Origin of the sequence: Galbibacter sp. PAP.153 (assembly GCF_037029175.1) — a bacterium.
Lineage (GTDB): Bacteria > Bacteroidota > Bacteroidia > Flavobacteriales > Flavobacteriaceae > Galbibacter > Galbibacter pacificus.
Map to the genome: position 1 here is coordinate 1 of NZ_JAZEUN010000001.1, position 57,671 is coordinate 57,671.

34 protein-coding genes, 1 tRNA gene and 1 pseudogene (1 of these 36 running past the window's edge) are annotated in these 57,671 nt (G+C 39.0%); 17 read left to right on the plus strand and 19 right to left on the minus strand.

All coding sequences use genetic code 11. From position 1 onward, the window contains the following. Nucleotides 1-20: 20 nt before the first annotated feature. The gene (locus tag UXI14_RS00005; protein ID WP_277899108.1) at nt 21-1,643 is read right to left on the minus strand and encodes an ATP-binding cassette domain-containing protein; all 1,623 of its coding nucleotides are present in this window, start codon (nt 1,641-1,643) and stop codon (nt 21-23) included. Nucleotides 1,644-2,194: 551 nt separating this feature from the next. Between UXI14_RS00005 and UXI14_RS00010 the strand changes: the two genes are divergently transcribed. Continuing rightward, nucleotides 2,195-3,610 carry a thioredoxin-like domain-containing protein gene (locus UXI14_RS00010; protein ID WP_277899107.1) on the plus strand — a complete coding sequence of 472 codons (1,416 nt, stop codon included), beginning with the start codon at nt 2,195-2,197 and terminating at the stop codon, nt 3,608-3,610. A gap of 222 nt (nt 3,611-3,832) precedes the next feature. Here UXI14_RS00010 and UXI14_RS00015 read toward each other — a convergent pair whose 3' ends face one another. The 6 genes from UXI14_RS00015 to UXI14_RS00040 form a co-directional block, all read right to left on the minus strand. Further along, a complete protein-coding gene (locus tag UXI14_RS00015; RefSeq protein ID WP_277899106.1) occupies nt 3,833-4,438 on the minus strand; it encodes a nitroreductase family protein in 606 nt (201 codons plus the stop codon). Between the two features lie 12 nt (nt 4,439-4,450). Then, nucleotides 4,451-6,421 carry an aconitate hydratase gene (locus UXI14_RS00020; protein ID WP_277899105.1) on the minus strand — a complete coding sequence of 657 codons (1,971 nt, stop codon included), beginning with the start codon at nt 6,419-6,421 and terminating at the stop codon, nt 4,451-4,453. A 186-nt stretch (nt 6,422-6,607) separates the two neighbouring features. Further along, nucleotides 6,608-7,459, minus strand: coding sequence for a dienelactone hydrolase family protein (locus UXI14_RS00025; RefSeq protein WP_335964236.1), 852 nt, complete (start codon nt 7,457-7,459; stop codon nt 6,608-6,610). 94 nt (nt 7,460-7,553) lie between these two features. Further along, on the minus strand, nt 7,554-8,240 hold the full coding sequence (locus tag UXI14_RS00030) for an OmpA family protein (protein WP_277899103.1): 687 nt from the start codon (nt 8,238-8,240) through the stop codon (nt 7,554-7,556). A 20-nt stretch (nt 8,241-8,260) separates the two neighbouring features. Beyond that, the gene (locus tag UXI14_RS00035) at nt 8,261-8,755 is read right to left on the minus strand and encodes a lipocalin family protein (RefSeq protein ID WP_277899102.1); all 495 of its coding nucleotides are present in this window, start codon (nt 8,753-8,755) and stop codon (nt 8,261-8,263) included. A gap of 106 nt (nt 8,756-8,861) precedes the next feature. Next, complete coding sequence (locus tag UXI14_RS00040) at nt 8,862-10,868, minus strand: dehydrogenase E1 component subunit alpha/beta (protein ID WP_335964237.1); 2,007 nt, start codon at nt 10,866-10,868, stop codon at nt 8,862-8,864. Between the two features lie 150 nt (nt 10,869-11,018). Here UXI14_RS00040 and UXI14_RS00045 point away from each other — a divergent pair, with 150 nt between their 5' ends. From UXI14_RS00045 to UXI14_RS00070, 6 genes are all read left to right on the plus strand, one after another. Then, entirely contained in the window at nt 11,019-11,969 is a 951-nt protein-coding gene (locus UXI14_RS00045; protein ID WP_277899100.1) for a 2-oxoglutarate and iron-dependent oxygenase domain-containing protein, read from the plus strand. 231 nt (nt 11,970-12,200) lie between these two features. Further along, a complete protein-coding gene (locus tag UXI14_RS00050) occupies nt 12,201-12,530 on the plus strand; it encodes a translation initiation factor (RefSeq protein ID WP_277899099.1) in 330 nt (109 codons plus the stop codon). A 97-nt stretch (nt 12,531-12,627) separates the two neighbouring features. Beyond that, nucleotides 12,628-13,560 carry a DUF1835 domain-containing protein gene (locus UXI14_RS00055; protein ID WP_335964238.1) on the plus strand — a complete coding sequence of 311 codons (933 nt, stop codon included), beginning with the start codon at nt 12,628-12,630 and terminating at the stop codon, nt 13,558-13,560. A 1-nt stretch (nt 13,561) separates the two neighbouring features. After that, entirely contained in the window at nt 13,562-14,443 is an 882-nt protein-coding gene (locus UXI14_RS00060) for a nucleoside phosphorylase (protein ID WP_335964239.1), read from the plus strand. A 13-nt stretch (nt 14,444-14,456) separates the two neighbouring features. Then, the gene (locus UXI14_RS00065) at nt 14,457-15,365 is read left to right on the plus strand and encodes a hypothetical protein (RefSeq protein WP_277899096.1); all 909 of its coding nucleotides are present in this window, start codon (nt 14,457-14,459) and stop codon (nt 15,363-15,365) included. Then, complete coding sequence (locus tag UXI14_RS00070) at nt 15,365-16,216, plus strand: substrate-binding domain-containing protein (RefSeq protein WP_277899095.1); 852 nt, start codon at nt 15,365-15,367, stop codon at nt 16,214-16,216. The genes UXI14_RS00065 and UXI14_RS00070 overlap by 1 nt, the downstream gene beginning before the upstream one ends. Here UXI14_RS00070 and ung read toward each other — a convergent pair. Further along, the gene (gene ung, locus UXI14_RS00075) at nt 16,203-16,868 is read right to left on the minus strand and encodes a uracil-DNA glycosylase (RefSeq protein WP_335964240.1); all 666 of its coding nucleotides are present in this window, start codon (nt 16,866-16,868) and stop codon (nt 16,203-16,205) included. The two genes, UXI14_RS00070 and ung, sit on opposite strands and share 14 nt — an antisense overlap. Nucleotides 16,869-17,107: 239 nt before the next feature. Between ung and UXI14_RS00080 the strand changes: the two genes are divergently transcribed. Both UXI14_RS00080 and UXI14_RS00085 read left to right on the plus strand, forming a co-directional pair. Beyond that, on the plus strand, nt 17,108-19,279 hold the full coding sequence (locus tag UXI14_RS00080) for a DNA mismatch repair protein MutS (RefSeq protein ID WP_335964241.1): 2,172 nt from the start codon (nt 17,108-17,110) through the stop codon (nt 19,277-19,279). Between the two features lie 210 nt (nt 19,280-19,489). Beyond that, nucleotides 19,490-20,371, plus strand: coding sequence for a sugar phosphate isomerase/epimerase (locus UXI14_RS00085; protein WP_335964242.1), 882 nt, complete (start codon nt 19,490-19,492; stop codon nt 20,369-20,371). An 83-nt stretch (nt 20,372-20,454) separates the two neighbouring features. Here UXI14_RS00085 and UXI14_RS00090 read toward each other — a convergent pair whose 3' ends face one another. From UXI14_RS00090 to UXI14_RS00120, 7 genes and pseudogenes are all read right to left on the minus strand, one after another. Beyond that, complete coding sequence (locus tag UXI14_RS00090; protein WP_277899091.1) at nt 20,455-20,598, minus strand: hypothetical protein; 144 nt, start codon at nt 20,596-20,598, stop codon at nt 20,455-20,457. Between the two features lies 1 nt (nt 20,599). Continuing rightward, nucleotides 20,600-20,686 (minus strand): annotated as a pseudogene (locus tag UXI14_RS00095) (type II toxin-antitoxin system RelE/ParE family toxin); the annotation flags it as partial. A 6-nt stretch (nt 20,687-20,692) separates the two neighbouring features. After that, complete coding sequence (locus tag UXI14_RS00100) at nt 20,693-23,068, minus strand: BamA/TamA family outer membrane protein (RefSeq protein WP_335964243.1); 2,376 nt, start codon at nt 23,066-23,068, stop codon at nt 20,693-20,695. Then, complete coding sequence (locus tag UXI14_RS00105) at nt 23,069-28,018, minus strand: translocation/assembly module TamB domain-containing protein (protein WP_335964244.1); 4,950 nt, start codon at nt 28,016-28,018, stop codon at nt 23,069-23,071. It lies immediately after the preceding gene. Nucleotides 28,019-28,194: 176 nt separating this feature from the next. Beyond that, entirely contained in the window at nt 28,195-30,150 is a 1,956-nt protein-coding gene (locus tag UXI14_RS00110; RefSeq protein WP_335964245.1) for an OmpA family protein, read from the minus strand. 28 nt (nt 30,151-30,178) lie between these two features. Beyond that, nucleotides 30,179-31,096, minus strand: coding sequence for a type IX secretion system membrane protein PorP/SprF (locus UXI14_RS00115; protein WP_335964246.1), 918 nt, complete (start codon nt 31,094-31,096; stop codon nt 30,179-30,181). Nucleotides 31,097-31,130: 34 nt separating this feature from the next. After that, nucleotides 31,131-42,023, minus strand: a complete 10,893-nt coding sequence (locus tag UXI14_RS00120) for a gliding motility-associated C-terminal domain-containing protein (protein ID WP_335964247.1) — start codon at nt 42,021-42,023, stop codon at nt 31,131-31,133. A gap of 312 nt (nt 42,024-42,335) precedes the next feature. Between UXI14_RS00120 and UXI14_RS00125 the strand changes: the two genes are divergently transcribed. Further along, nucleotides 42,336-43,904, plus strand: coding sequence for a M28 family peptidase (locus tag UXI14_RS00125; protein ID WP_335964248.1), 1,569 nt, complete (start codon nt 42,336-42,338; stop codon nt 43,902-43,904). A 211-nt stretch (nt 43,905-44,115) separates the two neighbouring features. Here UXI14_RS00125 and UXI14_RS00130 read toward each other — a convergent pair. From UXI14_RS00130 to ccsA, 4 genes are all read right to left on the minus strand, one after another. Next, a tRNA-His gene (locus UXI14_RS00130) sits at nt 44,116-44,191 on the minus strand. 63 nt (nt 44,192-44,254) lie between these two features. Beyond that, on the minus strand, nt 44,255-44,971 hold the full coding sequence (gene bshB1 / locus UXI14_RS00135) for a bacillithiol biosynthesis deacetylase BshB1 (protein ID WP_335964249.1): 717 nt from the start codon (nt 44,969-44,971) through the stop codon (nt 44,255-44,257). 44 nt (nt 44,972-45,015) lie between these two features. Then, complete coding sequence (locus UXI14_RS00140; RefSeq protein ID WP_335964250.1) at nt 45,016-46,179, minus strand: PLP-dependent aspartate aminotransferase family protein; 1,164 nt, start codon at nt 46,177-46,179, stop codon at nt 45,016-45,018. Between the two features lie 117 nt (nt 46,180-46,296). After that, entirely contained in the window at nt 46,297-49,500 is a 3,204-nt protein-coding gene (ccsA, locus tag UXI14_RS00145; protein ID WP_335964373.1) for a cytochrome c biogenesis protein CcsA, read from the minus strand. Between the two features lie 297 nt (nt 49,501-49,797). Here ccsA and UXI14_RS00150 point away from each other — a divergent pair, with 297 nt between their 5' ends. The 7 genes from UXI14_RS00150 to UXI14_RS00180 all read left to right on the plus strand — a co-directional run. Continuing rightward, a complete protein-coding gene (locus UXI14_RS00150; protein WP_335964251.1) occupies nt 49,798-50,565 on the plus strand; it encodes a DUF2520 domain-containing protein in 768 nt (255 codons plus the stop codon). Then, complete coding sequence (locus UXI14_RS00155) at nt 50,546-51,076, plus strand: HAD-IIIA family hydrolase (protein WP_335964252.1); 531 nt, start codon at nt 50,546-50,548, stop codon at nt 51,074-51,076. The genes UXI14_RS00150 and UXI14_RS00155 overlap by 20 nt, the downstream gene beginning before the upstream one ends. Before the next feature lie 192 nt (nt 51,077-51,268). Next, nucleotides 51,269-51,859 carry a Maf family nucleotide pyrophosphatase gene (locus UXI14_RS00160; protein WP_335964253.1) on the plus strand — a complete coding sequence of 197 codons (591 nt, stop codon included), beginning with the start codon at nt 51,269-51,271 and terminating at the stop codon, nt 51,857-51,859. Between the two features lie 83 nt (nt 51,860-51,942). Further along, on the plus strand, nt 51,943-52,851 hold the full coding sequence (locus tag UXI14_RS00165) for a septum formation inhibitor Maf (protein WP_335964254.1): 909 nt from the start codon (nt 51,943-51,945) through the stop codon (nt 52,849-52,851). A gap of 102 nt (nt 52,852-52,953) precedes the next feature. After that, nucleotides 52,954-53,397 (plus strand): mechanosensitive ion channel domain-containing protein, encoded by a 444-nt coding sequence (locus UXI14_RS00170; RefSeq protein WP_335964255.1) that lies wholly within the window; start codon nt 52,954-52,956, stop codon nt 53,395-53,397. Nucleotides 53,398-53,578: 181 nt separating this feature from the next. Then, nucleotides 53,579-55,948 (plus strand): prolyl oligopeptidase family serine peptidase, encoded by a 2,370-nt coding sequence (locus UXI14_RS00175; RefSeq protein ID WP_335964256.1) that lies wholly within the window; start codon nt 53,579-53,581, stop codon nt 55,946-55,948. Between the two features lie 65 nt (nt 55,949-56,013). Further along, nucleotides 56,014-57,671: the 5' portion of a PIG-L family deacetylase gene (locus UXI14_RS00180; RefSeq protein WP_335964257.1), read on the plus strand. It continues 871 nt past the right edge of the window; only the first 1,658 of its 2,529 coding nucleotides appear in the window; it begins with the start codon at nt 56,014-56,016; its stop codon lies beyond the right edge, outside the window.

The following is a 57,671-nucleotide window of genomic DNA, read 5'->3' on the forward strand; positions in this document are numbered from 1 at the left end:
ATATTAGATTTATATGGAAATTATATTTTTTCGTACATTTTTTTACGCTGTTCCTTTATTGAAGCATCATTCATATAATCATCAAATGATAAATATCGATCGATAGCACCATTTGGGGTTAATTCTATTACCCTATTGGCAACGGTTTGTGCAAACTCATGGTCGTGAGTTGTAAGCATAATGGTTCCAGGGAATTTTTTCAACGAATTATTAAAAGCCGTAATACTTTCCAGGTCCAAATGGTTTGTGGGTTCATCGAGCATTAGTACATTTCCGCGTAGCATCATCATCCTACTTAGCATGCAACGTACTTTTTCACCTCCAGATAGTACACGCCCTGTTTTTAAGGCTTCTTCTCCACTAAAAAGCATTTTGCCCAAAAAGCCACGAACATATACTTCTTCTCTTTCTTCTTCGGTTTTTGCCCATTGGCGCAACCAATCGACCAAAGTTAGGTCGTTATCAAAAAAACCTGAATTATCAACCGGAAGATATGCTTGCGTTGTGGTAATTCCCCATTGAAACTTACCCGAGTCTGGTTTTAAATTTTCGTTTATAATTTCATAAAAAGCTGTTGTTGCCCTAGAGTCCTTAGAAATTACGGCAACCTTATCCCCTTTTGCAAGGTTAATATCTACCTTTTTAAATAAAATATCCCCATCAATACTAGCCGACAGGCCTTCTACGTTTAATATTTGGTCTCCAGCTTCGCGTTCACGCTCAAAAATAATGGCGGGATAACGCCTGCTGGAAGGTTTTATATCGTCTATTTTTAATTTTTCCAGCATTTTTTTCCTGGAAGTGGCCTGCTTACTTTTAGCAACGTTTGCACTAAACCGCTGTATAAACTCTTGCAATTCTTTTGCTTTATCTTCTGCCTTTTTATTTTGTTGCGCCCGTTGTCTAGCTGCCAATTGGCTACTTTCGTACCAAAAAGTATAGTTACCGCTATATAAATTTATTTTTCCAAAATCAATATCTGCAATACTGGTACAAACCGAATCTAAAAAGTGTCTGTCATGAGAAACCACGATTACTGTATTATCGTAATTTGCCAAAAAATTCTCCAACCAAGAAATAGTTTCAAAATCTAAGTCGTTGGTAGGCTCATCCATAATCAATACATCTGGGTTACCAAATAATGCCTGTGCCAACAACACCCTTACTTTTTGCTTACCATCGAGGTCGCCCATTAAAGTATAATGTAAATCTTCCGTTATGCCAAGGTTTGATAGTAAAGCCGCAGCATCGCTATCGGCATTCCACCCGTTCATTTCTTCAAATTCAACTTGTAACTCTCCTATCCTGTCCGCATTTTCATCAGAATAATCCGCATATAATTCATCCATTTCCTTTTTAACAGTAAAAAGAGGCTTATTTCCACGGAGTACGGTCTCCAGAACTGGATATTCATCATAGGCATAGTGATCCTGCTCTAAAACAGACATACGTTTTCCCGGTTCCAAATGCACATGCCCACTGGTTGGCTCTTGAACACCCGATAATATTTTTAAAAATGTTGATTTTCCTGCTCCATTGGCTCCAATAATTCCATAACAATTCCCTTGAGTAAAGGTAACGTTCACTTCATCAAATAAGATTCTTTTGCCAAATTGAACAGATAAATTAGAAACTGATAACATTCATTTTTTCTTTTACAAATTACGGGTGCAAAAGTAACAAATTATAACATGTTATCCAGTATCTATTTAAAGAACTCATTTAAAAAAGAAAGAGGAACTATTTCTAGTTCCTCCTCCCAACGTTAAAAAAATATATTAATCATTACTTACTTCTTCTATAATAAATTCACTTCGTCTGTTTTCTTGATGTTCGGATTCGCTCCATTGTACACCGTAAAGGTTGCTATTAAGGATTTTGGATTCATACATACAAACCCATTTTTATTTTTTTAAGAGGTAACGTATAGGATTATGACCAATTATTTCATTTCTATTTACTGCCTTAAAATGGCAATAAAAGTTTCTTGAAATTTTGTATTTACCTCACCTGTCCCGATGGTTATCGGGACTGCCAAAAGAGACAGTTACGACCGCTCCAAAGGAGAAAGAAATATGACCTACATACAATCAATAAACGTTAAATGCTCTTATTTAACTTCCCCTTAACATTAAACTAGAAGTGGCTTTTATAGATTTGTTGGAACTGATGCTTGAAAACATCATATCGTTATATGAAGTACTTTTACTTAACGTTAATTATCGCCCTTTCCTATAGTTGTACAAAATCTCCCTCGAAGGCTTATTTTGCAGGGGAAATTGTAAACCCTAACAATGATTTTGTCTATCTATACTACAATAATGCTGTTATAGATTCTTCTAAAATAGACCAGAACAACCGGTTCTTTTTTGAAGTTGACGATATACATGACGGGCTTTATCATTTTGACCATAATGAATATCAATACATAATACTTGAAAAGGGCGATAGCCTTTTAATGCGGCTTAACACCTTGGATTTTGATGAATCTTTGGTCTATTCTGGCATTGGTGCCAGTAAAAACAATTTTTTGATTGATATGTTCCTTATTTATGAGGACGAAGAAAAAGCCGTAAACAAGTTTAGTGAATTGGATCCTGATGAATTTGTAAAAAAAATAGATTCGCTTAGGAGCATGAAGCAGGAACTGCTAAACGATATTAACCAGGAAAACATATTATCGCCCGTAGCATTACACATTACTCAAGGGGCTATTAATTATAGGTATTTTACCGATATGGAAGAATACCCGTTTATAAACAAAAGAAGGAACGGACTCCATGAAGTATCTGAACTTCCCAAAAATTTTTACCAGTTTAGAAGGCAAGTAGACTACAATGATACCTTATTAACCTATTACCGGCCTTATTTTAATTACCTGGTAACCCATTTTAATAATTTGTCTTATAACTATTGTAAAAATCAATGTAACGGGGATTTGGTTAAAATTCAAAGGTCTTTGCATTACAGCACACATAAATTACGACTTATAGACAGTGCTATTACAAAAAATAAAACCATACGGGACAATCTAACAAGAAATGTGGCGTATTCTTATCTTCTCGGAGACCATACCGCCAACTATAACCAAAGGTTTCTTGATTCTTTCAGTAAATATGCGCCAGACAACCAACATCAAAAGGAAATCACTACTTTTTACAATAACGTACAACAGCTTCAAAAAGGGCTTACACTGCCCCCCATCCATCTCATTAACTTGAAAGGGGAAAAAGTTACAATCGACTCTACCTCGTATTCAAAGAATACTGTTTTTTATTTTTGGAACCTGCATCAAAGAAACCATCAGACAAATGTGTTAATGCGTATAGCAAGGTTGAAAAGAGATTATCCAAACTATAATTACATTGGTATTAATGTGAACGAAAACCGCAAGGAATGGCAACAGAGCCTAGCTTCCATTTCTAAATTGGACGATACTTTAAGTCAGTATCAAACAGATAATATTGAAGAATTATTGGCCACCTTGGTGATAAAGAGCCTGAACAAGATAATTATCGTTGACAAAAATGGAAAAATTATTGAAGGTTTTGGAGATATCTACCACAGTAAACGACTGGAAATAAGCCTTTCTGAAAGCATGAAAAAATAAAAAAACTTGCTTTTAATGACATTTTCACAAGAAATCTAAAAGTGATTCTTTTCTGTCAAATACAGCCCTATCCGAAAAATCTATTCAATCGGGTTGTTAAAATTTTCAAACCTCCGGTTTTCAATATAATACTTCAACAACTTACCTGAACAATATAATCGGATAGGGCTCAAGATGACATTATTTTAAGTTTTTGGTGCTTTTTTAATGTTCCGTAGTATTTTATTCTTTCCAAGCATCCTTATAAGCAAAGTCCTTTTGGGGAATACGCTCCCTTTCACTTTTTTCCATATCGAGCAAATCTTCGTTTAATTTTTCGAAATCCCCTCCGTAATATCCTGCGGCTATAGCCGTGGCTACATGGTACCCTTTTGGTATTTTAAATGTTTTTTGGGCTTTTTCCCAATCAATGCCTGCCATTTGGTGTATGCCTATATTCATATATTGTGCCTGCACGCTCATATTCCCAACAGCGAGGCCAAGATCGTGGAGCGCATGAAAATTAACCTCCCCATCTTCCCTTTTTTCCTTATAAGCTGTTATTATAAGTATAGGTGCATTAATCACCCAGCTTTTATTAAAGTTGCTTAAGCAAGCTACTATTTTATCGTAAGCATCGGTTCCCTTTTCAGCATAAATAAAACGCCACGGTTGAAGATTGGACGAACTGGCAGCCCATCTTGCTGCTTCAAAAAGTTGTTTTATTTCTTTTTCGGGAATTTTATCGTCCTTAAACATACGCGGACTCCAACGTTGCTTTAAAAGTGCGTATATTTCATGATCGGTTTTTGCTATTTTATCCAATTGTAATTGTTCTAATCCTGTCATAACTATTATTTATTAAGATGCTAGTTTTTCTTTAAAATCATTTATAATTCCACCTTTAAGAATTAAATTAACCTGTCTAACGCTTAGACTATGCATGGCTTCTATGGCAATTTCTTTGTTTTTATATGATATATGTACCTTGATAGGGTTTCCGTTCTTTACATCGTCTCTTAGGCCTTCAAGCCTTAAAATTGCCCCTTGATGGATTTTCTCATAATCAGAAGGGTTAGTAAATTCTAAAGGAAGTATACCAAAATTTACCAAATTCTGCCAAGCAATACGCGCATAGCTTTTGGCAATTACCGCTACTTGTCCTAAATATTTTGGAGCAATGGCCGCATGTTCCCGGCTACTTCCCTGTGCATAATTTTCACCGGCAACAACTACATGTCCACCATATTGATTTTTGGCTTCCATTGCCCTATCGTAAAAAGTTTCATCAATAACCGTGTACGAAAATTTGCTTATCTCCGGGATATTGCTCCTGAACGGAAGTACCTCTGCACCGGCCTTCAAAATTTCGTCGGTAGAAATATTATCCTTCATTTTTAACAAAACTGGAACTTCATACGAGTCTTTTAACACATCTATATGTGGCAGTGTTTTAATATTCGGACCTTTTTTTAAGCTTAACTCTTCCGTATTTTTGGAAGGCGCTACCAACATATCGGTATTTATAATATCAATTTCCGGGGCTTCATACTTGGGATATTTTAAATTGAAAAGCTTTTCCAGATCCCGCGGATCTGTAATCTTTCCCGTTAATGCAGATGCGGCGGCTGTTTCCGGACTGCATAAATGTACTTGGTCGTCTTTTGTTCCAGAACGGTCCGGGAAGTTTCTTGGCATGGTACGCAAACTTATGGTCCCGCTTGCCGGTGCCTGGCCCATTCCTATACAGCCCATACATCCTGATTGATGAAATCTGGCTCCTGCTTTTATTAAATTGGCAAAAGCCCGGTTTTCAATCATGTTTTGGATAATCTGACGTGAAGTTGGATTGATGTCGAAAGATACATCGGGATTAACAGATTTATCTTTTACAATGGCTCCGGCAATCCAAAAATCCCGTAAACCGGGATTGGCCGATGAACCAATTACTACCTGGCTAATGCTTTTCCCTTCTACTTCCCTTACCGGGACAACATTGCCCGGACTCGTTGGAAGTGCTATAAGCGGAATGAGTTCATCCAAAATAATTTCATCTTCCAAATCGTAATTGCAACCATTGTCTGCTTTTAGTTCTGTCCAATCTTCTTCCCTGTGCTGCGATTTTAAAAACCGTCGGGTCTCCTCATCACTAGGAAAAACAGTGGTTGTTGCGCCCAATTCTGCTCCCATATTGGCAATAACATGCCTGTCCATGGCGCTTAGGTGCTTTAGACCATCGCCGTAATATTCAATTATTTTTCCTACCCCGCCTTTTACGTCATAACGACGTAACATTTCCAAAATAATGTCTTTTGCACTTACCCAATCAGGAAGTTTTCCTGTAAGTTTTACGCCCATAACCTGTGGCATTTTCACAAAATATGGCTGACCGGCAATTGCTGCGGCCACATCGAGCCCCCCGGTACCAATGGCCAACATTCCCAACGACCCGGCTGCTGGGGTATGGCTATCTGAACCGACGAGCGTTTTTCCTGGCTTCCCGAAGCGTTCCATATGAACGGGGTGGCTTACACCGTTTCCCGGTCGGCTATACCACAAGCCAAATTTTTGTGCTGCTGAATGCAAAAAAACATGGTCGTCGGCATTTTTAAAATCTGTTTGTAATAAATTATGGTCCACATATTGAACGGCAACTTCCGTCTTGGCACTGTCAAGCCCCATTGCTTCTAGCTCTAATTGTACCAATGTTCCGGTAGCATCCTGCAAAAGGGCTTGGTCTATTTTCAGGCCAATTTCCTTTCCGGGGGTCATTTCCCCCTCTAAAAGATGCGTTTTAATTAGTTTTTGCGCTACGTTTAGTGGCTTGTTCATTTTGTTGTTCTTTTTTTGAGTTTGTTATGCTTTAAGGTACAATAGATTTTACATCTAAAGGCTTATTTTAAAGTACTTTAACACGGTTTAAAGATTGTTTAACATTCTCTTAAAAAAACAAAAACCGATTGAACCTAAGTCAATCGGTTTTCTTATTATTATTTTATAAAAAATTGAAGTATGCCCCTAAAAAACTTCGGCAAGGAGTTTTTTAAGTTCCGCCCAAGATTTTTCGTCAGCTTCTTGATTGTATGCCAAAGGAAGATTGAATTTTTCGCCCAAAGAATCGGCTTCTTCACTTGTAAAGGCATGAACGGCATCTTCATAAACAATATATTCGTAATCCACGTTCAAACTATCTAAAGCATTTGTGTAATCAATTACAGATTCTTCCGGTATAAACGGGTCGTCGGCACCATTGCATACCAAAATTTTGGCTTTTATGTCTTTTGTTGGCATCACCGGTAATTTCACCCCGCTATGAAAAGCGGCAACGGCATCCAAGTCTTCGCCCATATTTGCCATGGTGAGCACCACGCTACCACCAAAACAATATCCTATGGCCGCAATTTTACTGGCATCTACATGAGGGTTTTCCTTTAGGGCCTTCATGGCAGCATCAAACCTGGCCTTGCCCACTTCTATGTTGTTCATTACCATTCCCGAAAACTTGCCGGCATCATCCGGGTGTTTTGCCTGTTTTCCATCTCCGTACATATCTACCGCCAAGGCTACATAGCCCAGTTTTGCAAGCATATCGGCTCGCATTCGGCTATAATCGTTATGCCCCCACCACTCGTGCACCACTAAAACCCCTGGGCGTTTGCCCTTAAGGTTTTCATTATAGGCAATATATCCTTTTAGAGTCGTGGTATCTGCTCTATAGGTAATTTCACTGCCTTTTATTTTAATATCCTCAACGGGTTTTTCTACCGTTTTTTCATCTATGGGGTCCTTTTCTTTTTTATCTGATTTACATCCTGTTAAAATCAAGGCAATCAGTAAAATTGATAAAAATCTATATTTCTTGCTGAACATATTTTTTGGTTTTTAGTTGATTAAGAACGTATTGATTTACAAACAAAAAGAGTCCGATTTTTCAATCGGACTCTAAATTTAATAAAATATTATTTTATTCAGATTTTGCTTCCTGTATCATTTCGTCGCTCGCAACAATACCCAATTCCACACGTCTGTTTTTTACACGTCCTTCTTCGGTATTGTTATCGTATTTTGGTTGTGTTTCTCCGTACCATTTGGTTGTCATCCGCGAAGAAGCAACTCCATGCGATGCCAAAAAGTCCCTTACGGATTTTGCACGTTTTTCTGAAAGCGTCATGTTGTAAGCATCAGATCCTGAACTATCTGTATGTCCTTCAATTAAAATATTAGTTTCATCGTACTCTACAAATACTTCGGCCATTTTACCGAGCGTTTCTTGACCTTCAGCAGAAATATCGGCCGAGTTCAGAGCAAATTTCACACCGCTGTTTTCGTCAAAGGTAACATTAATCCCTTCCCCGATCCTGGTTACTTCTGCTCCTGGAATTGCCTCTTCAATGGCTTCGGCGTTTCTGTCCATTTTGTTTCCAATCCTGTTCCCTACGGCGCCACCAACGGCTGCACCAATAATTGCGCCTAAAACCGAATTGTTCCCGTCGCCAACGTTATTCCCGATAACACCTCCAATAACTGCTCCAGAACCAGCACCAATGGCCGTTCCACGCTGGGTGTTGTTAGAATTTTTAATAGCTTCACAACTTGCAAGCATCAACAACGAAGTTAATACAAGGCTGCTTTTATACAATATTTTTTTCATAATGTTAATTTAGTTTTATTTTAAAGTGATGATATTTTGTTGTAGGTATATACTACGGTTACCATTTCCCCCTCTACATTGGCATTGGTACTAATTACCATTTGCTGTGCAGATAAAGAGTTGATATTAAACACATAGCCGTACCCCCCACCTATATCGTTTTTCTTTTCGTCGATAAACTTAAATTGAAATTTACTCGGGTTACCACTGGCATCGTCTTGGATAGACCAACGTATGTTCCGCTGTCCGGGAGCACACTCGCCCGGTTTTTGGATATTGTAATACCCCGTGCTGTTGTTGGAACGAAAAAACCATTCGCTCCCTTCAAAACATTTTGAAGATACATCGTTGAACAAAACCGATTTAAAATAACCCTGATTGTTTTGATAATCTATATGGGTAAGTTGCCAAGTACCGTCTAAGGATTTTCTGGAATCTCTATTCTCCTTACTTAAGCCGCAAGAGGCCATAATTATTGAAGAAAAAAGCATAACAATATATACTTTACTTTTCATGATTGTTTAGTTTATAGTTAAAATATCTTCCATCTAAGGTAATAAAAACGCGCTTTAATTAAAGTATTCGCTTGTTAAATTAACATTTTTTTAAACATAAATTCTATCAATATGCCAACAAATTTATTAACATTTTCTCAAACCTTGATTTCGCTAAAAAATTAGATTCTAAAGACTTGGCAAAAGGTATGGGCGTATCTAAACTTGCCACCCGTTGCACAGGCGCATCCAAATACTCGAAACAATTTTCCATAAGTAATGCGGAAATATCGCTGGCAACACCGCCAAACAATGTATCTTCCTGTAATATCAATGCTTTCCCTGTTTTTTTTATTGAAGTGAATATCGCTTCTGTATCCAATGGAGAAAGTGTTCTCAAATCGATTAAGTCGGCTGAAATGTTTTCGTTTAGGTTTAAAAATTCCAGTGCCCAATGCACGCCTGCCCCATAAGTGATAATACTTACATCTTGCCCCTGCTTTAACAAAGAGGCTTTGCCCAAAGGCAAATTGTAATAATTTTTGGGTATTTCCTGGGTAATGCTTCTGTATAATGCTTTGTGCTCAAAAAATAATACGGGATTGGGATCTTCTATAGCAGATGCCAAAAGCCCCTTGGCATCGTATGGAAATGCCGGATACACTACTTTTAAGCCCGGTGTTTTTGTAAACCAGGCTTCATTGGTTTGCGAGTGGAACGGTCCGGCCCCCACTCCAGCCCCACAGGGCATCCTCACGACAACATCGGCAGATTGCCCCCAACGGTAATGCGACTTTGCCAAATAATTTACAATGGGATTGAAACCACTTGAAACAAAATCGGCAAACTGCATCTCTATTACTGCTTTCATCCCGTTTATGGAAAGTCCCATGCCTGTGGAAATAATGGCCGATTCGCATATGGGCGTATTCCGTACGCGGTCTTTTCCAAATTGGTCCACAAACCCTTCAGAAACTTTAAAGACCCCTCCATATTCGGCAATGTCCTGCCCCATAAAAACAAGATTCCCGTGCTTTTCCATGGCCTGCCTCAAACCTAATGAAACAGCATCTACAAAACGGGCCTCGATTATATCGTCTTCACTTTTAACTTCCTTGTATGCGTAATCTTTATAAACATCGTTTAGTTCTTCATTTTCATTGCATGCAATATCGTTTTCAGCGTAGGCAATTTGCAAATTTTCATCTATTTCTGCCTGGATTTCGTTTCTGTACCTTTCTTCAACTTCATCCAACAAAATGGCTTCATCGTGTAAAAAACGGGTATAATTGCTAATGGGATCTTTTTCTTTCCAGGTTTCCATCAATGCATCGGGAACATATTTTGTGCCACTTGCCTCCTCATGCCCGCGTATCCTAAATGTTTTAAATTCCAGTAAAACCGGACGTGGGTTTTCGCGCATACCGGCAGTAATTTCCGATACGCGGTTGTAGACCTCCAATATATTATTTCCTTCAATAATATGTGCTTCCATGCCATAACCTTTACCTTTATGGGCTATATGCTTGCAATTAAATTGCTCGGCAATTGGGGTAGAAAGCCCATAACCGTTATTTTCTACGCAAAATAAAACCGGCAACGACCATACAGACGCAACGTTCATGGCCTCATGGAAATCGCCTTCACTGGTGCCGCCCTCCCCGGTAAAAACGGCTGTAACCTTTTTTTCATTCCTTATTTTATGGGCAAGGGCAATACCATCGGCAACGCCCAGTTGCGGGCCCAAATGAGAGATCATCCCGATTATTTTATAATCCTGTGTGCCAAAATGAAAGCTTCGGTCCCTTCCTTTGGTAAACCCCCCGGCTTTTCCCTGCCATTGCGCGAACAAACGGTGCAAAGGTATTTGCCTTGTGGTAAATACCCCCAAATTACGGTGCATGGGCAATATATATTCATCGTTGGCCAACGCCATTGTTACACCTACAGAAATGGCTTCCTGCCCAATCCCGCTAAACCATTTGGAGACTTTTCCCTGCCGTAAAAGAATCAGCATTTTTTCTTCTATCATCCTGGACTTGAGCATGTTTTTGTACAGCTCCAAAAGTATTTGGTTACTTATAAAACGGTTGTCGTAATCAAATGGATATGAAATAGATGGTTTTGAGATCATAACTTGGCGTTTGACTCAAATGTAGAAAAAATAATTTTAGCTTTTGTTTATTCTTTTTTGAAATACTTCTTATTTGAAATTGTGGAATAGTACTATAAATCGCTACATTTGTTATATGTGTTAGGCTCTGGCCACTAAAATTTTACAAAGATGAATAAAGTACCCAGCGTAGATTTGAAAGATTTCCTTTCGGACGACCCAGCCCGCAAGCAAAAATTTATTGATGAAATAGGAAAAGCCTATGAAGATATTGGTTTTGTTGCTTTAAAGGGACACTTCTTATCAGATGAATTGATAGACGATTTATATAGCGAAATAAAAAAATTCTTCAATCTTCCGCAGGAAATAAAAGACCAGTACGAAATTGAAGGCATTGGAGGACAACGCGGCTATACTTCTTTTGGGAAAGAACACGCAAAAGGCAGAAAAGAAGGCGATCTAAAAGAATTTTGGCATTTTGGGCAATATGTGGAAGACAACCCAAAGCTGGAAAAAGAATACCCTCCCAACGTTGCAGTTAAGGAACTCCCCAAATTTAACGAAGTGGGAAAAGAAACCTATAAGCAACTGGAAAAAACCGCCAAATATGTTTTAAGGGCATTGGCGTTGCATTTGGACCTTGAAGAAACTTATTTTGACAAGTACATAAAAAACGGGAACTCCATTTTGCGGCCTATTCATTACCCGCCCATTATTACAGAGCCAAAAAATGCCGTAAGGGCCGCAGCGCATGGCGATATTAATTTGATTACGCTGCTAATGGGCGCCCAAGGACGCGGACTACAGGTGCAAAACCACGAAGGGGAATGGATCGATGCTATTGCAGAACCCGATGAATTAATGATCAATGTTGGGGATATGCTATCAAGGCATACCAATAATAAATTAAAATCTACCATACACCAAGTTATAAACCCGCCAAAAGAGCTTTGGGGCACTTCAAGGTATTCGGTACCTTTCTTTATGCACCCCATTAGCGATATGCCATTGGACGTACTCGATAACTGTGTAGATAACGAACACCCGAAATTGTATGAAGATATAACCGCTGGCGAATTTTTACATGAACGGCTTATAGAATTAGGGTTGATAAAAGTATAACGTGAAAATTCATAGTAAACTACCTCGGTGCAAGCACACTAGGCATTGGTAGGAAACAAATTTTTAATTTCGAGGCAAGCCTCGGGGTATTATACCCTTTGGCGGTGCCAATAAAAAGAGTTATGGACGTGGCACAAACCTTTTTTAACTCTTAATTATAATTTTTCGGCAATAAAATAAACAACGATTACGCTTTTATAGCGTAACAATAAAAAGGAATACAAAATAAACATGGACTTACAAGATCAATTGAAGAATCTATTTCCAGAGCATGATTTTCAAGAAGAAAACCACGATGAAGGGACTGAAAATAGCATTTGGATGCAGGAAGCTCCCCTACTTTGTAAGTATGAAAAAAGAAAAGGCAAACCAATAACCATAATAGACGGTTATACCGGGGCCACAGAAGATTTTAAAACATTGGCAAAGGAGCTCAAAACAAAATTGAGCGTTGGAGGCTCTTTTAAAGATGATAAAATTATTATTCAGGGTGATTTTCGTGATAAAATCATGGAAATGCTAAAAGAAAAAGGATTTAAGGTAAAAAGGGTCGGTGGTTAATAAATTGTACCGAAATGCATTTGCATCGATTTAACATGCTTTGGTATTGCATTTTGTATGATAATTAATACATTTACCTTCCAAATCTATTAATTAAATGGCTAAAACACTTCATATTACAAACGGAGACAGCTTTACTTCCATATTAAAGAAGCTGGATATTTCAGGTGATATTATAACTTGGCGCGAGATGCTGTGCGAAGGAAAAACTATTAACGAAGTTGGTAGTGAGTCTTTTTGGCGCCAACGATACGAGTTTTTAAACAGGGCATACAAAATAAGTAAGGATACCTTTATAAACCGTACCCTAAAAGAATATAGAAATTTATGCAATCAAAAAAGCCAAGAAGAAATTGTACTCTGGTTTGAATACGATTTATTTTGCCAGGTAAACATGATTGCCGTTTTAAGCTGGCTAAAGAAAAACCGGCCCGATGCCGATATTTTTCTTGCTTGCTCGGGAAATCAGGATAATTCAGAAAAATTATACGGCCTTGCCGAACTTTCAAAAGAACAATTAAAAAAACTCTACGAAAACAAAGTCCTGCTCTCCAAAGACGATATTGAGTACGGGGACTATATATGGCAATTGTATTGCGAGAACAACCCGATAAGACTTCAAAATGCAATAAAACAAAACCAAAGTCAGCTTTCCTATTTATCAAAAGCCATTGAAGCACATTTACACAGGTTCCCAAGCTTAAAGAACGGCTTAAACGAATTGGAAAACAAAATGCTTCAAAAAACAATACAGCAAAAACCCGAATCGAAAGATCAGTTGGTCGTAGAAATGCTAAAAGATCAGGGTTTATATGGTTTTGGAGATATGCAATTTACCAAAATGGCCAATAGCTTAAGACCATTGTTTAGATCTTTTAACCCTGCAAAACTTACAAAAACTGGAGTCAAAGTAGCCGAAAAAATAGAAAATTATTATCCAAACATACGCAACGAAAAAGAATATTTAGGAGGTACACCAAAATATTCTTTTTTATTTTTAGATGATTCTTCACAATTGCTAAAATTATAAAATGGGTAATAGTATTGCTGATTCTGAATTGATACTGAACGCAGACGGCAGTATTTATCATTTAAACATTTTACCAGAAGACATTTCGCCTACCATTATTACCGTAGGCGATCCGGACCGGGTTGCGCACGTGTCTAAACATTTTGACCGTATTGAAATAAAAAAGCAAAAACGCGAATTTGTTACCCACACTGGATACATTGGCAAAAAGCGCATTACGGTTATTTCCACGGGAATAGGCACCGATAACATTGATATTGTTTTGAACGAACTGGATGCCTTGGTCAACATAGACTTTAAAACCAAAACTGTTAAACAGAAACTCCGGTCGCTCGATATTGTCCGTATTGGAACAACCGGAAGCATTCAACCGGAAATTCAAGTAGACACTTTTCTCATGAGCGAATATGCCGTTGGTTTTGATAGCCTTTTGCATTTTTACAAAAGCAGGCATGTTCAGCAACAAGAAATTCAGCAAGAAATTATTAAACAAACAAACTGGAACAAGGACAAATCGGTTCCCTATGTTGTAAAGTACGACGAGGGACTGGGAAAAAAATTGCTTTCAAAGAAAGTTCAACTTGGCTTTACGGCTACCAATGTTGGTTTTTATGGGCCGCAATCGCGTAAGCTGCGCCTAGATACCCAAGACCCGAGCCTAAACAATAAGCTTGCTGCATTTAAATTTAAAGGGTTAAAAATTACCAATCTGGAAATGGAAACTGCCGGAATTTATGGGCTTTCCAAATTGTTGGGGCATAAAGCCGTTTCCATGAACTGTATCTTGGCCAACCGTGCCAAAGGAACTTTTTCTAAAAACCCGGAAGCCGCTACCGAAAAGCTTATACAATACACCCTGGACAAAATAGCATCAATACAATAATTATAGCAAATGCATGAAATTTAATAGATTTATCAATAGTGCTGTTAAAATTATAAAATATACAGCTATTTACTATTTATCGGTAAAGATGATTGTATTTGCAATAGCAAAAATTTTACGGTTACAATTTACTATACCTTATGTAGACTCTTATACGCCTTTAGCTGAACTTTCTGGACATCAACATATGTGGTCATTTTTTGGAAGATCGTATAGTTATAATCTATTCATCGCGATTTCCGAATTGTTAATAGGAATACTTATTGTATCAAAAAAAACAAGGTTAGTAGCTTTATTACTATGTTTTACGGTTTGTTTAAACGTAGCCATATTAAGTTTTGGATTTAATATCTACTTTGCCCAATGGCATGCAGTTATGGACCTTCTTATAACAATGGCATTCTTAAGCCATTATGTTCCGGATTTATACAAGTTTTTTATACAAAACGAAGGGAAAATTTATCAAACAAACAAGAACAAAACAGCTACAATTAAATTGTGGCTCCCATACATTATCATAATAACGCTTACTTCTGTCTATTTCATCTTTTGGTACAATTACACAAGTCCCCAAACAAGTAATAAAATTGCAGGAGCTTACGAAGTAAAAAGTATAAAAATAAATGATTCCACAATCTATTTTAAAAAAGGAAAGGTGGGGATAAAACCCATGCTTTTTTTAGAGCAATATAATGCAGCTGTTTTTTCAATCGAAGATTCTATTTATTATGGGTCATATTATCAAAATAATGACACTTTGAGAATTGCAATTAAAAACCCAGCAATTAAGAGTATGGAGTTTATGAATGGAATTATAAAAAATGATAGTATTATTGCAGGAAAAACAAGAAATAATGAAAGTGACTTTCAGTTATTTTATAAAAGAATTAGCAGTAAACATAATTATTTAAATGGTTTATAATGAAAAATATACAAATTGTCGGGGTACCAGAACATTTTAACCTACCGTGGCATTTGGCCATTGAAGAAGGCGCTTTTGAAGAACGGGGAATAGATTTACAGTGGACAGATGTCCCGGAAGGAACGGGGAAAATGTGTACAATGCTCCGTGAAGGCAAAACAGATATTGCCGTGATTTTAACCGAGGGAATCGTAAAGGATATCGTGGCCGGAAACCCGTCCAAAATAGTGCAGGTTTTTGTTCAGTCGCCATTATATTGGGGCATTCATGTTGGCAAGACATCTGTACACAATACTCTTGAAGACTTAAAAGGCAAAAAAGCGGCCATTTCCAGATATGGTAGCGGCAGCCACTTAATGGCTTACATAAACGCCGACAATAACGGTTGGAGTTACAATGATTTGCAATTTGAGGTCATAAACAACCTACAAGGTGCAATCGATGCACTGACCAACGGGACCGCCGATTATTTTATGTGGGAACATTTTACCACAAAACCAATTGTAGACAAAGGCATTTTTAGACGAATAAGCGATTGCCCCACCCCATGGCCATGTTTTGTTATTGCCGTAAGAGACGAAGTACTTAAAAAAAGCCCGGCAATTGTTAAGCATGTTCTGGAAGTTATAAATGTTTATACTTCCGATTTTAAGGATATCCCGAGCATTGATAGAATGCTTGCAAATAGATACAAGCAAAAGGTTCAGGACATTCAGGAATGGCTTTCCATTACACGGTGGAGCCAAGAAAACATAGCGCCCATAACGGTTAAAAATATCCAAGAACAGCTGGTAAAGCTCAATATTATTGAAAAATCGGTTCCCTATTCAGAAATCGTTACCAAATTATAGGCTCCTTTTTGCTGTCCAGTAAAATAGTATTGCATTTGCTAAAATGATTGTTGCCAAACCAATAACCCCTATTGGCACTTAACGGCGATGGATGCCCCGATGTTAGCACATAATGTTTGTTGGTATCTATTAACCTTGTTTTTTGTTTGGCATAGCCGCCCCAAAGCAAAAAAACAACCCCTTGCTTATTGTTCGAAATGGTTTTAATAACGGCATCTGTAAATGTTTCCCAACCTTTTTTCTGGTGGCTCCCGGCCTGATGCGCCCTTACCGTTAATGTTGCATTTAGCAACAAGACCCCTTGTTTTGCCCAAGGCTCAAGGTTCCCACTTTTTGGATACGCCTTGCCAACATCGTTTTCTTGTTCCTTAAAAATATTTATAAGCGATGGCGGGTGTGCAATGCCATCGTTTACGGAAAAACACAGCCCGTTTGCCTGATTCGGCCCATGGTAAGGGTCCTGCCCTATTATAACCACTTTTACTTCATCAAAGGGGCAATAATCAAAAGCAGCAAACACCTGTTTCCCGGGAGGATAGCACGTGTGTGCGGTATACTCTTGCTTTACAAAAGCTGCAAGCTGTTCAAAATAAGGCTTTTCAAATTCATTTTGCAGTTGTGCTTTCCAGCTTTCGGCAATTTCGACATTCATGTGCATCCGTTTTTAAATGTAAATATAGTAGTTTACATTTTTTCAACTTACTTCTTCTATCAGAAATGTTTAGCAGCACTATTATAGATAAAATTTAATTGACTTTTTAAACTTTTTCACCATTCCTTCCTATAACTTAACAACTTCATAACCCGATAGCTTTATAACCTGAGTTCGATTATTATAACTCCAAATTAGTATGTAAATTTGCCTGCTTTAAGTATCGGTTAGGATTAATTATGAATAAAATACACGAAAAAACTTTACAGGACCTGGAATTTTCTAAAGTACTCCAACAAGTATCGGCTTTATGCAGTACGGAAATAGGAAAAGAAAGCGCCTTGAAAATAACTCCGTACAGAAAAAAAGGCGACTTATTGGCTTCATTGGCCTTGACGAACGAATATCTGGCCTCTTTTGATAATGAAAACACCATTCCTAATCATTATTTCGAACCCATTTCAAAAGAAATCCAACTATTGGGAATCGAAAATACCCTTGTGGAAATAGAAGGATTTAGAAAAATTGCTTCCATGTCGGCCACTACAAACAGCCACATTCTTTTTTACAAAAAATTTCATGAATATTATCCAACCTTGCACGAAAAGGCACAAGAGATTGAATATACAAAGGAGATTATTCAAAAAATAGATGAAGTAATAGACCGCTTTGGAGAAATTAAAGACGATGCATCTGATGCCCTGTACAAAATACGAAAGGAAATGGGATCGGTCCGTGCAAAAATCAATCAAAGTTTTGCAGGTGCCTTAAGCACATATTCCTCGGCCGGATTGCTAGACGACATACGGGAAACGGTTATAGACAACCGCCGGGTGCTGGCCGTAAAAGCCATGTACCGAAAACGTGTAAAAGGTGGCATTATGGGAAATTCCAAGACCGGGAGTATTGTATACATTGAGCCTGAAGCCACAAAAGAATACAACCGCGAACTGAACAACCTGGAATACGAAGAGAAAGAAGAAGTTCAAAAAATATTAAAAGAACTTACCAATTTTTTAAGGCCCTACAAACCCCTACTAATTGATTATCAGCTATTTTTAACATTAATAGACACGGTTTCGGCCAAGGCAAAATATGCCAATAAAATGGGCGGCCTATTGCCAAAAATAAATAACGATAAGCGTTTTAACATTATAGATGCCTACCATCCGCTTTTATATTTAACCAACAAAGCCAAAGGGGAAAAAACATATCCACAGACCATAGAATTGCATCAGGAAAACAGGATTATCGTTATAAGCGGTCCCAATGCAGGTGGTAAAAGTATTACGCTCAAAACAGTTGGCTTATTGCAGGTAATGCTACAAAGTGGTATGCTCGTCCCGGTACACGAACGGAGCGAAATGTGCCTTTTCGACAGAGTCCTTACCGATATTGGCGATAACCAGTCCATAGAAAACCATTTGAGCACATATAGTTACCGTTTAAAAAACATGAATTTTTTCCTTCGGAAATGCAATAGCGAGACCTTATTCTTAATTGATGAATTTGGTACCGGAAGCGATCCCGAACTTGGTGGAGCCCTAGCTGAAACTTTTTTGGAGGTTTTTTATGAGCGGGAAGCCTTTGGCATCATTACAACGCATTATGCAAATCTTAAAATGTTGGCAAACGAGTTACCTCATGCCATTAACGCAAATATGCGATTTGATAGCCGCACGCTGGAACCCGTATTTAAGCTGGTATTGGGCGAGGCCGGAAGCTCCTTTACTTTTGAGGTTGCACAAAAAAACGGTATTCCCTACAGCCTTATTAACCGTGCAAAAAAGAAAATTGAACGCGGAAAAGTACGCTTTGATGCCACCATTGCCAAACTGCAAAAACAACGTAGCAAGATGGAAAAAACTTCTTCGCAGTTAAAAGAGGAGGAAGTAAAAGCACGGGACGGAGCAAAACGTATGGAAGAACTTAATACAAGGCTAAAAACAAAATTGGAAAGTTACCAGCAGTTGTACGACCATAATCAACGGATGATTTATTTGGGAAATAAGGTCAACGATATTGCAGAAACTTATTTTATCGACAAAAAAAGGCGCCCGTTAATCTCAGAATTCCTCCGGATTGTTGAAACTGAAAATTCCAAGCGCAAAAAGGAATCGGCCGCAAAGAAAAAAGCAGCACGTGCCAAGAAAAAAGAAATCGAAGCCGAAGTGCAAAAAGAAGTGAAAATTATCCGCCAGAAAAAGAAAAAGGAGAAAACCGAAAAAAGCAAACAGCCCGAAAAACCAAAACCTGTATTAAAAATTGGCGACCGTGTACGGTTAACCGACAGTAAATCGGTTGGCAGCATCGATTCCATTGAAAAAAACAAGGCCATTGTAAATTATGGCATATTTACCACCAGTGTAAGTTTGGACCAACTAGAATTGGTAGAAGCCAAAAAGAAGTAACCACATTCTATTAATTCCAAGAAGTTATACTCTGACTTAAATAAAACTTGGTGTGGAAACCTTTGCTGGGCAATTTCATTTTTTTGATTGAAGTATTGATTTTTGTGCAAAAACTTAAATGAATACCAATTATTATAAAAAAATGCTAAAAATCCTATCCAATTTTTCTACATTTGATAGTTATAAATTACTAACTATTTACGCATCACTATGAAATTTACACACTTAAAACGTGCCATAAAAACGTTTATGGCCTTCTCGTTCATTCTATTATCTGCTTGTGGAAACAATGCGTTTCAAGACAAATTTGGCGGCCTTGCACTGTATACCGTAAGAGACGATATGGGAAAAAACACAGAAGTAACTTTAGACTCTGTCGCAAATGCAGGTTACAAATATGTGGAAGCTGCCGGGTACAACAACGGTAAATTCTATAATATGACGCCTGAGGCCTTTAAAAATTTATTAGCTGAAAAAGGTTTAACCCCCATAAGCACACATCAGGGAAGCGCTACTTTGGATAATATCGACCAAGAAATTGCCGATGTTAAAGCTGCTGGGTTTACCTATTTTGTAATCCCTGTTCCGCCAATGGGGCATTTTAAATACAATGCCGAGACAAAAACAATGGGCATGGATCCAGATTTGGATTTTATGGTTAACTTCTTAACTACCGTAGGCAAAAAATGTAAGGAAGCCGGTTTGCAACTATTGTACCATAATCACGATTTTGAATATAAAAATAATGAAAACGGAATTGTTCCCATTGAGTACTTTTTGGAAAATACCGATCCGGAATACGTGAATTTTCAAATGGATATTTTTTGGGTAACAAAAGCCGGGGCCGATCCCGTAAAATATTTTGAAAAATATCCGGGAAGGTTTAAACTATGGCATGTTAAGGACATGAGCAAAGACGGTAAATTTGCCCCCGTTGGGGAAGGCACCATCGATTTTGGTAAAATCCTGGCCAAAAAAGAACTTTCCGGAATGGAATATTACCTGGTAGAGCAGGATCAAACTTTTTACCATACTCCGTTGGAAGCCATTAAAATAAGCCATAACGGACTTAAAGAGTTTGGATTTGAATAAAAATCGTTTCAAACTCATTTAAATATTAAGAAGGTGTCTAAAATATCTTTATCTCACTAATATTTAGTGTTGAAAAAGATATTTTAGACACCTTCTTTTCGTACTCCTTTGAGCATGATCCCAAGCCGGAAAGCAAGAGAATCGGCATCATATTTGTCACGCATTTCAGTTCCTTTCTTTCCGTATTTTTCAATAAGGATATCTTCAAAATTTGTTAAACTATTCATATCAACTATTTTTTTCTTTTAAATATTCTTTTTTTAATTTCTCAGCAAGTTTGATTTCTCTTTTTGGTGTCTTTTGAGTTTTCTTTACAAAACATCAAAAAGGATACCCGAATGCAAAGTTGAGAATAGGATGGCTTAAATCGAAATTATAGCGTTTTTCGTAGGGCTTGTGTATGGGAGCAGCCAGATCGAAACGAATTACAAAACTTTGGATATCCACACGCAATCCAGCGCCCACGCCCACGCCCAGCTCTTTTAAAAACCCGGATGAAATTTCGCCACCGGGTATTGCAGGATTTTCTTTAAGCAACCAAACATTCCCGGCATCGGCAAACAAGGCACCTTTTACATAAGAAAATATTGGAAACCTATATTCCAAATTGGCCTCTAAGCGTATGTCTCCAGTTTGGTCGAGGTACGATCCGCTCGAATCTGTATCGTCGTCATCATTATTATCATCATCAATTCTGTATGTTCCGGGCCCCAATGATCGAATTCTAAAAGCCCTAACGCTAAAAGGGCCTCCAGCATAATATTGCTCCGAATAAGGCATACTGATGGAGTTTCCATAGGCATACCCAATCCCCCCAAAAATACGGGCTACAAGAGCCTGCTCGCTGTCAATTCTATATTGATATCTAAAATCGACATCAGTTTTAACAAATTGAGCATATTCGAGCCCGAATATCTTTTTTTTACCTTCTTCATCTGGTTTCCCGGCCATTAAATTCAGCAGGTTTCCGGCTATTTTAAAATTGGTAGAAAAATAAATGGGGTTCCGTTTTTTGGTATTCGATATTTCGTTGTACACAAAATTATAACTGAGACCCGCTATAAATTTTTGTTCAAAACTGTTCTCTAAAAAAGGATTATCTATTAAAAGCTGGTCAAATTCTTCCGAAGTATTGTACAAACTGCTATAATTAAGCCCAATGGGAATTAATTCATGATATACATACCGATTGGCATTCCATGTATACCCAAAATTGGTAATAAAAGATGTTGATGTATAAAATTCTTCCCTGTTTAGATATTCCACGCCAACGGTAATTTTGGTTTTTGGTACCTCGTAATCAAAGCCAAGGTCAAACTTGAGCGGAAATAAAATACGGGGAAAAATAAGATCGGTCCTAAACCCCAATTGCGTACTGGTAAGGCCAGCATCGTCTGTTCCTCCGGCAATTTGCTTTTCGTACCCAAAGCTTATGGTGGTATTAAATATTTCGCCACCCTTAAATAGGTTCCTGTTGGAATAACTTAGCGCCAAGGCGGGACCAACGTAATTATTCGACTTTGAATTGGCCTGTACCTCTGCCCGCAACGAATGTTTGTTCATTGGCGATAAATATATTTTGGCATCCAATAAACCTAAAGAATCACCTTCCTGAAACGGTTTTGCATCTTCAAAACGTATGGTGGTGTATTTATATGTGCCTATTTTAGACAAGCGGTTACTTGTGTATTTAGAACGTGTTGGGTTATAATATTGCCCTTTCTCAAACAAAACAAAAGGTGCCAGACGCTTGGGCTTGAAAAAATTGGTGCGCTGTATGTAATCAATTCCATTATAATGAATGGTATCCTTTGGAAGCGAATCGTTGTTCACCGAATAATCGGTGTAGACCTCAACGGAGTTTAACTTATATGGAATTTTTGACTTTCCCGGAACCTCATCCTTCATCTTTAAAAACAAATCGAATTTTTTTTGCTCGTATTGATTGGTGTCGGCTTCAAAAATCAAGAAATCATCATTAAAATTGTAATATCCCTTGTCCTTTAAATAATCGTCTATGCGTTCGCGTTCATCTTTAAGCAAGTCCAGGTCAAACCGTGTTTTTTTATCCAATAAAGTCTCGCTCATGGAAGTTTGAATACTGTCGTAAATTGCCAAACTATCGCTTTCAATAGTGTAGGTTTCCAATCGGTATGGCTCGCTAACACTTACATTATATTTTGCCGTAGCCCTTTTCTTTTTTTTATTTACTTCGGAAGTAATACTGTTTTTGTAAAAACCACGATTCTCAAGACGGTTATTCATAAGGTCTTCGGTTTTTTGAACGTCCACATCTGATAAATACACGGGCTCCTCCCCTATTTTTTTATTGAAAAACCTATTGATAAACCCCGGATTTTCTTTTTGAGATTTATAATGTGAAAGCAAACCCCACCGAACCCCCAAAAACCTAGAGTTGGGCTCGGGACGTAACAAGCCGTTTAATTCTTCTTCAATTTTCTTTTTGTCTTTTATTTTTGTTTCGGTCTCCAAATCTATTTCCCCTCCTGTATAAAGTGCCTCATCTTCGGGAATATATTTGTTTACACTGCAAGAAACCCCTAAAAAAATGGCCAAAAAACAGAAAAATAGCTGTATATGCCTTTTGTTTATCCATTTTATAATGAAACAATAAAGCAATCCTGTTGCAATAAACAATTGCATAAAATATTTATATGCATGAAAAATCTTTTCCAACTATTCTTTTTTATTTTTTTCTGATTTGGTGCCGCCTTTGTCTTTTATGTCTTCTTCCTTATTCTCCTGCTTGGCCATTTCTTCTTTTATGCTGCGCTCCCAAAGTTCTTTAAACTTATTAAATTCCTTATTGAAGATAAAGGATATTCCGGTAACTATAAGCTCCCCGTCAATAATACTTTCAAATTCGTTCTTGCGGTAGCCCCGCAACCTAAAACGTCCGTCTTGAGTAATTAAATACTCCAGGCCTACATTCCCGATAACGGGTGCATTTCCATCGGCGCGCTGGCTGCTTCCCTGAATGTCTACTTCACTTCCTACCTGGACCACCAGCCTGTCGTTAAACAGGCTTTTGCTGGCATTTACGTCTAATTCGGTGACGTCTTGTGGGGATGAGGATTGATAATTGGTATAACTATCTAGTCCAAAGTCAAGCTGAATGCCCGAATTTCCCATTATTTTATCAGAAAAGGTATTGAGCTGGTCCGACAAGACTTCGTTTACATTATCTCTGGCAATCGAAGCCGGCCCGCCTGCACTTCCATCGCTTCCCGAAGTGGGAAAAAACCTGTTTAACACCAATAACGAGAATACCTGCTTGTTAAGTTCTTCTTCCCTGCCATTTAATTCCTGAATATAGCTATAAACACTACCGCTAAGTGCTCCTTGCTCGTTTTCCGGCATATCCAGCTGAAACGAAAGTTCGGGGGTCAACAATTCGCCGTCTACGTTTAAGTATACAAGAAATGGCAATTTTTGACGGTATGCGTTTATTACTTCCTGACTCTGTCCCGTGGTCTGGGTCGTCATCAAGGCAGATGCCGAGGTTTCTACCTTGTAAATAGCCTTGATATCGAGCTGTGCATTGTATGGATCGCCGTTCCATGTAATGGTGCTCCCGGGAGAAATATCAAACTTACGCTTAACAATGTTGTAAAGACTAGCTTCATAATGGCCGTCGGCTACTTCATAAATACCCGAAAGTGTTATTCTTCCGTTGGTTTCCATGATGAAGTTGAAATCCCCTTTCCCGGATATTTGCAGGTTATCGCCGGTTCTTTCATCCACAACAATACGGAAAACCGAGCTTTTATCAACAGCAATTGAAGCATCTATATTTAAACCCTTTAAAATGGCAATGGCATTTTCCTTTTCGGTTTTACGGGTCAGTATATCGTTTTCATTTTTCTTGTTCACAAAAATTACCACGCCTTCGCGCTCGGTAATGTCCAGTTGAGATTCGGGAACAATAAAGGTAAAAGTAGAACCGTCGTTAATTTTTAAATCTCCTGTAATTTCTGGAGTTTCCAAGTTTCCTTTTATGGCAATATTGGTGTTCAGGCTAACTTTTCCATAAAAAAGGTCGTTATCTTCACGGGTAGAATTAAGTACTCTAAATTTATCGGCTTTTAACGATAAATCAAAGCCCGGATTGGTAATTTCTTCTGTTTCTATGGAGCCGTCGAGGGTAAAAGGATTGTTGGCTTCATCCTTAATTTCTATATTATCCATGTAAAAGCCTGCATTATCAAATGTAACAGACTCATTGTCAATGCTAAAAGACGAATTTAATTGGGTAACCAACATTTCTATTCCTTCAAAATTTAAAGATCCTTTATATATTGGTTCTGCCGTGGTTCCCGTAAGTTTAATATCGCCGGTAATACTGCCTTTGGCATTGGTGATGTCTCCGCTGGAAAAACCTTCAATTGCCTTCATTTTTAAATCATTCAAGGCCAAGTCCATATTTAATTGAGCCCCGGTTTTTGCAGCTTTGTACGCCCCTTGTAGATCTAGGTCTATGTTCCCTTCCTTTAGGGCTAAATTAAAATTGTATTCGTTGTAATTAATAGACGAAGCATCCAACGATAACCTTCCCAAGGGTACCGACAATACTTCGAGATCCTGTATTTCCATATCTGCCTGAATTCCGGCATCGGCAAAAGGGTCTTCAATGTTAAAATTGCCTTTCATGATTCCCTTTGCAACGGGTTCTTCGGGATTTAAAATGCTTAAAATTGTATTCAACCTAAAGTTTTCAAATAAAGCCCCAAAGGTTTCTTTGTTGTTTTTTGATGTTTTTTTTGATAGACTTACCCGCTGCCCTTGATTGTTTAACACAAAATCTTGTATATCGATGTAATTATTGGCATAAACAATTAAATTGTCCTCTGGAATATTCCAAGATTGCCTGTTTAAAATTAACGCTTTCGGGTCTATATGCAATTGAAGCGTGTCGTTTTTAAAAGAGGCTTCAGAATTTATGTAAGCCAATGTTTCTTCGTTGCTCGTGCTGTTGAAATTAAGTAGCAGTTTTTTATTGTTGAAAGTTCCTTTGAGCAAGGTTTCATCAACCGAAATAGAGCCCGAAGCTATTTTTTGCCATCCAAAATCAAATTTTAAACTATCCTGAGCCCCGTCCAGGGTAAAATTTAAACTATCAATTTCGCTTTCATTGTATTTTATGTAAGGTGCATTTAAGTTAGCTTTCAATAATTTACGGCGTTGATTAAAAGCAATATCCATACTAATAGAATCCAAGGCTTCCAGGCCGGGCAAATATACTTCGCTTAAAATAGGGGTTTGCTTTATGTTTACCTCCATGTTTAATGCAACATTCCCCTTTTTTTGAAGGCTGTCGGTGTATATACTGTCTTTCCAATAACCGTTTATTTGCCGTTTCAAAGCCTCGGCAATTACATCTGGTGCGGCATTTGCTTTCAGTTTTGCCAATAGCATTTTACTATTTACCTCCAAAAAGGTGCTGTCTTGCTTGGCAAGGGCGTTTAAATTTATGTCGCCCATATTGTAAGATTGGTTTTTATAAACCGTAATTCCATTGGTTATGGCGGCATCCAGAGTAAAGTCTGAAGGATTCCCAACTATATCGGCATTAAGCTTGAACCCGGTGCGCACATCGCTTTTGGTAATGCCCAATTTATAAAGATCGGCTCCCTTTAAATCCAGCAATACATTTATTTTAGAATGTACGCTGTCTAAGTCCATTTTGGTATTCATGTCCAAATCCAAGTTTTCATCACTAAAAATCAAATGTATGTTTCCAATACCATTTTTCATTTCGCCGTTAAGTTTTAAGTTGGAAAGGTCGTAACCTGCATAAGTAAGAGAATCGAAATTAGACTCCAGAACGGCATCCAAAGAATTTAAACTCTTGCCGCTCCCATTGGCCGTTATGTTAATGGACAGCGGACCTATTTTTTCATTTTGAAGTATTTTGGCCAAGTTTAAGTTTTCTGTTTCCAGCTTCATATCAAAACCAATGGAGCCTTCATCAAAATATTTAGCGTTTACATCAATATTTCCGTCAGAGGTTTGCAACAAAGCATTTGCGGTAACCGCATTAAAACCGCCGGACAGCATTCCCGTTAAATTTAACGTATCGGGGAGCACCACGCCCAATTCTTCATCGGTAAAAAAAGTATTGATATCTTTCTTTATCGTATTTGCCTTAATAGCCGGAATATCGAGCAAAAGGCTATCTGTTTCGGTTACGTTTTTTATGTTTCCAGAAAAAGAAATTGCCGTGTTTGGGCCCCATTTTAAATTGGTCTTGGCAATATCCATATTGTCAAGTGTTCCCGTCATGCCCAAAGCCCCGTCTATTTTTTTGGTGGCCAACGAATCTATTATCCTGTTTTTTGAAAGTTCCGGCTGAAAGTAATACGCATCCTTTAGGTCCAAATGAAGCATTGGCAGTTGTAGATTGAGCCTTGTAGCTTCAAAATTGTTCATTAACTGATGCATTGAAGCATATTTCATGGCAAATTGCCCTTCAAAATCACTTCTTCCCGTTGCTACTTCTATTTCTTTTAAAGACAAATTCTCATCGGTCAAATCCAATTGGAAAGCCGTTTTTATCAATTCAAAACCATTGTGCTCCGTAAAAGAAAGCGTATGAAGGTCCATGCCGGCCTTTGACGGTCGGTAAGAAATAGCTTCGGCCAGAAAATTAAATTTTTTGAGTTGAATATCAGACGGGTTAAACCCTTTAACGGTATCTGTTGCCGAACGGGTTACGTAATTTAAACTGTTATTCTCTAAGTCGATTTTATCAATTTTAATATCCCATTCCGGCCATTTAAATGCATTGTTTTTTTTCTTCTGAAGAGTATCTGTAGTAATTTCTGCCTCAGATTGATAGGCTATTTGGCTGTTGCTCAACATAAATTCTTCCAGCAAAAGGGAATTGGTACTTAAATCCAGTTTTGGCATTGTAATGGCCAAATCTCCAATTACAACAGTTGTAGAAATTTTATCGGGTAGAGATTGGTACCTTGCCTGTATATTTTTAAACTGAAAATCGTTTAGTTTTATAAAAGGAAGTACTGTTGAAGCAGTATCTTCGGTTTTTTCAGCAAAAGGTTTTGTTTGTACATAACTTACATTGGCATTTTCAAATTGAAGCGCATCCACATCGAACTTCATTGCTTCCAAGTCGAAAATGTTTATTTCGGTTTCCAGAAATCCAATATTTATTTTGGAGTCAATGCCCGTAAATTGGTCGTCGTAAAGTGCATTGATATTTTTCAATTGAATATTCTCCAATTTTATTTCTGGCGATTGGGAAGTAGTATCAACCGATGCCGTGTCGGCCGGGGAAAATGCATCAGTTATAAAATCGAAATTAAAAGTACCTGCGGAATCCCTTTTAATATTGGCTTTTAAGCCATTCCAATTTACCGATTTTATATTGATTTCGGTTCCCCTTATCAATGGAAGGAATGCAAGCGAGGCTTCCAAGTCCTTAGAAAAAACCAATGTATCGCCTTTTTGGTCTTCTACATAAAATCCTTCTAAAGAAATATTCCCACCAAAGGTTATAAACAGCCTGTCTATGGTTACTTTTGTGCCTATTTTATCGGATAAATAAGTAACGGCCTTGCCAACAATTATATTTTGTCCCCAAGGGCTTCTAATAAAAAGAACCAATGCACAAAAAAGTAATAATAATACCGCTAGAATTCTTAGAAGGATCCTTAAAATTCTAGACTTTATAAATTTTTGTTTTTTTGGCATATAAATTCATCCTTACTAAATATAAGGTTCTAAACAAATATACATCGCTTAAAAACATTATGAAAGAGAATTAAAATAACTATAACAGTCTATTTCATTTTAACAATAATAAATTCGGAGCGTCTGTTTACATCGTGTTGTGCTTTGGTACATGGCACATTATTAGCACATTCGTTCAAGAGTCTTGATTCTCCATAACCAATGGCGCTTTCTATGCGTTCGGGCTCTATTCCACGGGAAAGAATATAATCGCGCGTAGATTTGGCACGCTTGTCAGATAATTGCATGTTGTAGGCATCGTTACCACGGGAGTCGGTATGCGACTCTATTTTAATAACCATGCCGGGGTATTCTTTCATAACGTTTACTATGGTATCCAGCGATTCTATTGCGCGTGGCGTAATGTTCCATTTATCGAAATCGAAATAAATAAGTCCGATTTTTATTTTTAAATCATCCCCTTCCCTCACAATAAGCTTATGATTTATCTCTAGCGGAACTTCGTTTACAAAATTGGGTTCCAATAAAGTTTCCACACTTTTTTCGGCAGTATCAAAACTTTCCTTTGCAGCTATTACATTGTATGTATGTCCACAATTAACAGGCATATCAAACCGATATTCGCCAACATTGCTCGTTAAGGTACTGTCCAAGACCTTTTCGCCGTCATAAAGTTTAACCGTTACATTTGGTTCTGGGTATTTAGTATCTGAATTTACCACGGTACCCTCTATGGTCTGCATGCACTTTTCATCGCTTCGCTGAAAGGAATAAATATCGTCATCGCCAACGCCACCGGGCCTGTTAGACGAAACATACCCCCTTTGTGTATTTTCATCGACCATGTAAGCAAAATCGTCCAGTTGACTGTTAAGTGGGAGTCCCAAATTTTTAGGTTTGGAAAAACCTTCTTCTGTAACGGTTGCCTCAAAAACGTCCAGTCCGCCATACCCCAAATGTCCTTCAGAAGCAAAATACAGCTTCTTGTCGGTAATAAACGGGAACATTTCCCTGCCGCTTGTGTTTATATTTTCTCCAAGGTTTCTTGGTTCAGAAAAATTCCCTTCTGAAAGGATGTCTACCACATAAATATCCGATTCCCCTATTGTTCCAGGCATATCAGACGTAAAATATAGTTTCTTTCCATCCGGACTTAATGAAGGATGCCCAACCGAATACTCATCACTACTGAAGGGAAGCTCTGTAATATCTTTCCAATTATTGTTTCTAAGTACCGCCCTGTATATTTTTAAATTGTTGGCCCCTTGCGCATCCCTTTTCAACTTACTGTTGGTGTAATTGTTTCTGGTAAAATAAATAGTATCGAATCCTTTTGTAAAGGCCACACTAGCCTCATGGTATTTACTGTTGATGGATTTTGAAAACGAATGAACATTTTTTAGGTCGCCCCCGTTTGAAGTAGTATCGGCAATAAACAGGTTAAGAAAAGGTTGCTCGTTCCAATGGTATTTTCGCGATGTAAACACACTGGAATCCCTTGCAGATGCAAAAACCACATGGTTGCCATAACGAATGGCACCGAAATCGGAAACGGGCGTATTAATGGAAAGCGGGGTTATGTAAAATTGCGGTTGCGTATTTCGTAAAGCGTCTATAAGCTTATCGTTGTTTTTTAGTTGATCGACATTAAATGTAGAATCGTTTAGTTTTTCTGAATAAATCTTCATCAACCCTTTTGCCAAATGATAATCTCCGGTGCCTTCCAGCGACTGTATATACCTAAATGCGTATATGGGTTCAAGTTCGTTTTCATATTTAGAAAACAGTTCTCCATACCATTTTGCCGCACTTTCCATATCCGAATTAAAATAATAGGCATCGCCCAGTCTTTGCAACGTTTCTTTGGAAGTATCGCCTTTTTTTACGGCACTTTCATATTGTTGAGCCGCCCTTTTATACCAAAACCTGTCAAAATTCTTATCGGTATTCCTTTCGTCATCAGTTTGGGCCATAACACTTATACTGAATAAAGAAAAGCATACTAAAATTATGTTGTTGATATATTTCATCTTTCTGTATTTCATTTTATTGTTGGTGAGATATTATGCTGATTTAAAAAAATCTGGGCGACCTTAACTTTTTCTTATTTGATATAAATTCAAACCTTAAAAATATCTCGTGCGTTCCCGAACTGTAATTTTTCAAATTGGTGGTGGTGGCATCGTAGGCATACCCCAAACTTAAGCCGTCGGTAATCTGGATACCAAACAGTGCGCTAAAAGAATCGCCCCAACGGTATGCAGCACCCAATGTCAACCTGTCGTAAAACATAAAATTGGCAGAAAAATCGGCTATTACTGGAGCGGCAGGCACAAATTTCACCATAAACGCGGGCTTGAACTTTACATTGTAGCTCAAATCAAACACCCTTCCACCAATAAAATAGAAATGCATCCGTTCGGTCCCGATTTTTTCTTCAACATTATCATAATGGTCTTCAGCAAAAAAATTGGGCACCGAAAGTCCTATATATGCTTTTTGTGTATGGTAATAAACCCCGGCGCCAATAGTTGGATAAAATCTGTTGATATCTCCCTGAAAGCTAACGTCCGGGTCCTGATAGTTCCCTTTGCTAAAATCGGCATCAAAAAAACGGCCGCCTCCTTTTAATCCAAACGACAAAAGCTTGTCATTTTCGTCCAAACGAATGGTATAAGAGAAATTTGCATCAATATACAGTTCGTTGGTGGGACCAAGGGCATCGTTTACAATATTCAGGCCCAAACCTACGTTTTTCCCCACCGGGGAATCTATCCCGAAAGTTTGTGTTTCTGGTGCCCCATCTAAGCCAACCCATTGTGTGCGGTATAGGCCAACCATGGACAAATGCCCTCTTGAGCCCGTATAACCCGGGTTTAAACTCATGGTATTGTACATATATTGTGTATACTGCGGATATTGCTGAGCAAACGAAACCGTACTACAGATAAAAGCTACCACAATTATTATATTTCTATATGTATTTCTCATGCGAATGCTGCTTCTTTTTTGCATTTAATTTTTCTTATTTATTGATGTATAACCATCCGGTTTTTGGTTCAGATCCATCACCAAGATCCAAAATGTAATAATAGGTACCTGTCGGTAATACTTTATCGGTAGTTTTTCCATCGGTTGTACCGTCCCAATCGTTATTATAGCCATCTTCGGCATGGACTAAACTTCCCCAGCGATTGTACACTTCCAACCGGTTATTGGGATATTGCGAGATACAGTCAATATGGAAAAATTCGTTTATATTGTCTCCGTTAGGCGAAAACTCATTGAAAATTGTTAAACAATCGGGATCTATGGTCGCTTCTGCCCTGTCGTTATCGGGGTTTATGTCCATTTGATCGACATAAGCAAGTGAAGCAACGTTTACATAATCGTTTACATCGAGCACCTTAACGGTTATTTGTAAGGCTGCCGAGCTATTTCCTGCAATAGATGGAATGGTCCAAATATCGTTCGCCTCATCATAAATTCCAGAAGAAGGTATATTGCTTACATATTCGTATCCCGCCGGCAAGGCATCTTCTATACCTATATTGGTTGCTTCTGTTGTGCTGTTGTTAGTTGCGGTAACCGTAAAGACCACCTGTTCGCCAATGCTTGGTGTTTCGTTGTCAACTGTTTTTTCCATTCCGATATCAATCGAAAGCGGCCCAACAACCACACTTGCTTCATCATCATCGGGGATTCCATCATTAAAATCATCAACATCAAAACCAGTATTCGGGTCACTATCCGGGTCGTCAACATCGCTGGCTGTTATTTCTACCCTGTTGGTAAAATCTTCTACGTTTCCGGTGGGGGCTCCAACCGTTGCGGTAATGTTGAGCGTTTCTGTTTCTCCTTTAGAAATGATATTGTTTAAACGCCAAACACCAGTAGAAGGGTTATAAACTCCAGCAGTGGTAAAATACGATTGGTACGTAAATCCGGCAGGCAACAAATCTGTTACCTCAACTCCGGTTGCATCGCTGTCGCCACTATTTAAAAGATGAATCACAAATTGAATATCATCGCCTATATTCGGACTCTCATTGTCAACTTCCTTGGTTATAGATAAATCGGCCAATCCAGAAGGGAACGGGCTCACGGTAGATTGGTCGTCTTCGTCTTCTACATTGTTGTTCGGTGTAGAATCAGAATCGGTTTGATCCAGGGCAACCAATTCGGCCGTATTTGCATATTGACCACTTTCTAAAACAGTAGCGGTAATCTCCAGAGTAACCAAATCATTTTCTGCTAAACTACCAATATTCCAACCTCCCGTAACTTCATCATACGTTCCGGCTGTAGTTACTGCGCTTACAAACTCGTACCCCGACGGAAGCAAGTCGTTTACAACTACCCCTGTAGCATCACTCGGGCCATTATTTAAAGTTACAATGGTAAATACGATTTCATCGCCTGTTTGTGGTTCCTGGATATTGACCGTTTTTTCAACTTCAATATCAACGGTAACACGTGGCAAGGTTTGTGCCTGGTCTTGATCGTCTTCATCGGCATCGCCATTGGCAGGGGTAGAATCGGCATCCGTTTCGTTGGCAGCGGTTACCTCGGCAATGTTTACATAAGTTCCCGTAGAATTAACACTTACCGTAATATTCATAATCATAGATGTCCCGCTGGTTAATGTGCCCACATCCCAAATTCCTGTTGTAGAATCGTACAGGCCTGCGCTATCGTCAGACACATATGTGTATCCATCCGGTATCAAATCGGTTACCTGAACTCCCGTTGCAGTACTTGGACCGGCATTTTCTATGGTTACTGTGAATATAATTTCATCACCCGTATCGGGGCGTAAAACATTCACTTCCTTTTCTACGGAAAGGTCTATTACCGAAGCCGGGGTTACCAATACTTCGGCATAATCATCTTCTGAAGTATCTCCATTATTCGGTGTAGAATCGGGGTCGGTATTATCAGAAGCCGTTATTTCTGAAGTATTTAAATATTCATTTGCAGTTCCAGCTGAAGCATTTACACTTGCCACAATGGTAAGTGTTTGGCTACCACCCGAAAGTATTGGGGTGCTTATATCCCAAACGCCCGTTGCGGAATTGTAAGTCCCGTTGGTGGCAGTACTTCCAATATATGTAAACCCAACAGGCAAAACATCGGTAACGCTAACGCCTGTTGCAATTCCAGGGCCTTGATTTTCAACTGTTAAAATAAACTGGATATTATCTCCAACATTCGGAGTTGGATTTCCCACTGTTTTGGTTAGCATTAAATCGGCATTATCTACCGGAGTTATTATTACGGTAGATTGATCGTCTTCGGCTTCAACCCCATTGCCGGGCGTAGAATCGGGATCGGGCGCATCGGCGGCTATTAATTCGGCCGTATTTGTATAATTTCCAAGAGCCCTTATACGTGCCGTAATTGTCAATGTAACAATAGCACCATTGGCAAGGTCGCCTATGTTCCATGTTCCCACCGTATCATCGTAATCCCCAACGGAAGCACTTGCGCTTACAAAACTCAGCCCAGAAGGAAGGATATCCCTTACGCTTACCCCAGTAGCATCGCTAATATTAGCCCCACCATTTGGATTGTTATAAACTGTTATTGTATAATTTATCTCATCGCCTATTCCCGGGGTATCGTCGTCTACGGTTTTTACAACTTCAATATCGGTTGGCATACGCGGAACAACAGCCATTTGGGCAAAATCGTCTCCTGTTCCATCGGCAGGTTGAGAATCAACATCTTGTTGGTCGGCAGCAGTTACCTCAGCAGTATTTAAATAAGTCCCCGCTGTATTTACCGTTACATTAAGTTGAAGGAAAACCGTTTCCCCGGCCCCAAGGCTTGGCAAGCTCCATATTCCGGTGCCATCGGTATATGTACCATCGCCCGAAGAAGAAACAAAGGTATATCCATCTGGAAGAAGATCTGTAACTTCAACATTGGTTGCTTCATTGGGTCCATCGTTAGTCAAGGCTATGCTGAATGTAATTTCTTCGCCAACATCTGGCAATAACTTACTTACCAATTTATTTAAGGAAAGGTCGATTAATGTATTTGGAGTTACTTCAGCATCATCAGAATTATTTGTTGTATCGGGATCGGTTTGATCCGCAGCGGTAATCTCGGCTGTATTCAGATAGTCACCAGTGGCATTTACCCTAGCTACAATTATTCCATTGACCGTGGCGCCTACAGGGATATCTTGACCTATAGACCAAACACCCGTTGATCCATTAAAAGTTCCCGGACCGTTGGCTCCTACAAATGTGTAACCGCTGGGCAGTAAGTCGGTTACCTCTACCCCGCTGGCTATAGCCGGCCCATTGTTGGTAATAGTAACCGTAAAACTTACCAGTGCGCCCACATCTTGTGTGGTAACATTCACCGATTTTGTCAATGCCAGATCTGCCGGGAATTGAGGAGTTACTACAATGGTAGCATAATCATCTTCTGTATCATCATTATTTGATGGTTCAGAATCTAAATCAGGTTGATCTTGATCTGTTACTTGTGCCGTATTTGCATAATTTCCGGTAGCGTTAACTGTGGCAACTATATTTAAAGTCTCTGTTCCTCCGGCTGCCAAATCTCCAATTACCCAAGAACCAGAATTTTCTGTATATGTTCCTGTTGAGGCATTGGCACTAACAAATGTATAACCTGTGCTTAATTTATCGGAAACTACCACACTTGTTGCACCAACTATTGTTTCGGGCGGATTATTATTGTTATTGGTTATTGTTACCGTAAAAGTTACATTCTCTCCTACAATTGGAGTTGGATTGTCTACAGTTTTAGCTACTTCTAAATCGACCAATGTTGGGTTGGGTGTTATTTGTACTTCTGCTTGATCGTCTTCACTATCATCGGCATTGTTTGGTGTAGAATCGGTATCTTCTTCATCAGCGCTAAAAACTTCGGCAATGTTTAAATAATCTGCCGTTGGAAGTGGGTCTTCATACAATAAAACTTCGGCTGTGATTTCAATAGTTGAAGTTGCGCCTAACGGAATGCTTCCCACGGTCCAAATACCTGTTGTTTCATCGTAAGCACCACCGCTATTATCTGAAACATATTCCAAACCAGCCGGTAATAAATCTTTTACTTCAACATTGGTAGCATCGCTTGGGCCATCGTTGGTAACATTTAAGGTAAAAATAACATCATCGCCTATGTTCGGAGTAAGATTATCAACACTTTTTGTTAAAGAAAGGTCTATTAACGGAATCGGCGTTACGGATGCTTCGGCATAATCGTCTTCATCTATATCTCCATTTGCGGGCGAGGAATCTGCATCTGGAAAGTCTGATGCTGTTACTTCAGCTGTATTCAAATAATCGCCCGTTACATTAACCGTTGCTTCAATTTGTAAAGTTTCCGTTTTATTAACGCCCAAATTATTAGAAAGCGTCCAAACTCCGGTTCCATCATCATATGTTCCATCTGTCGTTGTAGCATTCACAAAAGTATATCCCGAAGGAAGTATATCGGTAATTTCTACACCGGGAGCTGTTGTAACACCTTCATTTAAAATTGTTAAGGTAAAAATTACATCAGTATTTACTTCCGGATCGGGAATATTAACTGTTTTTGATAGGTTTAAATCAACCAATGGCTCTACGGAAGGATTCACTTGATCTTGATCGTCTTCAGTTGGATCGTTATTGGAAGGCGTGGAATCGATATCATTTTCATTTAAACCCGTTACTTGTGCAATATTGATATATTGTTCTGGATCGGGATTTGCTATTACATTAACGGTTATTGTCAAAGTTTCACTTTGTCCTGCGATTAAATTTCCTATATCCCAAGCACCATTACCTGTATTATATGTTCCTACACTTGGATTGGTTCCTGTAATTGTATACCCAGCTCTAACCAAATCTGTTACAACCACCCCCGTAGCATCGTTTGTACTTGTATTTGCTGCTGTTATGGTAAATGTTATTGTAGATCCCGGGTTTGCAATACCGGTAGGACTGTATTCTTTGGTAACTTCAATGTCTACAAAAGTACCTGCCAATGTTACATTTACAAGTGCTTGGTCGTCTTCTGTTGGTTTGTTATTGTTCGGCGTAGAGTCGGGATCAAATTGGTCACTGGCCGTTATCTGTACGGTATTGGTATGATCCAGCAAACCTCCCGTTCCAGAGTTTACCGTAGCCGTATAATTTAAGGTTAATGTTCCTCCACTTGCAATAGATTGATTTAGCCAAGTTGCCGTATTCCCGCTAGCTGTTCCTCCAGTTACTGTTTCCAGAGTGTAACCTACCGGTAATACGTCTACTATTTCAACTCCGGTGGCATTGCTCGGCCCATCATTGGTTACCACAACGGTAAAAGTTACTATATCACCTACTTCAGGGTTATTGTCATTTACATCTTTTGTAATGCTTAAATCGGCTGCCTGTGGCGTTACAAGGGCATTGTCTTCATCATCTTCACTTTGGTCGCCATCATCGTTATTTGGTGTACTATCGCTATCTACTTGATCCATAGCGGTAATTTGCGCTGTGTTTAAATATTCGTCCACAGTTCCTTGCGGAGCTAGAACTTCTGCCGTAAACGAACCGCTCACCGTTCCTCCTGCCGGTACCGTAAAGCCTGTCCAAGTAACCGTTTTCCCTATAAACGAAGCATTGGCATCTACCGAAACAATATTGAACCCATCGGGTACATAATCCTGTACGGCAACATTGGTGGCATCGGTAGTGCTTTCATTGGTAACGGATAAATTGAAAGTAACGGTTTCTCCTATGTTCGGACTGGCGTTGCTTACCGTTTTAGAAAGTGATAAATCGGTTTGTGTAATGGGCACGGTCAATTCTGTTTCGTCATCATCGGCAATGCCATCGTTTAGGTCGTCTACATCCGTACTCGAATTTGGATCACTGTCGGGATCGTTGTTACTCGAATTTGTTATTTCGGCCACATTGGTATAATTGGTGCCTGTGCTATTGGGAGTTGCTTTGTAAAGTAGCGCACTTGTATAACCGCTGCTTAAAGAAATATTATTCCAGGTGATGGAATTATCGCCCGTATTGTATAGTCCTCCATTAGAAGCAGATCCAGGTATAAATGTATAACCATCGGGGATGGTATCTTTTACGCTAATTTCTGAAGCACTTCCCGGACCATTGTTTACCAAATTTAACCTGAATGTTACTTCTTCTCCAATATTTGCTTCGCTAACGTTTGCCGATTTTGTAAGCTCCAGATCGGCATCCTGCACGGTAACCGTTGCGGTATCTTCATCGTCGTCTGCAATGCCATCGTTTAGGTCGTCTGTATCAAAACCCGTTGCGGGGTCACTATCTGGATCCACTTGATCGGAAGCCATAATCAGTGCCCTATTTTCGTAGTCACCTGTTTTATTTACAGTTGCCTGAAATTGTAACGTTACCGTCTCCCCCAAGGCAATATCGAGGCCGTCCCAATTAACTGCAAGGTTTCCAGAATAATAAATCCCTCCGTTTGTAATAGTGTTCGGTACAAGGGTGTACCCTTCGGGGATTAAATCGGTTACGGAAACCCCTGTAGCATCAGAAGTCCCTGTAAGGTCGTTATTAAAAACTTCAACTGAAAAAGTTACAACATCTCCCGGAGAAGCTGTGCCCGGGGAAACAGATTTGGTCAATTCCAAGTCGGCACTTCCAATAATATCCACTCTAACAACATCTGAAGAACTGGCACAAACGCCATTGAAAATAGTCCATGTAAAATAATAAGTTCCTTTTGAAACATTTGCCACCGAAGAGGAAGGGTTTCCAGGGTTGGTAAAAACGGCCACGGTTGGACCATCTAACATGGACCATTCCCCTATTCCGACCGTCGGGGTATTCCCGGCCATTACCAAAGGCGTAAATTCTGCTATGGTTTGGTTCGGACCAGCATCGGCCGTTGTTGGGGTTCCGTATACGGTTATGGTCATGGTATCCTCATCGCTACATCCACCCTTTTCGGTAGTCCACATTAACTCGTATTCACCCGCAATTAAATTCAACACATTAGTATTGGCTTCATTAACATCGCCAAAAGTCGGAGTATTTGGCCCACTTACAACGCTCCAAGTTCCCACGGTTGCATCGCCGGCAGGAATATCTCCCGCATTTAGTGTAGTTGTTGTGCTGGTTGCCGGGGCTACCAAACAAATTTCCTGATCTTCACCTGCATCAGCCACAACGGGAGGATCGTCTGTAAAAGTAATATCTACGGTATCTTCTGTTGGCGCACACGTTGAAGGCGGCGCATATGGCCCGGTAGAGACTGTCCATTTTAAAGTGTAAGTTCCTAAAGCGGTAATGTTTGATATTGTTGTTGTGGGAGAATTTGGACTATCAATTATTGCTTCTCCACCAGATGGGTCTACATCAAAACTCCATTCTCCAACCCCTGCCGTTGGTGCTACAGCATTCATTTGAGCAGTTAGTATACAAGCATTTGATTGATTGGGACCGGCATCTGCCTGCGATGGTGATGGAAAAACTGTTAATCGAACAACATCTGATTCTGTTGTACAATTTCCAGCACTAAAGTTCCATTCAAGTATATAAAATCCAGGCACGTCTAGTCCTGTTATGGATGTATTGGGTATAGATGGATCGGTAATTGTAGCAACTCCCCCTTCAGGTTGAAAAGCAATTCGCCATTCTGCGGTAACACCACTTGGTGGTGGGTTTGCTCCTAAAGTATAGGTGTTGGTAGGTATTAAATCACCTTGACACAAATTTTGATCATCTCCTGCAATAGGTGAATAAGCCGGAGGTCCTGTATTAACAACTGTCATATCATCTGAAGTAACACATCCCGGTGTGTCTGTAGTAAACCTAAATACATAATCAGTACCGGGTTCTATCTGAGCATTGGCGATGTAACTATTTTCGGGACTCTGAACAATAACAGCATTACTTCCTGTTGTTGATACTTGTGTCCATGTTCCAGTTGATCCCTCTTCGGCCTTTAAAAACACATTGGTAGCATTACAGAGGTTTTGATCGGCGCCTGCATTGGCTGGTGTCCCTATAATAACTTGAACTTCATCACTACTTTCTTCGCAATTAGGGTCTCCTTTTATAGACCATATAAATGTATATGTTCCGGTTATTAGTCCAGTTACAGTTGTATTTGGGTCTGTAGGATCTGTTATTGTAGGTGTATTTGTAGCCCCTTCTCCAATGATCCATGTTCCAGTTTCTGTATCACCATCATAAGCATTGGCGGCCAATGTTACTGTATTACTTCCATTACAAATAGACTGATCGGGACCTGCATCGGCTTGTGTAGGAGGTAGGCCAACATTTAATTCTACTTGATCTGAAGCCAAAGAACATTCTCCGGCACTTACCGTCCATTCAAAAATATAAGTTCCTGAATAAGTAAAAGTAATATCGGTTGTGGGATTAGTTGGATCGGCAATGGTATACCCTCCGGGCCCTACTACTTGTGTCCACTCCCCTTCGCCATTTGAGGAGGATGCAGCCATAGTAAAAGTACTTGTACAAGATGTTTGGTCGGGGCCGGCATCAGCGGTCGCTTCACCATCAATCACTATTAGCACATCATCTTCAGTAGGAATACACCCTCCAATTCTCGGACTTATTATCCATGTAAAAGTATATTCCCCATCATTGGAAATGGCTACTGTAGTGTTAGGGTCGGTAGCATCTGCAAATGTTGGTCCGGCAGGCGATACCGTCCATAGCCCTGTTTCCCTTAGTATTTCAGGTGTATTTCCTTCTAAAGAAATTTCAGAGGTACCGGAAGAATAACATCTATCAGGTCCGGCATCTGCTTGTGTTGGACCTGCTGTATCAGATGTGGTTATTTGTACTTCATCACTTCCTGTAGTAGTACAGTCTGAAGCAGAGTTTTCTACTGTCCATAATAATGTATAGGTAGTATTATTATCGTCAAAACCTGTTGCAATGGTATTTGGATCATTTACATTTTCAAAAACTATGGTTTGCGGGGCTGCATCGGCAACCTGAGTCCATGTTCCGGTTTGTCCATCCAATGGTGTCGCTGCTTCCATCTGTACTTCAATTCCTGTACATATACCTGTTTGATCGGGTCCTGCGTCTACGTTATCATCTATAATTTCATCAGAAACAGTTACTGTAACATCCGATTGCACAGAAGTATCAGGATTACAAACACCACCAGCAGTATTAACAGTATAACGAAAAACATAGATTCCGGGTATTAACCCTGTTACCCCGGTTATTCGTTGAAAGGGATTGACAATATTTGCTTGATTAGGTCCTGTAAGTTGTGTCCATACCGATTTACCAGAATCTACATTATTCCCCGTAAGCTCTGTAAATACTACACCACAGGCCAATACTTGATTGGTTCCTCCATTGGCTGGTGTTGGTGCCTTAGAAATGGTTATATTTAATTGATTGGTAGCAATATCACATTCAGAAAGTATATCGCCGGTAACCCTTCTTCTAAAAGAGACTTTATATGTTCCTGATTGTTCGAAAGTCAGTTCTAATGGTGATGAGTTTGGAAAACTTTGATAGTCGGTTGGGTATGAATACGCTAAGGGAGGACCACTTATAATACTATACTCGTTTACTCCTTCGCCGGTAGTAGAAAATGGAATACTGATAACTTCTTGACCACATTCACCTATAATATCCATTCCATTATTTACATCAATAGATAAATTATTATCGCTATAACTTACTGTTACATTGGTTGCTGTTGAACAGCCTGTAGTTTCATTTATTATTGTGTAGTTAAATTGATACGTATTGTTATATGATAAACCTGTTACTGCTGTGGTAGGACTCGTAGGATTGGTAATAGTGGCAGGCGGACCACTTGTTTGCCTCCAGACTACAGTTTCTCCGGCAAAATCGGGTTCGTTTCCTACCAATGTGGTCTGTGTTACGCTAGGATCGCAAAATACCTGATTTTCATTTAGCACATTGGCTTGGGTAACATCTTGAGAAGCACCGTCAACGGTTATGGTAACTGTGTCCGAACCATTTACACACGGGCCCGAAACGGTCCACCGGAAAACATAGGTTCCTTCAAAAAGACCTGTTACCTGAGTATTGTTATTGTTAGGGTTTACAATCGTTGGTTCCCGCGTACCACTTACAAATGTCCATGTACCTTGTTGTCCGCCAGTTCCGTTTCCGGCAAAGCTTCCATGCAAAGTAGTGGATTGAGAAACAGTGTAGCAACTATTTAAAACTTGGTCGGGGCCTGCATCTACCGGTTCCACACCCCCATAATTGGTTATAGTAATTTCATCGTAGGTTTCGCAGCGCAATCCCGGGGCATATTCGGGTCCGCTAATGGTCCACCGCAACGTAGTTTCCCCGGCAGAGCCTTGAGCCAAACTTAACGTAGTGCTCGGTGCAGAGGGATCGTTAATGGTAACTCCGCCACCGTTATTCCCTACAACACTCCATGTTCCTGTTTCACCGGGATTGGCAGGGGTATTTCCTGTAACGATAACGCCCCCGGAGCTATCGGGACATGATGCTATATTTGCTCCGGCATTGGCAACGGTAATGGGTTCTACAGTTATGTTAACATCCTGAGAAACATTTACACCGTCTCCACAAGTGGCCGATAGGCGAAAAGTATATGTATTTCCACCCGTCATTCCGGTAATGGCCGTCCCTAAATCATTCTGGTCTCCAATTACCACCGACGGACCACCAACTTGACTCCAAACCGCTGGGGTGCTTATACTTCCCGATGAAGACCCGGACAGGTAATAGGTAGAAGTATTTCCACATATGGTTTCGTCTATACCTGCATTGACACTACAGTTTTGAGAATGAATATTGTAAATCCCCATAAATAGAAAGAACAGCAACCATAGTTTTTTCTTCAAATATGAAAGAATTGCAAAAAATGACGTACCCGCCTTTATACCCATAAACAAAGAAGCGTTGTTTTCAGCCATGTAAATTCAAGTTGATTGGTTAATCAATTTTAATTTCGGCAGGGGGAATAAAAATGTAAATTTATGGGGGATACTAATGTAAATTTATGAAAAAAAAATTCTTTTCCCCATAGAAATAAGGAAATGAAACTTTATTTACTTAGAAAAAAATGTGCAACATAAACACAAACCATCTATCTTTCAGTTATAAACAAGAAATAATAAAAAGAGTTTTTTTTAAATTTTAACAAGTAATTATGCCCTTTCTTTAAATTTATATCGGATAGTCACCTTATATTTGAAAAATTCAACGCTAAACAATAATTTAAAAACATGAAAAAAATTTTATTCGCAGGGTTATTCTTTGCGGTTGCCTGTAATAGTGCCCAACAAAACGTTAGCGCTACCGCAGAAAGCACTACAAAAGAATTAGACCGTGTTGGTTATGCCAATACCATTACCGAAGGTGAGCTCAAAGAACATCTTTACACATATGCCTCTGATGAATTTGAAGGAAGGGAAACCGGGGAGCCCGGACAAAAAAAGGCAGTAGAATACCTTAAAAAGCAATACGAAGATCTTGGAATCCCGGCCGCAAAGGGTGGCGATGATTACTTTCAAACTGTACCGCTAGTAATAAACGGCATTCCTACCGGAGATATTAAAATAGGAGAAAACGATTACACCCTGGGTGATGGCATTATAACATTTTCTGCTGTGCCGAATAAAACTTTCGGTATTGTTTATGCGGGCTATGGAATCGATACTGATAAGTATTCGGATTATGAAAACATAGACGTAAGCGGAAAATATGTGCTTGTTAAAATAGGCGAACCCAAAAATGATGATGGAAAATATACTGTTAGCGGAACTACAGAACCAAGTGTTTGGTCCAACTGGAGGGAAACATTGGCAAAACGGGTAGCTATAGCCATGGACAAAGGTGCCGAAGGTATAATTTATTACGATGATGCATTTTTTGACAGGGTTTCACGTAGGTACCAGCATTATTCTGAAGCCGGGACAGGCGGACAAATGGTTCTGAAAAGCGATAAAAAGGAATTGTCGACCCTGTTTGTCAATAAAGAAATGGCTGCAAAATTATACCCTGAAATCGATACCGACGATACCGCCAAGCCCTTAGACCAAAAAATTACGCTCAACCTTACCAGCACTTCAAAAGATGTTAACTCTGAAAATGTTGTTGCCTATATTAAAGGAAAGAGCAAACCAAACGAATATGTGGTCGTGTCTGCCCATTTGGACCATGTTGGAATGGATGCAGACGGAAATGTTTTTAATGGTGCTGATGATGACGGAAGCGGTACCGTTGCTGTTTTGGAAATTGCCGAAGCATTTAAAAAAGCCGCAGACGATGGAAACGGGCCCGAAAGGTCTATTGTTTTTCTTCATGTAACCGGTGAAGAAAAAGGCCTTTTTGGATCGGAATATTATACCGACCATCCCATTTTTCCATTAGAAAATACCGTTGCCGACCTAAATATCGATATGATTGGTCGTATCGACCCTAAAAGGGATGGCAATAGAAACTATGTATATTTAATAGGCTCTGATAAATTGAGTACCGAACTCCATGAGCTTTCTGAAGAAGTAAATAATAAGTACGCACATATTGAGTTGGATTATACCTATAACGACGATAATGACCCGAACCGTTTTTACTATAGAAGCGACCATTACAATTTTGCAAAACACAATATTCCAATTATATTCTATTTTAACGGGACACATGCCGATTACCATAAAATGACGGATACCCCGGATAAAATTAATTACGATTTATTGACCAACAGGGCCAAATTGGTTTTTCAAACCGCTTGGGAAGTTGCTAATAGGCCGAAAAGAATTGTTGTTGACAAGGCAGAACCCATAGAAAAATAACAAAAAAACTATTTATAGAAGAAGTGCTTTTTCAATAAAATGGAAAAGCACTTTTTTATTTCAAAAGAGGCAGTCATATCGACCGCAGGGAGATATCTCATCCCCTAAATCCATCAGACAAAAAAGACCAGAGTTTGGGGTTAGCTTGAATAAAAATACATCCCAGAAAAGACACAAAAAAAGCCCCTTTTTTAAGGAGCTTTGTATTTTTGGGTGGAAGACCGGTTTCGAACCGGCGACCTCTAGAACCACAATCTAGCGCTCTAACCAGCTGAGCTACAACCACCGTTTAATTGCGGATGCAAATGTAATCGATTTTGTTTCTTTTGCAAAGAAAAAAATAATCTTTTTTAAATCAAATTATCTAACTCGTTCACCCCCAATAATCTTTCAACCGTAAATCCCTCAGCATGGTCTACATTTATTAATCTACCAAGGTCTCTGGCCCTATAATCCAGACTATCAAAAAAGTTTTTGCTAGTTATGGGCGTTTCGGGTTCCTTGCTGTTTGGATCAAAAAATTGTGAGGAATATGCCTGTATGGCCGTTATTTTTTTATCGATAAAACCACTAACGTTTACAACAAAATCGGGTTCGATATTCTTCCATTGAATGTAATGATATACATACTTTGGACGCCATTTTCCCTGCTTTTCTCCATCAATGGAAGTTTCAATCTTTAACAAACCGCTTAAAAAGCAGGCATCGCTTACCAATTTGCTTGCCCTTCCGTGGTCTATATGCCTATCGTCTATGGAATTGCAGAGTACAATTTCGGGCTTGTATTTTCTTATCATTTTAATTACTTCCAGTTGATGCTGCTTGTCGTTTACAAAGAAACCATCAGCAAAGCCCAAGTTTTCACGCGTTTTTACACCTAATATCTTGGCAGCTTTTGCCGCTTCCATGGCTCTTATTTCGGCAGATCCACGCGTACCTAATTCTCCTTGTGTCAAATCTATTATCCCAACTGTTTTTCCATGTGTAATCTCTTTGGCAAGGGTAGCTCCACAGCCCAGTTCAACATCATCTGGATGTGCTCCAAATGCAAGTATATCTAGTTTCATGTATTCTATCGGTTATTTTATTTCGTCCTTCAAAAATACATCAATTATATTTGTTTTGCCCTTACTTTTGAGATTGCCTGTTCAAAGTCGGCTATCAGATCCCTTTTGTCTTCTATCCCAACCGACAACCTAAGCAACCTATCGCTTATTCCCTGCGCTTTTCTTTCTTCTTCTGAAAGCAGGGCATGCGAAGTCCTGACCGAAACAGATATCGTGCTTTCTACCCCGGCAAGGCTCATGGAAGGTTTTATCAAGGACAGGGAAGTTAAAAAATGGTCCATATCGATGCCCGGTTGTAATTCCAGCGAAAGCATCCCGCCATACCCTTTCATTTGGGTACTGGCCAATTCATGACCGGGATGCGATTTTAGGCCCGGGTAATACACTTTTGATACAGACTCGTTTTTACTAAAATATTTAGCTAGTTTTCTTGCATTTCTGTTTTGCGCCTTTACCCTTAATCCCAACGTTTTGATACTCCGTTCCAATAACCAAACAGTATAATCGCTTAAATTACCCCCGAGGTTTATGCCCAAGGAGGCTATTTTTTCTATATGTTCCTTCTTAGCGCAAACCGCACCGGCCAAAATATCGCTGTGACCACCCAAATATTTGGTGGCACTATGCGCTACAATGTCTATTCCATAAGCTATTGGGTTTTGGTTTACCGAAGAGGCAAAGGTGTTGTCTATTACAGAAATTATATTGTTTGCCCTTGCGAGCGCTGCCACCATTTTTATATCGGTGATATGCAAAAGCGGATTGGAAGGCGTTTCTATAAAAATAAGTTTGGTATTTTCTTTTATGGCCGCTTCAAAATCTTTCTTTTCAAGCCCTTTGGTAAAAGAATATTCAATTCCGAACCTTTTAAATTCATTCACTACAAAATTATGGGTTCCCCCATATAATGCTTTTTGCAAAACCACGTGATCTCCATGTTTTAAAAATGCCAATACGGAAGTACAAATGGCCGCCATTCCGCTACTAAAAATCAACGCTGATTCGGCATGTTCCAAGGCAGCCAACTTTCTTGTCAACGCTTGTTGGTTGGGCGTATTAAAGTAGCGTGGATATCTTTTTTCGTCCACGCCTTCAAAATTGTATGAAGTAGCAGGATAAATAGGCGAAACAGCTCCTTTAAATTGTTTGTCCGCTACTTCGCCAACATGCGTACAAATGGTATTTAATTTTAAATTTTCTGGATTCATAATGTAAATGGTTGTATGGTTCAAAATTCAATATAAAAAGACAAAAGCTTCAACCTACTAAGTTAAAGCTTTTGTTATATTTTTTATATGTAATGTTAATCTTATCAGTAAAGAATGTTATGCTTTTTTATAATGCTTTTTATACCTCCAGTAACTTATGCTCCCCAAAACAAGGACAAAAACAACCGAATAATAAATAAAATTAGGGGTTATTACTTTATCTCCGCTTGCATAAGAATGCAACCCAGACAAGTAAAAATTTACTCCGAAATAAGTCATCATAATGCTGGCATAGGCAACAATGCTTGCAAAATTAAAACTCCACCTGCCGCGAAGCCCGGGTACCAAACGCATATGAATAACAAAAGCGTAGACCATAACGCTAATGAGCGCCCAGGTTTCTTTTGGATCCCAGCCCCAATAGCGCCCCCAACTTTCATTTGCCCATTGTCCGCCCAAAAAGGTTCCAATAGCCAGCATAACAATTCCTACGGTTAAAGCAAGTTCATTTATAATGGTTAGTTCTTGAATTACCAAATCCATTTTTACTTTATTCTTTTTGGAGGTAAAAACCATAAGAAACAAGGTAACAATACCAAGGATCATCCCTAAGGTAAACGGCCCGTAACTTCCCACAATAACCGCTACATGGATCATGAGCCAATAACTGTCCAAAACAGGTTGTAAATTGGCAATTGCCGGGTCTAGCCAGTTTAAATGTGCCCCAAAAAGTATAATGGCCGTTACAAAAGCGGTAGACGCAACCGTAAGCCCGCTTTTTCTGGCAAACAACAAGCCCAACCCCATGGTGCTCCATGCTACATAAAGCACACTTTCGTAGGCATCGCTCCAAGGAGCATGGCCGCTTATGTACCAACGGGTAATAAGCCCCAATGTATGCAACCCAAAAAGTATAAAAATACCAATGCTGCATACTTTTATTAATGAGCGCAGTACTTTGTTGTTCTGGAAAAGCTGTACAATTATTAAAGTAAACATCAAGAAACCAAACAGCATATACCATCTAAGCAGTTCTTGAAATATATTTATTTTATTATACCAAATCTCGGCTTTAACCTTTGTGTCTGAAGGCATTACCTCTTCACCATAATTTTTTTGATTTTGTTTGAAAGCTTCCAGTATTTTATCGGCTTGGGTATAATCTCCGGTAGCTTTGGCCTGTTGTAAAGCCATTACATAAAAAGAAAGCGACCTGTTAACAAAATTTGCATATAAGGAATCTTTTATTTCAAACTTCTCCTTTTGAAGCTCTGCCGAAGCTATCCACTTATGGTTTTCGTCATCCGGCAACGGATAAATGCGAAGGATATCGCCACCTAAAGCTTGGTTTAACAAGCCAAGTTTTAAGTCGAAATTCCTAAAGTCTTTTTGAAACTGATTTGGGACATTGGTAGCATATGCCTGTTCCAGATATGGTGAAAGTTTGTAATTTGTTCCTTCAAAAAAATCGACAGCCTTTACATATTTTTGTCCTTTGGGAACATTTATAACCGTTCGTATACTATCGTTTTTCCAGGTAACGTGTATAAAATCTACATTATACCACAACGGAGGGTTTTGCAACATGGAAAGCAACACTTGGTTGGCATCCATGCCCTTAAACGTTTCAGAAGTATGGAGCTTTCGCATTAATTCGGAAGCAAAGGTATTAATTGGTTTCATACGTCCTTTGCCATCCTGCATTACCAACGACCCAAATTTGGCCGCATGCGCTTTATCTACCACTGTTGTGGCCAAAATAGAATCTATTTGATGCTGTGTTGGAGCCGCCACGTGCTCATGTTCCTCCTCGGTTACCTGGTGGTCTTCGGGATGCTCCATGGTACCGTGCATTGGTATGTTTTGGGCCATTCCACCAAAAACTGTAAACAAAATCGCTACCGCAGTTAAAGAAGCCTTTTTTGCTTTTACTTTTTCCAGCATATCTCCTAAACTTCTAAAACGGGTTTTACCAAAGAACATAATGCCCATAAGTCCTGCATACAGCAAAAAGTAGCCCAAATAGGTTATTCTTGTTCCCCATTGGTCGTGGTTTACCGATAAAATGGTTCCTCTTTCGTCGGGATCGAACCCTGATTGGAAGAAACGGTAGCCTTTATGATCCAGAATATGGTTCATATAAATATCGTAATCAAAAGAACGTTCGTCTTCCACGGTAACTTTGCTCATAAACGAAGAATATCCTTTTTCGGTTCCGGGATATTTTTCAGCAATAAAATCATTCAACTTAATACTAAAGGGCAATTCCTTTTTAATGGATCCAAAAGACAAATGAAAATCGAGCCCGCCCACTTTTACGGTCTTGGGATCGTTTAAATGCCCCGTTCCGCCCAATAGTTTCACCTGTTTGGTCTCTCCGTTGGAAGTAACATCCAGGATAAGTGCATCTTGTTGTTCTTTAGTTTTTGTTTTGGTTTCTACAACGCCATATTTCCCTTTCACCACGGGGTCTGGAAACACAAACTGCATTCCGGCCATATTGTATAGGGACCGGTACATTAGCTGTTGAAGGCTGTCTTGAACCACTGTTCCCTGAAATTGGTCGGCCATGCGCATAAACGTTCCCTCAAAAGGAGATTGGATGGAGCTTACAGAATCCTTTATGGTGATATTGACAGCTCCTTCTGTTGGTTTGTTAAAAGCAAACAATATATTGTGAATGCTAGATACTTCGCCTTTCTTTAAATAATGATCGTGCCTGCTCCCGCCCCCGGCTTCAACTATTTTTAGGTAATCGTCTCCGTTTTCGTCTTCAATTAACCCTTCTTCTGCTCCTTCAATAAAACCGGCATAAGCTATGGTAAAAGGCTGTCCGTTAAAATCGGATTTCCATGGCAAGGAAGATTTTAAAGCTTTTTTGGTGACCATAATCTCATCTTGTAGGGCTTTACGCCTGGGTTCGCCGTTAATCTCCCCATCTACAAATGCCGAAACATATTTTTTTTGGGTCAGAATATAATCAACCGAAGTGCCTTCGCGAATGGGCATTGCCCCTTCATAACCAATATAGCGGGTAACAAAAGCCCCAAGGATAATAAATATAAAAGATATATGCAGCAATAAAACGGGCCACTGCTCTTTTCTAAAAAGGCGGTAACGCTTTATGTTCCCGAGGAAGTTTACCATAAAAAAGAGCATGATAAGCTCGAACCACCAGGTATTGTATATCCAAATTTTTGAGGTTTCGGTATTGTACCAGTTTTCTATAAAGGTACCAAAGGCCATGGCGGTTGCAAAAAGAACAAAAAGGATGGCCATTAAACGGGTAGAAAATATAATTTTCTTTAGGGAATCTAACATCAGTATCGTTGAATTTACCAATTGAATTTCAGTTGGCAAAAATAAGGCGTTTTTATCATTTAAAACGTTAAATTGGGATATTAATTCTTAAGGGATCATGATGACTGGCGACAAGTTTTTAGTTTTTGGTTTCTGGTTTTTGGTTTCAAGGAGCAAGAACCTTGAACCGCATGTCAGCTTGAATTGCACATTGTAAACAAGAAAGCAATTCGGTTGTATGGCAGTTCAATAATGAGCGGCATTAACTTTTAACTGTATAACCCTATCTAAATCATCTTCATTCCGTAATTTAGCGTCATGTTAAAAGTTGTTTTATTAGGAGGGGGAAATATTGCATACCATTTGTTTACGGCCTTTGGTAAGTTATCGTCTGTGAGCTTGATACAATGCTACAACAGGAACATCCATTCTATTAAGGAGTTTGGAAAGTTCACCCAAATTACCGATAATATCAATAGCCTTGAAAAAGCCGATATTTATATCATAGCCGTTGCAGATGATGCCATTGCCCAGGTTTCGGACATGCTCCCGTTTTCGGACAACTTTGTGGTGCACACCTCGGGAAATGTTTCCATGTATTCAATGAACGCTAAAAACCGGCGTGGCGTTTTATATCCCTTACAAACATTTTCAAAAGAAAAGCTGGTGGATTTTGGCACTTTGCCTATTTGTATTGAAGCTGAAGATGAAAAAGATTTTAATTTTTTAAAGGCGTTTTCATCAGAATTATCCACACATGTTTACGAGATAAATTCAGAACAGCGCAAGGTAATCCACTTAGCGGCCGTATTTGTAAATAATTTTGTAAACCACCTGTATTATATTGGCCATGAACTCTGCGAAAAAAACAATGTTCCTTTTAATATTTTACACCCGCTTATTGAGGAAACCACCCATAAAATCATGGAGCTCACTCCAAAAGAAGCACAAACCGGACCCGCAAAAAGAAACGACCAAAGTACTATTAATGCACATCTAGAACAATTGCCAAACAAAAATCACAAAGAAATATACAAACTGTTAACAGCATCTATACAAAACACTTATGGAAGAAAAAAACTATAAAGAATACCTACAGGACATTACTACTTTTATTTTTGACGTTGATGGTGTTTTAACCGACGGAACCATTGCAATTACAACCGATGGACAAATGCTCAGGAACATGAACATAAAAGATGGCTATGCCATGAAAACGGCCCTGAACAAAGGATATAACATATGTATTATTTCGGGCGGTAACAACGAAGGCGTACGCGCGCGTTTACGGGGCCTTGGCATTACAGACATTCATTTGGGCATAAGCGATAAGGTTACCACACTAGATGAATATTTTGATATCTATAACATTAAGCCCGAAAATGCCCTGTATATGGGCGACGACATCCCCGATTACCATGTCATGAAAATGGTGGGAATGCCTTGCTGCCCCAATGATGCAGTGGCCGAAATAAAGGAAATCTCTAAATATGTTTCGCACAAACAAGGTGGGAAAGGTTGTGTAAGGGATGTAATCGAGCAGGTTTTAAAAGTACAAGGAAAATGGAAAGATAATTTTGATGCGAAATATGATTAAGGACAAATGGTGTTGATAGTTGATAGTTGATAGTTGATAGTTGATAGTTGATAGTGAATTATACTTATTATTAGTTGAACACTCCCCTTGAAAAAAACCTTTTCTCTTTAACTCATTAACTTATTGACTTATGAATAATATGCGACTTCTCCTTCGTCGGAGTGACTAGGAAAAACAAAAAACAAAGAAAAAATGCTTATAAACAAAAAACTTAAAGACTACCACATAATCCTTGCTTCGGGATCGCCCAGGAGGCAAAAATTCTTTAAAGATTTAGGATTGGATTTTGAAATCCGACTTAAAAAAGTAGACGAAGTTTACCCAGAGCGTTTGTATAAATTTGAAATCCCGGACTATCTGGCGCAATTAAAAGCCCTGCCTCATAAAGAAGGGTTAAAAGAAAACGATATATTAATAACTTCCGATACCATTGTCTGGCATAACAACCAAGCGCTGGGAAAACCCAAGAGCAAGGACGAGGCTATAGCCATGCTTGCATCGCAATCGGGCACCATGCACGAAGTTATAACCTCGGTATGTTTTACTACTACCAAGCTTGAAAAAACCGTTAACCATACCACAAAAGTCTATTTTAAACAGCTCACCGACGAAGAAATAGAATATTATGTAACCCATTACCAGCCATACGATAAGGCAGGCGCATACGGAATTCAGGAATGGATCGGGCAAATAGGTATTGAAAAAATAGAAGGTTCTTACTTTAACGTGGTTGGCCTCCCCGTTTTTGAGGTATACAAAACACTTAACAGCTTAATTGACTAATTTTTTTTAAATTCAGCTTATAGAACACTACTTTATTTTCAATTAACGTAAATATTTTGTATATTATGGAAAATATTCTAAATATGAAATTTACAAAATATATATTCGTTAGCTTTGTTACCCTTATAGTTATTAGTTTTATTATTTATTGGAAATTTACTAATTACGAAGAAGGCAGGATACACTATACAACTTCTGAAGAATTTAACAATTATTGGTACTCTGGTGAAGCCGAAATTACTTCTTATCAACTTTTGCAGGCAAGGTACGGGGAACTGCGCCAGGGAAAAGCAACCTTAATTTATGTTACCGAACCTTTTTTAAAGGAAAAACAAGTAAAGCCAAACAACCCCAATAAGCGGGGCATTACCGTTTTAAAACTAAATACCAGTAAAAATTTTGTAACCGGTATTTACCCATACCACATTATGAACAGTACTTTTTACCCCCTGTCATATCAGGGGCATGCCATTAAAATAGCCACCAGCGTTACAGAATGGTGCGGGCAGGCATATACACAGCTTAACAACCGTAATCTTTTTGAAATTACGTCGCATTCTTATTTTGAAAACGAAGCCGATGCCACTTATACCCTGCCAAAAAATATTCTGGAAGATGAAATCTGGACGCAAATTCGCGTTGCCCCCGATAAATTGCCCATTGGAGAGCAACAGATTATTCCCTCATTGGCTTACCTTAGGCTCAAACATATAGAAACAAAAGCATTTACGGCCATGTGCAAGGTTGAAAAAAATAAAAAAAGTACCACATATTCAATACATTATCCCGATCTGGAAAGAACACTTGCCATTACATTCCAATCGGCTTTTCCATATGCTATAGAGGAATGGGAAGAATCTTACAAAAGTGGTTTTGGAAAAGAGGCCAAAATCATTACTTCATCAGCAAAAAAAATTAAGACAATTAGAACGGCTTATTGGGAGAAAAATGCAACATCTGATGTATCTTTGCGGGACACATTAGGACTGTAATTTTTTATGACAACATATTTATCAATATTTAGAGAAGAGATTTTACGTTCTCTTATCGCCATTTTTTTATTGCTCCTTATTAGGTTTATTCTTTTTAAAACCGTGAAAAAAGTCGGCAAGCTTGGAGACATCGACAGGAATCGGACACTACTTATCCTTAAATTTTTTAATATTTTCCTGTTTTTCGTCTTTGTTGTGGTTATAAGTTTGTTATGGGGTGTCGATTTTAAAGACTTGGGCTTGTTCTTCTCCTCTGCTTTTGCAGTAATCGGGGTTGCCTTTTTTGCCTCGTGGTCCATTTTAAGCAATATTACAGCCGGAATTATTTTATTCTTTTCCTTTCCCTTTAAAATTGGGGACCGTATACGTATTCAGGATAAAGATTTTCCTACCGAAGCCATTATAGAAGACATCAAGACCTTCCATATACATTTGCGTACCGAAGATGGCGAATTAATTACATACCCCAATAGTTTAATGCTGCAAAAAGGGGTGGCCGTTATCGAGAAACACCTTAAAGAAGACGACGGAGTGCATTCGGTATAACAGCAATCATACAAAAGTGTGGGCTCGGTAGGTCGTTAATCGTTAACGCCTAAACGGGCATTTATCTTATTTCTTGCATGCCCTTTTTGCAGGCTTGCAGGTGCTAACTTGTTTGCATTAAAACCTATATTTTTTCAATGTTTATTTATATTTGATGTCAATTCGCAATAAACCAACTTATATGCAGCTTAAAACATGTACCCAACTGTTTGTTCTTTTATGTATTAGTGCCAGTTTTGCACAAAAAAACAATCAATCAGCATTAACCATTAAACAGATTATGCAAGGCGATGACTTTGTTGGCCACCTTCCTTCAAATGTGCACTGGTCTGTAGATGGAAAAACAATATATTTCGATTGGAACCCCGAAAAAGCATACAGTGATTCTCTTTACATGTACGGCCTTACTTCAGAAAAAATAGAAAAAGTAAGTTTTGAAACCGAATACTACCTTCCATCAACAAATGGAAACTTCAACTATAAAAAAGATAAAAAGACATATACCAAACACGGTGATATTTTTTTAATGGATATCCCTTCAAAAAAAATCACGCAAATTACTAATACCGAAGCTATTGAAAGTAGTGCACATTTTACGGGAAACGAACATAAAATTGCATATGTAAAAAACAAAAACCTTTACACTTGGGATATAAACACCGGGGAAACAAAACAAATAACCATTTTTAAAGACAAGAAAGAGCAAGAAAAAGAAAGAGATACCAAAGACGAATGGCTCTATCAAGACCAACTGGCACTGTTTGACGTATTACGGGAACGCAAAGCAAAAAAAGACCTTCGGGAACGATTAAACAAACGGGAAGATGCCAAAAGTCCATTACCTATATATTTGGAAGGAAGGTCCGTTTATAGCCAACATATAAGTCCGAATGAAGATTACGTAACCTATTTAACCGTTAAGGAAAAAGACAACAAAGGCACGATTGTGCCCCATTATGTAACCGAGTCCGGCTATACGGAAGACCAGCATACACGTGCTAAAGTAGGCAACATCCCCGACGAATATGTATTATATGTATATGATATAGAAAACAGAAAGACATACCCCGTTCAACTGGAAAATCTGGAAGGACTTGACTACCTTCCCGAATACACTAAAGATTATCCCGGCAAAGAATATAAAAACAATAATAGAATTGGCTATATAAGCGGGCCTATTTGGAACGAAGACGGCACCAAAGCTGTGTTGGACATTAATTCCAACGACTACAAAGATCGATGGATTGTTTTACTGAACATTAAAGAAGGTACCGTTACCAATCTTGACCATCAGCATAATAAAGCCTGGATTGCCGGGCCGGGCATAGGAGGCTATCGCGGGGGCGAACTTGGTTGGATGCCCAATGGCAAGAGCATTTGGTTTCAATCGGAAAAAACAGGCTATTCGCACCTGTATACCCTTAATACCGAAAACAAAAAGTTAGACGCACTTACTTCTGGTAAATATGAAATTTACAGCCCTAGTATTTCCAATGATAAAAAATCCTGGTATTTTACGGCCAATAAAATACATCCCGGAGACAGGCAATTTTATAGCATGCCCATCAATGGTGGGGAAATGGAGCAACTTACCAATATGACCGGAAATAACGATGTTGTACTCTCCCCCGATGAAAAGCAAATGGCAATCAGCTATTCGTATTCCAACAAACCTACCGAACTTTATTTACAACCAAATCCTAAGTATAAAAGAAATGCAAAAGCCATAAGAATAACTTATTCTACTACAGAAGATTTTAATAAATATGCATGGAAAGAACCGGCATACATAACCTTTAAGGCAAAAGATGGTGCCAATGTGCATGCCCGTTTGTACCAACCCAAAGAAAATGTAAAGAACAAAGCAGCCATTATATTTGTACACGGAGCCGGATATTTACAAAATGCCCACAAATGGTGGAGTCTATACTTCCGTGAGTATATGTTTCATAACCTACTGGTTGATAACGGATATACGGTACTGGATATTGACTACCGTGGCAGCGCAGGATACGGTAGCAAGTGGCGTACGGGCATATACAGGCATATGGGAGGAAAAGATTTGAGCGACCAGGTGGATGGCGCCCGGTACATGATAAACAATCTCGGTATAAACAAAGACAAAATAGGGATTTACGGAGGCTCTTATGGCGGGTTTATAACCCTTATGGCCATGTTTAACGAGGCAGATACCTTTAAGGCCGGAGCTGCCATACGTTCGGTGGGAGATTGGGCAGCATACAACCACGGTTATACTGCACGTATTTTAAATACCCCAGCAACCGATAGCCTTGCCTATAGAAGAAGCTCCCCTATTTATTATGCAGATGGCCTAAAAGGCGATTTGTTAATTCTTCATGGAATGGTAGACGACAATGTTCATTTTCAAGATATGGTACGCCTATCGCAACGTTTAATAGAACTTGGAAAAAATAATTGGGAAATGGCCGTTTACCCTGTTGAAAAACATGGTTTTGTAGAGCCCACCAGTTGGACAGATGAATATACACGTATATTCAACCTTTTTAACGAAAGTTTATTAAAAAAGTAAAAAATAGCAGGCCGCAAACTACCAACATTTATTTTTATATTTGAAAAACTCCTAAAACTGAACGCATGCAAAGAATATTATCCTTTCTTATCGGATTGGCAATTACATTTTCCATAAATGCACAAAAACCTAAAACCTATACATCTTCAAACATATATGAAGCCGTACAGAAACTCAATTTTTTAGGAACTGCTTTATACATTGCTGCGCACCCAGACGATGAGAACACAAGGCTAATTTCATACCTTTCCAACGAAGTAAAGGCCAGAACGGCCTATTTATCGCTTACACGTGGCGATGGAGGTCAAAATTTAATTGGCCCGGAACTGCGCGAACTTTTAGGTGTTTTAAGAACAGAAGAACTCTTGGCAGCAAGAAATATAGATGGAGGGCAGCAGTTTTTTTCAAGGGCAAACGATTTTGGTTTTTCCAAACACCCCGAAGAAACACTGGAAATATGGAACAAAAAAGAAGTGCTGGCCGATGTTGTTTGGGTAATTAGAAATTTTAAACCCGATGTAATAATCAACCGATTCGACCACAGGACACCGGGCACTACACATGGGCACCATACCTCCTCGGCAATGTTGAGCTTTGAGGCCTTTGATATGGCCAGAAACCCCAATGAATACCCCGAACAGTTAAAATACACAGCAACATGGCAACCCGAAAGACTTTTCTTTAACACCTCATGGTGGTTTTACGGGAGTCCAGAAAATTTTGAAAAGGCCAACAAAACTAAATTACTCCATGTAGATATTGGTACCTATTACCCTACCTTGGGCATGAGCAATAACGAGATTGCCTCTATTGCCAGGAGCCAACATTTAAGCCAAGGGTTTGGTGGTATTTCTTCTCGCGGAAGCGAACAAGAATATTTAGAATATTTAAAAGGAAGTCTCCCAAATGATGAAAATAATATTTTTAGCGGTATAAATACAACCTGGGGCCGTGTAAAAGGTGGCGAGGCCATTGCCGAAATTCTGCTGGATGTACAAAACCATTTTAATTTTAAAAATCCTTCCGAGCATGTCCCCCAATTGGTAAAGGCCTATCAACTTATAAATAATTTAGAAGATGAATACTGGCGGAAGTTAAAATTAGAGGAAATTAAAAAAATTATTAAAGCCTGTAGCGGACTTTTCTTGGAAGCCACAGTCAATCAAGCTTCAGCCGTTCCCGGGGAAACCATCGATATACGGGCTTCAGCAATAAACAGGTCGGACATAGAAATGAAGCTGAAAAGCATTAAAACAACCCCAACCAATGAAACAAACAATTACAACAAAACATTGGCCAACAATCAAGAAACAAGCTCGGGCATAGCTGTAACGATTCCTCAAAACAGTCCATATACCGCTCCATACTGGCTAAAGGAAGAAGGTACTTTGGGAATGTACAAAGCGCCACAGGAATTAAGGGGAAAACCGGAAACCCCACGATTGGTAAAAGCCAATTTTAACATTGATATAGGCGGCGTTGAAATTCCTTTTGAAGAAGACATTGTTTACAAATATTCTAAACCGGATAAAGGGGAAATTTATCAACCGTTCCAAATTCTTCCTCCCGTTACAGCTTCAGTGGCCAATAAAGTTGCAATTTTTTCAAACAACGAGAGCAAGCAAATTTCGGTCACCATAACGGCCGGAAAAGACAATATCTCCGGGTTACTTCACTTAAAACACAATGGCGGTTGGAACGTTTCTCCGGAAAGTATCAACTT

Coding starts and splice junctions, on each gene's coding strand:
- UXI14_RS00030 (WP_277899103.1), bottom strand. CDS start 8,240: ATGAAAAAAATATTGTATAAAAGCAGCCTTGTATTAACTTCGTTGTTG.
- UXI14_RS00140 (WP_335964250.1), bottom strand. CDS start 46,179: ATGAATCCAGAAAATTTAAAATTAAATACCATTTGTACGCATGTTGGC.
- UXI14_RS00165 (WP_335964254.1), top strand. CDS start 51,943: ATGAAATTTACAAAATATATATTCGTTAGCTTTGTTACCCTTATAGTT.
- UXI14_RS00125 (WP_335964248.1), top strand. CDS start 42,336: ATGAAAAAAATTTTATTCGCAGGGTTATTCTTTGCGGTTGCCTGTAAT.
- UXI14_RS00085 (WP_335964242.1), top strand. CDS start 19,490: ATGAAATTTACACACTTAAAACGTGCCATAAAAACGTTTATGGCCTTC.
- UXI14_RS00115 (WP_335964246.1), bottom strand. CDS start 31,096: ATGAGAAATACATATAGAAATATAATAATTGTGGTAGCTTTTATCTGT.
- UXI14_RS00005 (WP_277899108.1), bottom strand. CDS start 1,643: ATGTTATCAGTTTCTAATTTATCTGTTCAATTTGGCAAAAGAATCTTA.
- UXI14_RS00150 (WP_335964251.1), top strand. CDS start 49,798: ATGTTAAAAGTTGTTTTATTAGGAGGGGGAAATATTGCATACCATTTG.
- UXI14_RS00050 (WP_277899099.1), top strand. CDS start 12,201: ATGGACTTACAAGATCAATTGAAGAATCTATTTCCAGAGCATGATTTT.
- UXI14_RS00060 (WP_335964239.1), top strand. CDS start 13,562: ATGGGTAATAGTATTGCTGATTCTGAATTGATACTGAACGCAGACGGC.
- ung (WP_335964240.1), bottom strand. CDS start 16,868: ATGAATGTCGAAATTGCCGAAAGCTGGAAAGCACAACTGCAAAATGAA.
- UXI14_RS00035 (WP_277899102.1), bottom strand. CDS start 8,755: ATGAAAAGTAAAGTATATATTGTTATGCTTTTTTCTTCAATAATTATG.
- UXI14_RS00080 (WP_335964241.1), top strand. CDS start 17,108: ATGAATAAAATACACGAAAAAACTTTACAGGACCTGGAATTTTCTAAA.
- UXI14_RS00025 (WP_335964236.1), bottom strand. CDS start 7,459: ATGTTCAGCAAGAAATATAGATTTTTATCAATTTTACTGATTGCCTTG.
- UXI14_RS00175 (WP_335964256.1), top strand. CDS start 53,579: ATGCAGCTTAAAACATGTACCCAACTGTTTGTTCTTTTATGTATTAGT.
- UXI14_RS00065 (WP_277899096.1), top strand. CDS start 14,457: ATGAAATTTAATAGATTTATCAATAGTGCTGTTAAAATTATAAAATAT.
- bshB1 (WP_335964249.1), bottom strand. CDS start 44,971: ATGAAACTAGATATACTTGCATTTGGAGCACATCCAGATGATGTTGAA.
- UXI14_RS00055 (WP_335964238.1), top strand. CDS start 12,628: ATGGCTAAAACACTTCATATTACAAACGGAGACAGCTTTACTTCCATA.
- UXI14_RS00010 (WP_277899107.1), top strand. CDS start 2,195: ATGAAGTACTTTTACTTAACGTTAATTATCGCCCTTTCCTATAGTTGT.
- UXI14_RS00155 (WP_335964252.1), top strand. CDS start 50,546: ATGGAAGAAAAAAACTATAAAGAATACCTACAGGACATTACTACTTTT.
- UXI14_RS00045 (WP_277899100.1), top strand. CDS start 11,019: ATGAATAAAGTACCCAGCGTAGATTTGAAAGATTTCCTTTCGGACGAC.
- UXI14_RS00020 (WP_277899105.1), bottom strand. CDS start 6,421: ATGAACAAGCCACTAAACGTAGCGCAAAAACTAATTAAAACGCATCTT.
- UXI14_RS00090 (WP_277899091.1), bottom strand. CDS start 20,598: ATGAATAGTTTAACAAATTTTGAAGATATCCTTATTGAAAAATACGGA.
- UXI14_RS00040 (WP_335964237.1), bottom strand. CDS start 10,868: ATGATCTCAAAACCATCTATTTCATATCCATTTGATTACGACAACCGT.
- UXI14_RS00110 (WP_335964245.1), bottom strand. CDS start 30,150: ATGAAATACAGAAAGATGAAATATATCAACAACATAATTTTAGTATGC.
- UXI14_RS00015 (WP_277899106.1), bottom strand. CDS start 4,438: ATGACAGGATTAGAACAATTACAATTGGATAAAATAGCAAAAACCGAT.
- UXI14_RS00070 (WP_277899095.1), top strand. CDS start 15,365: ATGAAAAATATACAAATTGTCGGGGTACCAGAACATTTTAACCTACCG.
- ccsA (WP_335964373.1), bottom strand. CDS start 49,500: ATGTTAGATTCCCTAAAGAAAATTATATTTTCTACCCGTTTAATGGCC.
- UXI14_RS00120 (WP_335964247.1), bottom strand. CDS start 42,023: ATGGCTGAAAACAACGCTTCTTTGTTTATGGGTATAAAGGCGGGTACG.
- UXI14_RS00160 (WP_335964253.1), top strand. CDS start 51,269: ATGCTTATAAACAAAAAACTTAAAGACTACCACATAATCCTTGCTTCG.